Source organism: Rhodococcus sp. 105337 (genome assembly GCF_012844225.1).
In the GTDB taxonomy this organism is placed as follows: domain Bacteria; phylum Actinomycetota; class Actinomycetes; order Mycobacteriales; family Mycobacteriaceae; genus Rhodococcus.
In genome coordinates this window covers 56,635-114,305 of record NZ_JABAGQ010000008.1, presented here as the reverse complement: position 1 = coordinate 114,305, position 57,671 = coordinate 56,635, and the positions used below count along the sequence as shown (strand labels likewise).

The window sequence follows — 57,671 nt, the reverse complement described above, 5'->3', positions numbered from 1 at the left end:
CGTGCGTCGCTGTAGGACAGACACGGCCACACTCCGGGGGCGTGGCCGCTGCTGGTGGTTGTCGTGGTTGCTGTGGTCTCCGATGTGTTCGTCATGACCCCAGTCTTCGCGCCGGTGGCTCACTCGTCTTGGACGATTGGGAACACTTCCTCGGCCAGCCAGCGGGACGGCGGCACACCGGCGAGGTCGCGCCACTCCCGGGCCAGGTGGGCTTGGTCGTAGTAGCCGCACACAGCGGCGACGTCTGCGAGGCGGTGCGGTCCCGCGGTTCGCAACAGACTTCGTGAGCGGTGAAAACGCGCGACCCGCGCGACCTCCTTGGGTGGCAGGCCGAATTCTGCGACGAACCGGCCGGTGAGATGCCTACGGCTCCAGCCGAGTTCGTCGGCCACTGTCCGAACCGGACGTCCGGGGTCGGACACCAGCATCCGCCACGCCTGCGAGAGTGCGCTGTCGATTCCCACCTCGCCACTCGCCACGAGGCGTCTGGCGAGGATGCGATCGAGAATCGCGAATCTTTCCGGCCACGTCGGCGTGCCGGCCAGACCGTCGTTCAATTCCCGATAGTCCACACCCAGCACGTCCTCGAGATCGACAGCCCACGACCCCAGTGCGGCAGCAGGTACGCCGAGGAGGGCGCGGGCGCCGGCGGGCGTGAGCGACAACTGGATTCCGTGCTGGAATCCGGTGTGCGCGATGATCACCGGCGCGGACGACAAACCACTCGCGAGTGCGTCGAATGTGTCGGGCGGTCCGACGTCGGGAAGCAAGGCAACCGGCTCGCCAAACGTGATAATTACCGTAACTTCCGGTGACGGCATACCGCGATGGATTCCGGGCGGAAAGCCCGCCAGCCGATATCCTTCGTACCAACGCACGAACGGTCTCAGCAGCGGCGCAGGCCGCTGCCGAGCACCCTGGGAAACCCCGACTGCGCCAGAAGAGCCGGTCACTCGACAAGCGTAACCAGCTCCCGCAGAAAAGAGGACAGAAGCCGAATGAAGGACACCACGGGACCCGTCGAGAAAATGCTCGTGCGGTTGCTCGACAACGGCAGCAAGCTGCAGGGACCCGCAGTTGCGAAGTACGTCGACCTCCTGCGTCGTGCGCATCCGGACGAATCCCCCGCGCAGATCATCACGCGTCTCGAAAAGCAGTTCCTGCTCGGCGTCACGGGCAGCGGATCCGCGGTGGGCGCGACCGCAGCCTTCCCCGGAGTGGGTACCGTCGCGGCACTCGGCGCGGTGGGCGCGGAGACGATCTTCTTTCTCGAAGCGTCGGCTCTGCTCACCCTCGCGATCGCGGCCGTACACGGCATCGAACCCCACGACCACGAACAGCGACGGGCACTCGTGCTGGCGGTCGCGCTCGGCGACACCGGCAAGGAGATCGTCGCGGCGGCCACAGGTACGTCGATGAAGAACTTGCCGAAAGCGCTCACCGGCCAACTCGACAACAAGCAGTTGAAGGTCGTGAACAACTCGCTCGTGAAGGGATTCGTTCGCAAGTACCTCGCCAAACGGAGCGCACTGGTGCTGGGCAAACTGGTCCCCGCCGGAATCGGTGCCGCGATCGGTGGCGCGGGCAACCGTGCGATCGGGAAGCGCACCATCACCAACGCCCGCGACGCCTTCGGCCCGCCGCCCGCGACCTGGAGCGAACTCCGGACGGTGCCTCCCGTGGCCTGACGGTGGACGTGCCGTCCGCGTACGTCCGGCGGCTGTCCCACACCCGGGTACCGATACGGTCCCGGCTCACCTCCGTACGAGCGAGACCGAAACCTCGCTGTACCCGCCGGCCGGATAGGTGGCGTAGACAAGGTGGGCGCCCTCGGCCGCGGTCAGCGAGGTGGTCGCGCCGAGCAGTTCCTCGACGAGCACGGTCAGTTCGAGTCGCGCGAGCGGTGCTCCGGGACACGCGTGGACGCCACGTCCGTAGAGCAGGTTCGGTTCCGGGTCACGGTCGAATGAGAATTCGTCGGGATCGCCGAAGATCTCCTCGTCACGGTCGGCGGACGCCCACAGCACCAGGACGCGTTCGCCCGCCGGGATGGCGCGATCGGCGACGACGACATCGCGCGTCGTGCGACGCCGATTGGCGATGAGCGGCGGCCGGATTCGCAGGATCTCGTCGCACGCGGCGCGGATTCGGTCCGGCTCGGCTCTCAGCACACTCTGCACGTCGGGGCGGGATGCCAGGAATGACGCGACGATGCCGACACCCGCACTGATGGTGCTCAGTTCCCCGACCGTCCAGTTGCGGATCATGGAGACGAGTTCGTCGTCGGAGAGCGGCCTTCCGTCGACCCGCTCTGCGAGCAGTTCGGAGGTCACGTCGTGCGTAGGGTTCTCACGCCGCTCGTCGAGTTGTTCGCGGATGTAGCTGTCGAACTCGCCGGCGACGGCGGCCATCGCCTCACGGTCGAGTGCGAGCGTGGCCTCGCGATTCCTGCGAGCCCACTCGCGGAGCGGTTCGTGCAACCGTTCGGGCCAGCCCATGAATCGGCACTGCATGTGGTTCGCGAACGGCTCGGCCAGAGCCGACATGATTTCCACGTCCCCGTCGCCGAGCGCGTCCAGCAGTCCGCGCGTCACCTCACGGCAGTCGGGTTCGAAGGCGCGCATCCGTTCCGGAGTGAAGTACCGGTCGTTGATGTCGCGGAACAGGGTGTGCTCGGGCGGGTCCATGCCGTTGGGGACGGACCGTCGAGGGGAGACCCGATTGCTGAAGGCCGCGGGGTCGTCGAGGATGCGCACCACGTCGGCGTGGCGGAACACCGCCCAATTGCCATACGCGCTGTGGGCCACGGGGCACCGGTGCCGCATGTCGTCGTAGGCGGCGATCTGGTTGTCCTGAACGGCAGACGAGCGGGGGTCCCAGTCCACGGGCATTTCGTCGGACATGTGCCCTCCTCGTCGGAGCGGTACGGGCGTGTCCAGTGTGCCGCCCTGAACCGCTCCCCGGGTGCGTTTGCGTCCACCCTCGTGAACTCGTCGTGTGCCCATTCCCGCCATGCGGACATCGTGAGTCGTCGCGGTCCTGCACGTAAGCTCACGAAGGCTCGTGGCACGGTGCCGCGTGGCCGAGTGCAAGGGGGTTCTCACCGGTGACAACACCGTCAGCGCACACGCCGTACGGCGGTGCAGGATTCGGTGGGCAGCCGTCTGTGCCGCCCGCGGGGATCGTCGTCCAAGGACTGACCAAGGCGTTCGGCACTCACACCGCGGTGGCCGAGCTGAGTTTCACGGTTCCTCCCGGTTCCGTCACCGGTTTTCTCGGACCCAACGGTTCCGGTAAGACGACCACGCTGGGCATGGTGCTCGGCCTCATCCGCCCGACCTCCGGAGCCGCTTTCGTCGACGGTGTCCCGTTCGCAGACCTCGAGCACCCCGCACAGACCGTGGGCGCGGTACTCGACGCGCGCAGCGCACACCCGAAACACACGGCTCTGACACACCTGCGCGTGTACTGCGCGGCAATCGGGGTTCCCGACACCCGCGCGACCCAGATGCTCGACCTGGTCGGCCTGGCGCCCGCTGCGAAGCGCCGTATCGGTGAGTTCTCGCTCGGCATGCGGCAGCGCCTCGCGCTCGCGACCGCGCTGCTGGGGCAGCCGCGGTACCTGGTCCTCGACGAACCGGCCAACGGTCTCGATCCCGAGGGCATGGCCTGGCTACGCGATTTCCTCGTCTCCTACGCCCGCAACGGCGGGACCGTGCTGATCTCGAGCCACATCCTGCGCGAGGTCGAACAGATGGCGGACCACCTCGTCATCATCAGCAACGGAGCACTGGTGGCCGCGAGCAGCATGGAGGAACTCCGTGCGACGTACCGGCCACGTGTCCTGGTGGCCGCATCGGACCCTGCCCGGCTCGCCACCGCCCTCGCCGCGGCCGGGCACACCGACGCGCAGGTCCAGCCCGACGGGCGTCTGGCGGTCGTGGGCCTCTCGGTCGACCGGATCACCACGCTCGCCGCCGAATCACAGGTCACCCTCTTCGGCACGACCGTCGAAAGTGTCGACCTCGAGCAGGTGTACCTGTCGATGACCGCCGGTCGCTACACGGCTACGCACCCCGGGCCCGGCGGCCCGTGGAACGGCCCCGGCTGGGGACAGCCGCCGCACCCGGCCCAGCAGTACCCGGGCTACCAGCAGTATCCGGGACCCGCGCAGATCACTCACCCGCCGCAATACGCGAATCCCCAGCACCCCGGGCCCCACCAGCAGTACGCGCCGCAGCCGTACCCCCCGCAGCCGTACCCCCCGCAGCCGTATCCCGCCCAGCCGAACCCGCCACAGCAGTACTACGGCCCACCGCAGCAACAGCCGACCGGATCAGAAGGACCCTCCGCATGACCGCGCTCCTGACCGCCGAGTTCCGCAAAGTGCTGAGCTTGCGCTACTGGTGGATTCTCGGCATCGCTCCGCTCCTCGTCGGACTGTTCTGCGGGGCGCTGACGCTGCCGGTGATGCGTCAACTCGAAGACGTGGTCGGTGAGGACTTCGCGGAGGCCGCCGCAGCGGCAGTGGGCATCTCACTGGCCCTGGCACTGGTGTTCCTCTTCGCGGCATTGTTCGGGGTGGTCAACACCGGCAGCGAATTCCAGCACCGCACGGTGATCACGACGTTCCTCACCACGCGGGGCCGCGACCGGGTTCTCGCAACAAAGCTGGCGGTCGTCGCGATCTTCGGTCTGGCGTACTGCCTCGTCGCCGAAGCAATCTCCGCCTTGACCATCTTGTTGTTCGGCGGCGGGTTCAGCGGTGCCGATTTCGGAACGGTCGGCGCGGTCCTCGGCACCGGTCTGCTCTGCGCCGTGCTGTGGGCGCTGATCGGCGCGGGACTCGGACTGCTCACCGGCTCGATGACGGGTTCCGTTCTCGCGATCTGCGCGTGGATCCCGTTCGGTGAACTGATCGTCTCGCTGGTCCTGCACGGGATCGGGCTGGGCGCGATCGCGCAGTACCTGCCCGGACAGGTCACCTGGTACACGCTGTTCTCGGTGGTCGAAATGCCGGACGACGTCGAGATGGCGGTGCGGTGGCCGCTCGCACCCCTCGTCCTGATTCTCTGGACGGTGCTGTTCTGTGGCCTCGGCTGGTGGCGGACCCGCAACCGCGACTTCGTCTGACCCCGCGCGCTCACCGGTGTCGCCGGGCGGCGATAGTGTCGATCGGATGGCACACCTCACCGCACCGGAGTCGCCTCCGACCGGCTGGATACGCCGGCTCGGAGGCGAAGCCCTGCGCCACCGCACTCAGGCGCTGGGGGCTCTCGCGGTCACGATCGTCGCTGCACTGATCGATATCGCGTTCCCGCTGCTGACGAAGGTCGCCCTCGACAGTGCGACCGGACAGGGCGACGTCGCCCCGGACGACACGCGACTGATCGGGCTGGCCGCGGGTGCGATCGCTGCCGGTGCGGTCGTCCGGTTCGGATGCCAGTACGGCCGGCGCATGCTCGCCGGACGCTTGTCTCTGAACGTCCAGCACGACCTTCGGCTACGGCTGCTCGGATCGCTGCAACGGCTCGACGGTCACGGACAGGACCGGATCCGGACCGGCCAGGTGGTGTCCCGGTCGATCACGGACCTGCAACTCGTCCAGGGATTGCTCGCACTCGTACCGATGTCCGCGGGTGCGCTGTTGCAGTTCGTTCTCTCCGTCGTGATCATGCTCGCGCTGTCCCCGCTGCTCACACTCGTCGCGGTGGTGGCGGTGCCGATCATCGTGACGGTGGTCCGCGTCGTCCGTCCCACACTGTTCGCGGCCACGTGGTCGGCGCAGCAGCGCGCGGCGGATCTCGCACAGCACGTCGAGGAAACGGTCACCGGCGTGCGGGTGGTCAAAGGTTTCGGACAGGAAAGCCGGGCGGTCGATCAACTCGAGGATCACGGGCGCCGGCTCTACGCCGAACGATTGCGCGCGGCCCGGGTGAACTCCCGGTTCGCCGCACCGATGGGCGCCATCCCCCAGCTGGGACTGGTAGCCACCATTGCGATCGGCGGCTGGCTCGCCCTCGAAGGCACGATCACCGTCGGTACGTTCGTCGCGTTCACGGCCTATGTCGCAACGACCACCGCGACGACCCGGACCCTCGCCCAGGTCGTGATCATGGCGCAACTCTCCCGCGCGGCCGTCGAGCGCGTGTACGAAGTGATCGACACCGAGCCCGATGTCGCCGATCCCCCGCATCCTGCGACTCTCCCCGAGGGTCCGCTCGGACTGGCCTTCCGCAACGTCACCTTCGGTTTCGAACCCGGCCGCGATGTCCTGCGCGGTGTCGACCTCGAACTGTCCCCCGGCGAGACCGTCGCGGTCGTCGGCCCCGCCGGTTCCGGCAAAACTGCCATGTCGCTGCTCGTCCCGCGGTTCTACGCGCCTCACGCCGGATCGGTGTGCGTGACCTCGAACGGCGAGGACGTCGACGTCGCATCGCTGCGCGCCGCCGACGTGCGTTCGGCGGTGAGCCTGGTCTTCGACGAACCGTTCCTGTTCTCCGACACCGTCGCCTCCAACATCGCGCTCGGTCGTCCCGATGCGACCGACGAGGAGATCCGCGCCGCCGCCACGGCGGCACGGGCGGACGAGTTCATCGAGGCGCTGCCCGACGGGTACGACACCGTCGTCGGCGAACGGGGCCTGACGCTGTCGGGCGGACAGCGACAGCGCGTCGCACTCGCCCGGGCTCTGCTCGTCGACCCGCGTGTCCTGATTCTCGACGATGCGACGTCCGCGGTGGACGCGGAAACCGAAGCCGCGATCTACGCCGCGCTCCGGGCACAGCCCCAGCGCACCACCCTCGTGCTCGCCCACCGCCGCTCCACGCTGGCTCTCGCCGACCGCGTCGCGGTGGTCGACGGTGGCCGGATCGTCGACGTGGGCACCGCCGACGAACTCGACGCACGCAGTCCCGTGTTCCGGCGGCTTCTGTCGAGCAGTGAGGTTCTCGACGAGGACCTGCCCGGCGAGCCGGAACCCCTCGACGCCCATGTCCTCTGGCCCACGGAATTCGAGCCCGAGGCCACCACACCGGCGGCCACCGGGGCACCGCCCGCTCCACGCGGCCCCGGAGGCGGTGGACCGGGCAGCGGCGCACTCGGCGCCGTCGCTCCGACACCGGAGTTGCGCGCAGCGGTGGCCGCACTGCCACCGGCTACCGAGACCCCGGGTGACGCCCCGGCATTGCGTTCGGATGCGCTGCGCCGACCGGATCCCGAGTTCCGCTTGTGGACCACCCTGCGGCCGGTGCGGCTGTTGCTCGCCGCCGTGGCAGTGTGCCTGGCGGTCGAGTCGCTCATCGGAATCGCGTTTCCGACGATCGTGCGATTCGCCGTCGACCGCGGCGTGACGCCCGGCAACCCGCAGGCGCTGTGGGAAGCGGCGTTCGCGGGCACAGTCCTCGCGCTGCTCGGCTGGGCGGCGGTGGCGATCCTGACGATCCTGACCGCCCGGGCCGGCGAGCGGGTCCTGTTCGGACTGCGCGTGCGCAGTTATGCGCACCTGCAGAGACTGGGACTCGACTACTACGAACGGGAACTGTCGGGCCGGATCATGACGCGCATGACGACGGACGTGGATGCGCTGTCCCAGTTCATCCAGACAGGTCTGTCGACCGCGGTGGTCAGCGTGCTGACGCTGACCGGCATCTCCGTCGCACTGATCGTGACCGACGGGTCGCTGGCCCTCGTCGTTCTGGCGGCGATCCCCGTCCTCATCGCGGTGACGTTCTGGTTCAGGGCTGTCTCACGCGATGCATATGCGCAGTCCCGCGAACGTATATCGCAGGTCAACGCGATGTTCCAGGAGAACGTGACGGGTCTGCGGGCCGCGCAGGCCTATCGCCGTGAGGAGAACGCGGCCCGGCTGTTCGCCGAGCGTGCCGACTCGTACCGTCGCAGCCGCATGCGGTCGCAGCGAGCGATCTCGCTGTACTTCCCCTTCATCTCGCTGCTCTCGGACCTCGCGCTGGCGGCGGTCGTGTTCGTCGGCGCGCGCGAGGTCGCGTCGGGTGCTGCCACTCCCGGTGTGCTCATCGCCTTCGTGCTCTATCTGAACCTGCTCTTCGCTCCCATCCAGCAGTTGTCGCAGGTGTTCGACGGTTACCAGCAGGCCCGCGTCGGGCTCCGCCGCATCGGCGACCTTCTGCGCACCGAGAGTTCCCTCGAAACCGGGCCGACCGGGGACGTTCCCATTTCCGGTCACCTGCACGGCGACGTGAGCCTTCGCGGCGTCGGGTTCCGGTACAGCGGCGCCGACAGCGATGCGCTCACCGACGTGGATCTCGACATTCCCGCGGGCGCGACCGTGGCACTGGTCGGCCGCACCGGCGCCGGAAAGTCGACGGTCGTCAAACTGCTGGCGCGGTTCTACGACCCCACCTCCGGTGCGGTGCGCGTCGACGGGACCGATGTGAGGCGTTACCGCCTGCCGGACTACCGCGCAAGGCTCGGCGTGGTGCCGCAGGAGGCGCACCTGTTCACCGGGTCCATCGCGAGCAACATCGCCTACGGCCGGCCCGAGTCGAGTCGCGAGCGCATCGAGAGTGCGGCCGGGGCCGTCGGTGCTCTGGACATGATCGCCGGGCTGAGCGGCGGTATGCACCATCCCGTCGGTGAGCGCGGGCAAGGACTGTCCGCGGGGCAGCGCCAGCTCATCGCGCTCGCCCGCGCGGAACTGGTCGACCCCGACCTGTTGCTGCTCGACGAGGCGACCGCGACCCTCGATCCCGCCACGGAACGCGCGGTGCTCGAGGCAGGGGCGACCGTCACGCGTTCGCGCACCGCGGTCGTCGTCGCGCATCGCCTCGCAACGGCAGCGCGCGCCGATCTCGTCGTGGTGGTCGACGGCGGACGGATCGTCGAAGCCGGACCCCACGAGACGTTGCGTCGTGCGGGCGGTCTGTACACCACGTTGTGGCAACTCGCCAGCGGAGCGCTCGTGCCGGAGACGGTGGGCGACGGCGTCGTACACCCGTCTTCGTCACAGATCACACGTGAGTCCTCGCATTTGTAACGGGGTCCGTTCTGCGGCGATGCACGATTGAGGGAATAATCGGCGGTCGAGAACCGTCGTCGATGGTGACCCCGTCGACTCAGATTGTGAGGTGGCTCTCGGGCATGGATGATCAGTTCGGATCGTCACACACCCACCAGCTAGCCTCATATGCATAGGCGCTCCGATCGGGTACCGAAGAAAGAAACGAGGCGAACAACTGCCGTGAGCAGCAGCTCTACATCACAGTTCGGACAGAACCAGTGGTTGGTTGACGAGATGTACCAGCGGTTTCAGGACGATCCGTCGTCCGTGGACGAGAGCTGGCACGAGTTTCTCACCGACTATTCTCCCGAGGCACACGTGGCCGGAGGCTCCAACGGCGCCGAGGTGAAGACCCCCGAGAAGTCCACTCAGCCCTCCGCCACCAAGACTGCCCCGGCTGCTGCACCCGCAGCGCCGAAGGCGTCCGCCTCGTCTACCAAGGCTCCCGCGAAGTCCTCCGACAACGCCGGTAACTCTGCTGCGAAGCCGGCTGCCGCGCCGGCGAAGGCCGCACCGGCCAAGCCTGCGACCGCGTCCAAGCCTGCGACCGCGTCCAAGCCTGCTCCGAAGCCGGCGAGCACCTCTTCCGACAAGAAGTCCGAGGAGACCAAGGTTCTCCGGGGCGCGGCTGCTGCCGTCGCGAAGAACATGAACGCCTCGCTGTCGATCCCGACGGCCACCAGCGTTCGCGCGGTCCCCGCGAAGTTGATGTTCGACAACCGCATCGTCATCAACAACCACCTCGCCCGCACCCGGGGCGGCAAGGTCTCGTTCACTCATCTTCTCGGCTACGCGATCGTCCAGGCGGTCAAGGCGTACCCGAACATGAACAACCACTACGCCGAGATCGACGGGAAGCCCAACCTCGTCACCCCCGCGCACACCAACCTCGGTCTCGCGATCGACCTGCCGGGCAAGAACGGTTCGCGTTCGCTCGTCGTCGCCGCAATCCGCAACTGCGAGACGATGAACTTCGCGCAGTTCTACTCGGCGTACGAGGACATCGTCCGCCGCGCGCGCGACGGCAAGCTCACCGGCGAAGACTTCTCCGGCGTCACCATCTCGCTGACCAATCCGGGCGGCATCGGCACCGTGCATTCGGTGCCGCGCCTGATGGGCGGCCAGGGAGCGATCATCGGTGCCGGTGCGATGGAGTACCCCGCCGAGTTCCAGGGCGCATCCGATGCGCGTATCGCCGAGATGGGCATCGGCAAGCTGCTGACGCTGACCTCGACCTACGACCACCGGGTCATCCAGGGCGCCGAATCGGGTGAGTTCCTCAAGACCATCCACCAGCTGCTGATCTCCGACGAGTTCTACGACGAGATCTTCCACACGCTGCACATTCCTTACGAGCCGGTCCGCTGGCGCAAGGACGTGCCCGAGGGCCTGGTCGACAAGAGCACCCGCGTGCTCGAGCTCATCGCCGCCTACCGCAGCCGCGGCCACCTCATGGCCGACACCGATCCGCTGCAGTTCGTCCGCGACAAGTTCCGGTCGCATCCGGATCTCGACGTGATCACCCACGATCTGACGCTGTGGGATCTCGATCGCGAGTTCAACGTCGGCGGCTTCCACGGCAAGCAGAAGATGAAGCTGCGCGACGTCCTGTCGGTGCTGCGCGACGCGTACTGCCGCCACGTCGGTATCGAGTACACGCACATCCTCGAGCCCGAGCAGCAGCAGTGGATCCAGGAACGCGTCGAGGCGCACCACGTCAAGCCGACGGTCGCCCAGCAGAAGTACATCCTCAGCCGTCTCAACGCCGCCGAGGCGTTCGAGACGTTCCTGCAGACCAAGTACGTCGGCCAGAAGCGTTTCTCGCTCGAGGGGTCCGAGTCGGTCATCCCGATGATGGACGCCATCATCGATCAGGCCGCCGAGCACCAGCTCGACGAAGTCGCCATCGCGATGCCGCACCGTGGCCGCCTCAACGTGCTCGCCAACATCGTGGGCAAGCCGTACTCCCAGATCTTCACGGAGTTCGAGGGCAACCTGAACCCGGCCGCCGCACACGGCTCCGGCGACGTGAAGTACCACCTGGGCGCCGAGGGCACCTACATCCAGATGTTCGGCGAGAACGACATCAAGGTGTCGCTCACCGCCAACCCGTCGCACCTCGAAGCCGTCAACCCGGTGCTCGAGGGCCTGGTTCGCGCCAAGCAGGACATCCTCGACAAGGGCGAGAGCGGCTTCACCGTTCTGCCGCTGCTGCTGCACGGCGACGCCGCGTTCGCGGGTCAGGGTGTCGTGGCGGAGACGCTCAACCTCGCATTGCTGCGCGGCTACCGCACCGGCGGCACCGTGCACATCGTGGTCAACAACCAGGTCGGCTTCACCACCGCCCCGGAACACTCGCGTTCGTCGGAGTACTGCACCGATGTGGCGAAGATGATCGGTGCGCCGATCTTCCACGTCAACGGTGACGACCCCGAGGCGTGTGTGTGGGTCGCGCAGCTCGCCGTGGACTTCCGCGAGAAGTTCCACAAGGACGTCGTGATCGACATGATCTGCTACCGCCGCCGCGGCCACAACGAGGGCGACGATCCCTCGATGACGCAGCCGGCGATGTACGACGTCATCGACACCAAGCGCAGCGTCCGCAAGAGCTACACCGAGGCCCTGATCGGCCGCGGGGACATCTCGCTCAAGGAAGCCGAAGACGCCCTGCGCGACTACCAGGGTCAGCTCGAGCGGGTCTTCAACGAGGTGCGCGAGCTGGAGAAGTACCAGCCGGAACCGTCCGAATCGGTCGAGCTCGACCAGACTCCGCCCGCGCGTCTGAAGACTGCTGTCGACAAGGACGTGCTCGAGCGGATCGGCGACGCGTTCGCCGATGTGCCCGACGGCTTCAGCGTGCACCCGCGCGTCAAGCCCGTGATCGAGAAGCGCCGTACGATGTCGCGCGAGGGCCACATCGACTGGGCCTACGCCGAGCTCCTCGCATTCGGCTCGCTCGTCGAGCAGGGCGCACTCGTGCGCCTGGCCGGCCAGGACTCGCGTCGCGGCACCTTCACGCAGCGTCACTCGGTGCTGATCGACCGCAAGACGGGCGAGGATTACAGCCCGCTCGCGGCAGTCGCCGCCGAGGCCGGTAACGGCGGACGCTTCATGGTGTACGACTCGGCTCTGACCGAGTTCGCAGGCCTGGGCTTCGAGTACGGCTACTCGGTGGGCAACCCCGATGCACTCGTGCTGTGGGAGGCGCAGTTCGGCGACTTCGTCAACGGCGCGCAGTCGATCATCGACGAGTTCATCTCGTCGGGTGAGGCCAAGTGGGGCCAGCTTTCGGACGTCGTGCTGCTGCTGCCGCACGGCCACGAGGGTCAGGGCCCCGACCACACCTCGGGCCGTATCGAGCGCTGGCTCCAGCTGTGCGCCGAGGGCTCGATGACCGTGGCGATGCCGTCGACCCCGGCGAGCTACTTCCACTTGCTGCGCCGTCACCACCTGGACGGCATCCGCCGCCCGCTCGTGGTGTTCACGCCGAAGTCGATGCTGCGCAACAAGGCTGCGGTCAGCAACATCGAGGACTTCACCGAGGGCAAGTTCCGTTCCGTCCTCGAAGAGGTCCCGTTCGAGGACGGATCTGCCGACCGCTCGAAGGTCGAACGTGTCCTGCTGACCTCCGGCAAGATCTACTGGGAACTGCTCGCGAAGAAGCAGAAGGAAGGCCGCGACGACATCGCGATCGTCCGTGTCGAGCAGCTGTACCCGGTGCCGCGTCGCCGTATCGCGGAGACGCTCGAGCAGTACCCGAACGCGTCCGAGTTCTTCTGGGTCCAGGAAGAGCCGGCGAACCAGGGTGCATGGCCGTTCTTCGGTCTGGCGCTGCCCGAGATGCTCCCGGAGAAGCTGGCCGGGATCAAGCGGATCTCGCGTCGCGCGATGTCCGCGCCGTCCTCGGGATCGAGCAAGGTCCACGCTGTCGAACAGCAGGAGATCCTCGAGAAGGCCTTCACGCGGTAAGAAGCCCCGTTGCGGTCCCTCACGGGGGCCTGACGGTTCTCATGCGAGCCGGGTCGGTTCGTCCTACGGGACGACCGGCCCGGCTCGCGAGGTTTCGACGGCGATCGGCTCCGACGGCAGCCCGCCGATCGAGTCCGGCTGAGCCGACGCCACCACCGCGGGAAGCGCGGCGACCGCCAGATCGACGAACTGCTCGCGGGTGAGTGCGGAGTCGTGGTTCGGCGCGGTGTCCGGGTCGTGCGCCGGAGACGGCGAGATGCCCTGCTCCTGCAGCCACGCGATCGTGATGTCCTCGACGAACGCCACCCAGCCGCGGACCGCGAGGCGGACCATTGCGTCGACATCGATACCGATGCTCGGCAGGTGCGTGACCGTGCGCTCGACCATGGCGCGCCGAGTCTCCTCGAAGACCGCCCGCATGTCGGGGTCGCCGCTGACCGAACCCCGGAGCATCGAGACGTAGGTGGCGGGGCGTTCGGTGACGTAGTCGACGTACGCGACGACGGTGCCGCGCAGCATCTCCATCGGATCCAGGCTCTCGTCGGGAGCGGTCCGTTCGAGCATGTCGCGGCTGATGTGCTGCACGACCGCCACCTGGAAATCGTGCTTGGACCCGAAGTAGTGGAACAGCAGTCCGCGCGACACCCCGGCGCGGTCGGCGATGTCCTCGACCGAGATCTGGTCGAGGGAGCGACTGGCGAGTAGCTCCACGCCGAGCTCGATCAGTTGAGCACGGCGTTGCTGTGGACTCAGGCGGGTTCGCCGCCCTCGTTTCACGGAACTGTTGCCTTTCACCGTTCCATGCAAGCATTCTTATTGAATAATGGTCAACAACCTATTGACCACGTCACGCCGACCCCTTAATCTCAGATACATGAGTCTTCCGGTTACAGACACCTCCGCCGGTGAGAGCACCCGCCGGATCGATACGCTGATCATCGGCAGTGGGTTCGCCGGACTCGGCGCCGCCATCAAGCTCTCGCAGGCCGGCAAGGAATTCCTGGTCCTCGAACGCGCGGCCGAGGTGGGTGGCACCTGGCGCGACAACACCTATCCCGGTGCCGCGTGCGACGTGCCGTCGAACCTCTACTCCTACTCGTTCGCACTCAATCCCGGATGGACACGCTCGTTCTCGCCCCAGCCCGAGATCCAGGCGTACATCACCTCCGTGGCCGACAAGTACGAGGTCCGCCGGCGCACCGTGTTCGGCTGCGACGTCCAGGACGCACACTGGAACGGCGACACGCACCGCTGGGACGTGCGCACCACCCGTGGCGATTTCAGCGCCAAGAACCTCGTCTCCGCGGTCGGCGCCCTGTGCGAACCCTCGCTTCCCGACATCGCGGGAATCGACCGCTTCGGTGGCGAGATCTTCCACTCCGCCCGGTGGAACCACGACGCCGACCTCACCGGTAAGCGGGTTGCCGTCATCGGGACCGGCGCGTCTGCCATCCAGATCGTGCCCGCCATCGCCGGCACGGTCGCGCACCTCGACGTGTACCAGCGCACCGCGCCGTGGGTCCTCCCCCGCGCCGACCGCGAATACACGAAGGCCGAAAAGTTCGCCTTCCGGTACATTCCCGGCTTCCAGCGACTCTCACGCACCCTGCAGTACCTCATGCGGGAAACACAGGTGGTCGGGCTCGCCAAGGCACCCGTCTTCATGAAGCCGCTCGAACTCGCCGCGAGGGCGCAGATCCGCCGGGGCATCTCCGATCGCGCACTGCGGCGCAAGGTCACCCCGAATTTCGGAATCGGCTGCAAGCGCATGCTGATCTCCAACAACTACTACCCGGCACTCGACCGCCCGAACGTCGACCTGGTCACCGACGGCATCGCCGAGGTCACCACCGACGGCATCGTGACGAAGGACGGCACCACCCGCGAGGTCGACGCGATCGTCGTCGCCACCGGATTCCACGTCACCGACTCCCCGATGTTCGCGGGGATCTTCGGCAAGGACGGTCGCTCTCTCGCAGACGTATTCGACGAAACCGGCATGCAGGGATACAAGGGGTCCACGGTCGCGGGGTTCCCGAACCTGTTCTTCCTCGTCGGCCCCAACACCGGCCTCGGACACACGTCCATGGTGTACATGATCGAGTCGCAGCTCAACTATCTCGTCGACGCGATCGACACGATCGATCGGCATCGTCTCGGCACCGTCGAAGTGCGCCAGGACGCCCAGGACGAGTACAACCGGGGAATCCAGGACGCACTGAAGAACAGCGTGTGGAACAACGGCGGCTGCGCTAGCTGGTACCTCGACAAGCACGGCAACAACACGACGCTCTGGCCCGGTTTCACTTTCGAATTCCGCCGCATCACCAAGCATTTCGACCTCGACGCGTACCGTAGCGTGGCCGAGTCCGATCTCCCGGCACCTGCCGAAGCCGTCGAATCCGCCGGCACCACCACCGAGCGCACCGCGCCCGCATCCAGGAAGGCTGCACTCCAGTGAGCGAATTCGAGGGCCGGGTCGTCGTCATCACGGGAGCCGCATCCGGAATCGGGCGGGCGCTCGCCGTCGACCTCGCCGGTCGGGGCGCCGCACTCGCACTGTCCGACGTCGATACGGTGGGTCTCGCGGAAACCGCGCGCCTGGCAAGCAGTCTCGGTGCCGAGGTGAAGTCCGATCACCTCGACGTCACGCAGCGGGAAGCTGTGTACGCGTACGCCGACGCCGTCGTCGCCCGCTTCGGCAAGGTCAACCAGTTGTACAACAACGCGGGGATCGCCTATCACGGTGAGTTCGAACGGTCCGAGTTCAAGGACATCGAACGGATCGTCGATGTGGATTTCTGGGGCGTCGTCAACGGCACCAAAGCCTTTCTGCCGCACCTGATCGCATCCGGAGACGGGCACCTGATCAATGTCTCGAGCCTGTTCGGCCTCCTGGGCATCCCCGGCCAGACGGCATACAACGCCGCCAAGTTCGCGGTTCGCGGATTCACCGAATCCTTGCGCCAGGAAATGCTGATCGCCAAGCATCCTGTCCGCGTGACCTGTGTGCACCCGGGCGGTATCAAGACCGCCATCGCACGGAACGCGGCAGTGCCCGACGGCGACGACCAGCAGAGCTTCGCGCAGTTCTTCGACAGCAAACTCGCCCGTACCACCCCGGAGGCTGCCGCGAAGACGATCCTCCGGGGCGTCCGGAAGAACCGCCCCCGCGTGCTCATCGGCGCCGACGCCAAGTTGCTCGACGGCTGGGTCCGGATCGTCGGTCCGTCCTACCAGCGTGTCCTAGCGACGGTGGCGGGTCGCATCATGCCCAAGAACTAGGCTGCGCCGATGCCACAGCTTCCACTGCGCCTCGTGCGGACGACCCTGCGTCCCCTCTACCGGCTCACTCTCAACGCGCGGCTGCCGTACTCGGTGCAGCGGCGATTGCTCGAAGCCGCCGCACCGATCCAGCCGTTGCCGGAGGGCACCGTCGTCCGGAAGGTCACGCTCGGCGGACGACCCGCCGAACGGGTCACGGTGGGGGCGACGGAGCGACCCACAGCGGTGCTGTATCTGCACGGCGGCGCATACACCTGCGCCTCCCCCGCCACCCACCGATCGCTGGTCGCGCATCTCGCGGCCGCGACCGGATCGGTGGTGTACGCACTCGACTACCGCCTCGCTCCGGAACACCCGTACCCGGCCGCTCTCGACGACGCGGTGGCCGCGTACATCGATCTGATCACCGAGCACGGCGCAGATGCGGCGACCACCCCGCTCGCCGGTGATTCCGCGGGCGGCGGCCTGTCGGTCGCCACCGCGCGCCGGCTCATCGACCGGCACGGCGTCACACCGGCAGCGCTGGGCCTGCTGTCGCCGTGGGTCGATCCGGGCTCCCGCACCGTGCCGTTCGACCGGGACGTCGTCGTCAACACCGCTTGGGCGTTCTCGTCCGCCGAGGCCTACCTCGGCACAGGCGACCCGGCCGATCCCGGTTACGCGCCGCTGCACGGAGACCTCACGGGACTCCCCCCGACGCTGATCCAGGTGGGCGTGAGGGAAGTGCTGTACCCGCAGATCTCCGAGTTCGCGGAGAAGCTGCGTGCGGCGGGCGTCGATCTGGAGTACACCGAACAGCCCGAGTTGTGGCACGTCGCGCACCTGCAGGCCGGACTCGTACGCGAGGCGGCCGAGGCGGTGGACGATGTCGGAACGTTCCTGCGACGGCACATGTCCGGTGCGGCACCGGCAGGCACACACGACTGACAGTCGACCGGAAGAGCCGATTAATTCTATAGTTGAGATCCGACAATTCGACCGGACGGCGGATCTCATGACGGACGACCCGAACACCCCGGACATCCTGCTCAGCGATAGCGAGCGTCTGCACGCGCTCAACGTCCTGAGTGAGCACTACGCCGCAGGCCGGCTCGACTCGTCGGAGTTCTACGACCGATCCGGCTGGGTCGCGCAGGCACGCAGCCTGTCCGCCGCCCGGCCGGCCTTCGACGGCCTTCCGGGTGGTGTGCCGCTGGAAATCGCCGACGGGCATATCCGGGTGGTCGACGGGTCCGCATCCGTTCCGGCGGTGCGCCCGAACGATGCGCCCGCACCCACAGATCCGGAAACCGAACTCGTCTCGCTGCGCCAACGGGGAAGCGTCGTCGAGTCTCTCGACTGGATCATCATCGGCATCACCCTGATGACGTTTCTCGTGCTGCAGATGATCGTCGATTGGGAGTACGCCTGGGTGGTATGGCCGTCGCTGATCGTCACGCTGAGTGTGCCCCGCATGATCCTGGGTTTCAGCGACGAGGACGAAGAGCTCTACGAGGAGCTCAAGGAATCGAGCGCCGATGAGCGCAAAGCGCGCCTGCGGGAAGCGGCGGAACGGATCCGGCAGCTCGAGAGCGGCGACAGCAAACGAGAGAAGTGAGGCCCGCCCTCGGCCTGAGTCTCAGCGCGCGGCGAGCCAATCGTCCGCTGCGCGGCCGGGTTCGAGCTCCCCGCGTCGCACCGCGTCCCCCATCTCGGCGAGTTCGTCCGTGGTGAGCTCCCCTGCCACCACGTTCAGCGCCTTCACCTGCTCCGGTGTCAGTGCACCGCTGCGTATCAGCGGGACGACATTCGCGGCCGCCGCGGAGCTTCCGGCGGCCCCTGCATCTCCCGACCCGGGCTGCTCGGCGACCGCATAATCGGAGACCGAGAGCCCCTGCGGCAGCGATCTGTTCAATTCCTCGAACACGTCGTCCGGCTCGACCGCAGTGGCGCCGGGCTGCAACCGCAGCAGCAGCCCTCCCATGTATTCCGGCAGCACGTCGACCGCGCCGGAATCCAGCGCCGCCAGATCCTCGCCTTCGGAAAGCCCGAGCCGGGTATCCACGGGCGACCCGGTGCCGCGCAGCACTGCTGCGTAGATCTCGGCGAGAACCCGGCTGTCGGGCGACTGCCCCGAGCCGACGGTGAGCACACCGGGACCCGAATCCGCCGACAGGACCTGGCCGGTCGAGCATCCGACGAGTGTCGCGGCCGTCGCCATCATCGCCGCGACGCCGAGCATCCGTGTCTTCACCGATCGTCACACTCCTCGAACTCGCCCGTTGCTAGGCCGCCTCCTATCGTCCCATCCGGTTGCGGCAGCATCGGCGGGAGGCACCGCAGCACCGCTTCCTCTCACCGACGCCGAACGCCCGCCCGGAGTCCCGGACGGGCGTTCGGCGAACAGAACAGCTCGGATCAGGCGACGCCCTCGGCCTTGGCCGCTGCCGCAACAGCTTCCGCGACGGCCGGCTCGACCCGCGGATCCAGCGGGCTCGGCACGATCTTGTCGACGGACAGTTCGTCGGCGACGACCGAGAGGATCGCGTCGGCGGCCGCGAGCTTCATGCCCTCGGTGATGCGCCGGGCACCGGCGTCCAGCGCGCCCCGGAACACACCCGGGAACGCGAGCACGTTGTTGATCTGGTTCGGGAAGTCGCTGCGACCGGTGGCGACGATGGCGGCGTACTTGCGCGCGATGTCGGGGTGGATCTCCGGGTCGGGGTTGGACATCGCGAAGATGATGGCGTTGTCGGCCATCGTCGCGATGATCTCTTCGGGGACGGTGCCCGCGGACACGCCCAGGAACACATCGGCCCCGTCGAGAGCCTCGATGAGACCGCCGCGACGATCCGCCGGGTTGGTACGAGAAGCCAGGTCGGCCTTGATCGGGTGCAGGTCGGAGCGATCCGACGAGACGATGCCCTTCGAATCGAGCACCACGACGTCCTCGATGCCCGCGGCGAGAAGGATGTTCGCGCACGCGACACCCGCGGCACCGGCGCCGGAGATGACCACGCGCAGCGTCTTGATGTCACGGTCCTGCACCTTCACGGCGCCCTTGAGCGCAGCCAGCGCGACAATCGCGGTGCCGTGCTGGTCGTCGTGCATGACGGGGCAGTCGAGTGCCTCGATGACGCGCTTCTCGATCTCGAAGCAGCGCGGCGCCGAAATGTCCTCGAGGTTCACGGCACCGAAGCTGGGACGCAACCGGATCAGCGTCTCGACGATCGCGTCGGGATCCTTCGTGTCGAGCACCAAGGGAATCGAGTCGAGCCCGGCGAACTTCTTGAACAGCGCGGACTTACCCTCCATCACGGGCAGCGACGCGCGGGGGCCGATGTCGCCGAGTCCGAGCACGGCCGTGCCGTCGGACACGACGACGACGAGCCGGCTCGTCCAGGTGTAGCGCGCGGCGAGCGTCTCGTCGGCCGCGATCGCACGGCTGACCTGGGCGACGCCCGGGGTGTAGGCGATGGAGAGGTCGCGCTGGGTCTCGAGCGGCGCGGCGAGCTCGACCGAAAGCTTCCCGCCCACATGGCTTGCGAAGATCTCTTCGTCGGTCAGCTCGAGCTTCTCGGGGGTATGTGCAGCAGACACAATTGACACGATGACACTCCTGCGTGTTCCGAGACCAGTCCTGGCCTCGGTTACTGCGAAGAAACTGCACTCTCATGCGTTTCACATGGAGATACAGTGCTCCGCCAAGGACATATTCGATGAAGCATCCGGCGCGCGATCATGGTTACGGCTGTGGAACGCTGTACGTCTTCCGGAGCGCGATGGCGCCGGGGCGGGTGGCCTCGGCGACAAGCCCTCGAGCGGCTCTGCCATCTTTCTTCCGATACCGGAAGGGTGACTCCGGCCTCGGTCGTGGTGGCGAGTTTGCCACCTTTACAGACCAACAATCAAATCGGCATCGATTGCAAAGGTTTCACCTTTTTGTGGTCTCACCTGTGAGTTTGCGGTAACCCCGGGGACGGCGCAACCCGGTTCCTGGGGATTCTCCGGTGCTACCGGTCGGTAGCACCGGAGCGCCGCCGATTCAGCCCCACCACTGCGTGATCAACAGAATCGATGCAGTGACGATGACCACAACGGGTGCGGCGAACGCGGCGAAGCCCCGTGCGCGGTCGGCGACGATTTGGGCGCCGACGGCCACGAGTGCCGCGACGACGTGGGCCGCCACCGAAGCCGAGCCCGGTCCGGGAAAGCCCCGCTGGCCGCCGAGATACTGCGCGCCGACCACCACCGCGGCCAGCACGAGCACTGCCCCGGCGACCACGCCGGACACGACCCGCCCCGCACGAACCGGCAACGATGCCCTACGCGGCTGCCCGGAGTGCCCGGAGTGCCCGGCCCTGCCGTACTTCCGGTTGTCGTACTGCTGCCTGTCGTACTGCCTGCTGTCGTACTGCCTGCTGTCGTACTGCCGCCTGTCGTACTGCCGCCTGTCGTACTGCCGCCTGTCGTACGCCCGGCTGTCGTGATGCTCCGGCGCCGCGGCGAATTCGTCGTCCCGTCCGGCGCCCTGATGCCCCGTCCCCGACGTCCTCATCCCACGACCACCTCGACTCCCTTCGCCCTGTCGAGCAGAGCTTCGTACGCGCCGGGGTCGGTCGTGAACCGTCCGAGCGCGATGTCCTTGTTCCGTCCGTGATAGTCCGACGATCCGGTGACGAACAACCCCAGGCGTTCAGCCATGTCGCGCATCAACCGGGCATCCGCGTCGCTGTGGTCCGGGTGATCCGCTTCGAGTCCGCCCAGGCCGATCTCCGCGAGTTCCTCGATGTGGTCGAGGGCCAGCAGGCGCCCGCGTGCGCGCGCACGAGCGTGCGCGATCACGGTGACACCGCCCGCGGCCGTCACCATCCGCACCGCGTCCGCGAGCGGCGTGTCCGCTTTCGACACGTAATAGCGGCCTCGCGGCGACAACAGTTCGGTGAATGCGTCTCCCACCGTCGCCACCACCCCGGCGTCGACGAGCGCACGGGCGAGATGCGGCCGGCCCGCCGCCGGCCCCGCCTGTGCGAGGACCGCGTCGACATCGATCGGGAGCCCGTCGTCGGCCATGCGCTCGGCCATCGTCCTGATCCGCGACACGCGCTCCCCGCGCAACCGCCCGAGTTCGACCACGAAGTCCGGGTCGTCCGGGTCGAACAGATACGCCAGCAGGTGCACCGCGACAGGCGCGCCATCCTCACCGCGCCCCGTGCATGACATCTCCATCCCGCGCACGAGTCGCAGTCCGGACGGCGTCGCCGCGGCCGCCTCGTCCCATCCGGTGGTGGTGTCGTGGTCGGTCAGTGCCACCACGTCCAGTCCTGCCTCGGCAGCCGCGCGAACCAGCGCGGACGGACTGTCCGTGCCGTCGGACGCGGTGGAGTGGGAATGCAGATCTATGCGCACGTCACCAGTCTGTCAGGTGTGGCGACTAACATGACGGCGCGACATCTCGTGCCGCTCGACCACAACGGAGGGAGGGAGACCATGGCGAACCTGCCCTCCCGATCGGATCGGCACATCTCGGTGGCACCACCCGAGGCGGCCGGGCCGCCCCCACCGGTGCCCACCGAACAGGCCGTGGTGGACTGCGCGGTCTATATCGACGGCCGGCGCGAACCGGGCAAGTACACACACTCCGAGGCGCTCGCCGAAGTGCGTCGCCGCGGAAACGGGTTCGTGTGGCTCGGCCTGCACGAACCGGACGAACAGCAGATGACGAGCGTGGCCCGGACGTTCGGCCTGCACGAACTGATGGCGGAGGACGCGGTCCACGCGCACCAGCGCCCCAAACTCGAGCGTTACGACGATCTGTTGTTCCTGGTTCTGCGGACCGTGAGCTATATCGAGCACGAGAGCGTGACCACGACCAAGGACATCGTCGAAACCGGCGAGATCATGCTGTTCACCGGGCCGGACTTCATCATCAGCGTGCGACACGGCGACCATTCCGAACTCTCCCGGGTGCGCAGCCGGCTCGAGAAGAATCCGGCGCGGTTGATGCTCGGTCCCGCCGCGGTGCTGCACGCGATCGCCGACCACGTCGTCGATTCCTATCTCGCGGTCACCACCGCCGTGCAACCCGACGTCGACGATCTCGAAGAACTCGTCTTCACCCCCGACACACATATCGCGGTCGAACAGATCTACCTCCTCAAGCGCGAAATCGTGCAGTTGCGACGCGCGGTCGTCCCGCTCGCCGAACCGTTGCAGCTACTCATCCGGTCGCCGGGCAACCCTGTGCCGAAGGACGTGCGCCGCTACTTCCGTGACGTCGCCGACCACCACACCACCGTCTCCGACCGCATCGCCGCGTTCGACGAGACTCTCGGCACGCTGCTCGACGCGGCCATCGCGAAGGTCACCGTGCAACAGAACACAGATATGCGACGCATCTCGGCGTGGGTCGCGATCGCCGCGGTGCCTACGATGATCGCCGGTATCTACGGAATGAACTTCGACAAGATGCCCGAGTTGCACTGGGATTACGGCTATTTCCTCGTGTGGGGTGTCATCGTCGTCATCACCGTGGGACTGTTCGTCACGTTCCGACGCAACAAGTGGCTGTGACGACCGCACTTTTCGAACGCGGGCCGGGAAGTCCTGCGGCGCAGCACGACCGGGGCCGGATCGTCCTGGTCGTCGCCCTCGCGCTGATCGCTGCGCAGGTGGCGCTCCGGACCGCGATCGCGGTCACGAGCGAGTTCTACTGGGACGACCTGATCCTCATCGGGCGGGCCGGCACCGAGTCGCTGCTGTCGGAGTCCTTCCTGCGGTACGACCACGACGGCCATCTCATGCCCGGCGCGTTTCTCGTCGCAGGGCTCGCCACCATGATCGCCCCGCTGCAGTGGTGGCCTGCCGCGGTGACTCTCGTGCTGGCGCAGGCACTCGCCTCGCTCGCGGTGCTCCGCGTGCTGTGGCTGTTGCTCGGTGCACGGCGCGCACTCTGGGCGCCTCTCCTGTTCTACCTGTTCACCCCGCTGACCCTGCCTGCGTTCGCATGGTGGGCGGCGGCACTCAATTCGCTACCGATGCAGGCGGCTCTCGCCTGGGTCGCGGGCGACGCCCTTCGGTACGCCCGCTCCGGCCGGCGCCGGTATCTCGTGAGCGGCGTACTCGTCACGGCCCTCGCGTTGATGTTCTTCGAGAAGGCGATCCTCGTTCCGTTCGTCGCGTTCACCGTGCTCGCCCTCACCTACCGCGTCGACGGGCAGCGCCGGCCGGTGCGGACCGCGTTGCGGCAGGCGGCACCGCTGTGGCTCGCCTCGGCCGTCGTGCTCGCGGTGTGGAGCGGTCTCTACGTCTCCACGGTCGAATCACGGTTCGGCGTACCGACCGCCGACATGGCGCTCGGATTGAGCCACCACGGCCTGTCGTACGGATTGCTCCCCTCCCTGGTCGGTGGCCCGTGGCAGTGGGACCGGTGGAACCCCGGACCACCGTGGGCGGACCCACCGGTAGTGCTCGTCGTCGTGGCCTGGGCCGCGCTCGCCGGCGCGCTCGCATGGAGCCTGCGGACACGGCAGCGCACCGGATTCGTCTGGGCCGCGACCGGCGCATACGTCGCGGCATCGATGGTCGCGATGATCAGTACCCGGTTCGGCCCCGGCACCACATACGAACTCGCCCAGACGCTGCGGTACTTCGCCGACTCCGCTGTCGTCGTCGCTGTCGCGGCCGCACTGATCCTGCGGGCGCCACCCCGGCCGGATGCGCCGGCGATCCCCACGACTGTGGTGCGGGCGGTCGCGGCCGTGGCCGCAGCAACGTTCGCCGTCGGTTCCCTGTGGTCCACAGTGACCTTCGCCCGAAGCTGGACCGATAATCCGACCGGCGAGTACCTGGACAACGCTCGCTCCGGTCTGGTCTCCCGCCCGGACGTGGCCGTACTCGACCATCCGGTCTCGGTGTGGGTCCTCCTTCCCGTGACGTTTCCGCACAACCTGATGGGATCGGTGTTCGCCGCGCTCCCCGACCGGTCCGACATCGGCGACAGCACGACGGAACTACGCGTCCTCGACGAGGCGGGGGCACTCGTGCCCGCCGATCTGATGGCGGTGCGCTGGGTCGATCCGGGCCCCGAACCGGGATGCGGTCGTCACGTGGTGCCCGGCACCACCACGATGCTGCCGACCGGGCCGATGCTGGAAGCGACGTGGACCGTCCAGCTGAACTATCTGGCGTCGGCCGACGGCGAGATCGAGGTGGGTTTCCCGTCGCGGGAACCGGCTCGCGTCGAGGTCACCGAGGGTCCGGGCACGGTGTACGTGCGGGTGCCCGGCGGCGGCGACGGTCTACAGGTTCGCACCGCTACCCCCGGTATGAGCGTGTGCGTCGGTGCGGGGCCGGTGGGAGTGGTCGTACCGCGTTGACGCACCCGCATTCAGAAGCGGGCTTGCGCTCGCTTGGGGTCGCGGAGGTCGATGCCCGCCTCCGTCCACGCCTCGCGCAGTGCGTCCGCGCCGCGTAACCGCTTCCACGCCGCTTCGGTGCCGGTCAGCGGAATCGCGTCGAAGAACCGCACCGGATCGGCCGGCTCGGGCAACACCAGATCCGGCACGTCGCCGCTGCCGAGCAGCACCGCCGTGAACGGTGCACCCTCCCAGAGCGGCTCACCCAGATCGAGCAGGGCGTCGTCGGTCAGCACGACTCCCTCCACCGCCGGAAGCGCGGCGAGCAACGCGAGCGTGCGGTGCACCCCGGTCGTCAGGCCCTCCGCATTACGCAGACTCAGAACCAGTTCGGCACGCGGCCCACGATTGGGGTCCGCGACCATCTCCGTCGGGTCGCCCATGGGATGCCGGGAGCATCCCAACGTGGCGAACCGCAGAAGTCCGGTCTCGGGACTGCGGAACCGCAGCACATCGATGGGTTCGAGTCCCAGGAACGTCACCGACGCGGACTCCGGTTCCCCACCGCCGGGGCCGGAGAGGTGGGCGGTGAGATGGGCGCGGACTGCGTCGAGCACTGCGTCGGTCACCCCTGCAATCTAGTCTGCGCCCGCGACCGGGTCTCGGTCCGTGCCACTAGTGCGCCTCGGGCAGGATCCGGACCTCGCGGTCGTCTGCGCCCGGCGCCGAGAACTTCAGCAGGCGCATCCCTTCGGCCTCGATCGCCGACCGGTTCGCGTTGGTGAGACGGCGCCACGGCGTGACCTCGAGGACCGCCGAACGACGTGTCGTGGTGCGGCGGACCGACCCGGCGACCGTCCCGCCGACGAGGACGGCCGCGTGGACGATCCCGTTCTTCGTGACGAGCCGGCGGCGGTCGGCGTCGGACACCAGCCGGGTGCGGTCGGCGTGCGAGAGCAGCACGTTGTCGTACTGCGCGAGGATGCGAACCGGTGCCGGCGTCGCCGGATCGGGACGGGGAGCGTCCGGCAGGTCGAACAGTTCGACCCCGTTCTCGTCGCGGAAGACGGTGAGATCGGGCCGAAGCGCGTCGAAGATCTCGCCGAGACCCGTGAGCCCCGACCATGCCTGCGCGTCGCGTGCGCTCGCGGGGCCGAACGCCGCGAGGTACCGGCGTACGAGCGCGACAGGTTCCGGTGCGAGCGGAGGAAGGGATTCGCCGCCGCGCCCGACCCAATGGTCGAGAAGCGCGAGTCGCGGTAGACCCGATCGCCCCCACAGTCCGCGCGGAGGCACCTGCACCAGCGGTAGCAATCCGCGTACCGCGTAGGCGAGGGCACCGGGCTCGTAACCGGGGAAACGTTCTGCGAGCAGACGGCCCAGTTCCTGGCCGGTGCGCGGTTCGTGGCGGACCAGCTCTGCGGCGAAATCGGACAGTGCCCTGTGGTCGATGCCCGCGAGGCCCGCGGCGTGTTGCGTATCGGTGCGCAGCGCGCGCGTCAGCAGAGGCTGCATCCAGGACCGCAGCGCGAGGGCGTCGGGCGCTGTCACCGCGAAGACGGTTCCGCGCATCAGCGCGATGCGCACCACCTCGCGGGAGGCGATCAGATCCGACAATCGGTCGGGTGTGAATCCGCGTATCCGTGTCCACAACGCGAAATACGGTGGCTCGGGCGCCTGCGCCTGCAACCCGATCAGGTGCTCGAGCATCTCCGCGGTGGAAAGGTCGCTCCGCCTGAGCAGGTGCTGGCGGGCAAGGGTGGCGCGACCGAGTTCGCGAACGGTGAGGGTCCGGTTCGTCACGGGTCGACTGTCGCACAGGTCTCCGACACGCAGGACGCCCCCGCTGCGGCCCAGCACCCGGTACCGTCGAGGAATGGCGCGCGACACCGGTTTTCCGGTTTCCGATGCCGGTGACGATTTCGCGCGGCAACGTCGCCGCGCCGAGTACGCCCGGCTGATCGCATGGCTGCGGCGCGAACCCGACGATGTCAACACCGTGTTGCCGTTCGACGAAGTCGTTCGTGCGCTCGGCAGGGTCGACGAGCGCCGACTCGGCCTGCAGATCATCGAGGTGTCGTCGATCGTCGGCAGCGTGGACCGCACCGACGACTTCGACCGGCGTTTCCGTCCCACGTCGGCGCGTCTGCGCGAACGCTGGGAGAGGATCGCTGTCGCACGGCGGCGAGGCGAGGCGATGCCGCCCATTTCCGTGTACCGGGTCGGCTCGTTGCATTTCGTGCAGGACGGGCACCACCGCGTGTCGATCGCCTACGCCCAGCACGACCGCACCATCGACGCGTACGTCACCGAGATCATCACCCGGATCTCCGCCGACGGGATCACCGGGCAGTCGGACCTCGTGCGCAAGGACCATTACCGGATGTTCTGCACGCGTGTGCCCCTGCCCGCCGACGCCGTTGACGCCGTGCGGGTCACGGACCCGTGGGACTACGCCGAACTGTCCGAAGCGGTGGAGGCGTGGGGGTTCCGTCTCATGCAGGACCTCGGTGAGTTTCTGACCCGCGAAGATGTCGCGCGGCGCTGGTACGAGGACGAGTTCGTGCCCGTGGTCGCGCTGGTCCGCGCCGCCGGCATGTTGCCGAACCGGACGGACGCCGAGGCATACCTCTGGATCGCGCGCGAACGCTATCGCCTCGTCCGCCGCCACGTGTGGAACGACGACATCGTGGAGACGTTGCGGCGACGCAATCCGCGGTGACGGTCCGTCCGGCCGTCACCGCGGTTGCGTCACTTCTGCAGCGTGACGTTGGTTCCCGTTTCCTGGTCGAAAAGCGCGACTTTGGCCGGGTCGAACCACAAATCCACCGGCTTGTCCTTGGCCACCCCGGATTCGACGGGGAGTCGTGCCACCAGCGTGCCGCCGGCGAGATCGACCGAGGCCGTCGCGGCGGCGAGTTCGTCGAGTTCCTTCGACCGCACCTCGGGGCCTTCCACGGTGAAGTACGCGAACTTGTCCGACCCCATCGATTCGAGGACGTCCACATCGGCCGTGAAGGTCACGCCCTGTTCCCGTTGCGCGGGTTCGAGGAGCGCCGCGTCCTCGAAATGCTCGGGACGGATACCGAGCACCACGTCGCGGGAAGGATTGTGCTGCCGGACCATCTCCCACCGGTCGTCCGGGAGCGCGAAATCCCCGAAGGCGGAACGTATCTTGCCCGACTCCAGTTGCCCCGAGGTGAAGTTCATCGCGGGTGAGCCGATGAACCCGGCCACGAACAGGTTCCGGGGATGGTCGTACAGGTCCTGCGGTGCACCCACCTGTTGCACGAGTCCGCTGCGCATGACCACCACTCGGTCACCGAGTGTCATCGCCTCGGTCTGGTCGTGCGTGACGTACACGGTGGTCGTGCCCAGCCTCTTCTGCAACCGGGCGATCTCCGTCCGCATCTGCACCCGGAGTTTCGCATCCAGGTTGGACAGCGGTTCGTCCATGAGGAACGCCTTGGGGTTGCGAACGATGGCTCGTCCCATGGCGACTCGCTGCCGTTGACCACCGGAGAGATTGGCGGGCTTGCGGTCGAGATGCTGGGTGAGATCGAGGATGCGCGCGGCCTCGTCGACCTTCTCCGCGATCTCGCTCTTCGGAAGCTTCGCCAAAGTCAGTGGGAACTCGATGTTCTCGCGCACCGTCATGTGCGGATACAGGGCGTACGACTGGAACACCATCGCGATGTCGCGGTCCTTCGGAGCCTTCTCGTTGACGCGTTCACCCGCGATCCGCAGTTCACCGCTCGAAATGTCCTCGAGGCCGGCGATCATGTTCAGCGTCGTCGACTTTCCGCAACCGGACGGGCCCACGAGGATGATGAATTCGCCGTCCGCGATCGTCAGATCCACGTCGCGGACGGCTTTGGCGCCGTCAGGGTATTCCTTCGTCACCTTGTCGAGCACGATCTCGGCCATGACGCTCACCCCTTCACCGCGCCGGACGTCAGTCCGGCGACGATACGACGTTGGAAGATCAGTACGAACACGATGATCGGGATGGTGATGACCATCGCGGCAGCGGCGATGGAACCGGTCGGTTCCTCGAACTGCGAAGCCCCGGTGAAGTTCGCGATCGCCGCAGGTGCCGTGATCGACCGCTCCGTCGATGTCAGCGAAATCGCAAACAGCAGGTCGTTCCAGCAGAAGATGAACACCAGAATCGCGGCGGTGATGATTCCCGGTGCAGCCAGTGGCGCGATCACCTTCCGGAACGCCTGCGCCGGGGTGGCGCCGTCCATCTTCGCGGCCTTCTCGAGCTCCCAGGGGATCTCCCGGAAGAAGGCCGAGAGCGTATAGATCGCGAGTGGGAGCGAGAAGGTGATGTACGGGATGATCAGCGCGGCCCAGGTGTCGAACAACCCGATGCTGCGCATGATCTCGAACAGCGGGCTGACCAGGGAGATCTGCGGGAACATCGCGATGAGCAGGGCGACCCCGACCAGCACCTTCTTGCCCGGGAAGTCCAGGCGGGCGACGGCGTACGCCGCCATCGTCCCGAGGATCACGGCGATGAACGTCGCGATCAGCCCGATCCCGATGGAGTTGATCAACGCGCTCGTGAACGCGTTGGTCTTGAAGATGCCCCGATAGTTGTCGAGGGTCCACTGCTGCGGGATGAAGTTGCCGTCCTGGATGGTGCCGGGCGGCTTGAACGACAGGCTGGCGATCCACAGCACCGGCACGAGCGCGTAGAGGAGCACGAGCACGTTGACCGCGGACCACGACACGGTCTTGTTGCGGGTATCCGCCATCGTCACCGCTTCCCTTCGTCCGACCCGGGCGCCGACGCACCGAACAACTTGATGAACACGAACGCGATGATGGCCACACACACGAAGATGAGCACGCTGATCGCAGATCCGATACCCAGGTTGAACGCCCTGAACAGGTTGTCGTAGCCGAGGATCGACAAGGAGCCGGTGCCGTTGGAGCCGCGCGTGAGCACGTAGATGTTGTCGAAGATCCGGAACGCGTCGAGTGTGCGGAACAGCAACGCGACGAGAATCGCCGGTTTCATGAGCGGCACGATGATGCGGATCAGCCTGGTCCATGCTCCCGCGCCGTCCACCTGCGCGGCCTTGAGCAGGTCGTCGGGAACCAGGGCGAGCCCTGCAAGCAAGAGCAACGCCATGAACGGTGTGGTCTTCCAGACCTCCGCGAGCACGATGATCGCCAGCGACGGGAGTTGGTCGGTGAGCGGCGCACTGCCGTCCGGCAACAGGTTCGCAAGGTACCCGGTTCCCGGCGTCCACGCGTAGTACCAGCTGTAGGCGGCCGCGACGGTGACGATGCCGTACGGGATGAGCACGACGGTGCGTACCAGTCCCTTGCCGAGGATCGTGCGCTGCATGACGAGAGCGATTGCCAGGCCGAGGACGAACTCGATCGCCACCGAGACCACGGTGATCCCCAGCGTGACGAAGAACGCCTGCCACCAGAACCCGTCGGTGAGCACGTCGACATAGTTCGACAGGCCGACGAACGTCCGGTCGTCGGGGAAGCGAAGGTCGTAACGCTGCAAGCTCAGCCACACGGCGTAGGCGACCGGGTAGGCCGTCACCGCGACCATCACCAGAGCAGCGGGTGCGACGAGCCAGAGACCGAGGCGCCGCTCTGCCTTCTTCCCTTCGGACAGAGCAACTTTCGCCGGGCGAGCGCTGTCGTCCTGCTCGTCGCTCTGTTTCTGCGATTCGACTGCCGTCACGGAACCAGCCCTTCCGAGTTGACCGCCTTGCGGACCTGTTCGGCGAGTTCGCCGACGGTCTTCGGCGGGTCGATCCGGTCCACCGGGTTGAGGATGGAGGTCACCAGCGTCGAAATACTCTGGTATGCAGGCGAAGCGGGGCGTACGGCCGCGTTCTCGAGACTGGCCCGCACCTCCCGCCACGCCGGATACGCCTCCTGGAAAACCGGGTCGTCGTACAGCACTTCCAGAGTCGGCGGTACGCCACCGCCGATGGCGTTGTTGCGCTGATTCTCTTCGTTGCGCAGGCACGTCATCGCCTCGAAGGCGAGGTCGGGATGAGTGCTCGTCCGCGCCACGGCGATGTTGAATCCACCGATCGTGACCTTCGCCGGCTCACCCGGAATCACGGACGGGTACGGCGCCGGAAGGAAGTTCTGCTCCCCGTCGACGGTGAGGACCGTGTTGCCGGTGTTCTCGGTGGTGACATTGCCGTTCTCGTCGATGAACGGCAGGTCGGCGGCATTCTCGAGGATCCCGGGAAGCACGAACGGCCAGTTCACTTCGAACGCCGTGCGGCCGCTCTCCATCCCCAGTCGCACTGCCGCTTCGTCGGCCTGGTTCAGGGAGGGGTCGACTCCCGGCGCAGTCGCCACCCTTTTCATGATGTCGAGGGCCGTCTCCGCCGCATCGCCGTCCTCGAGTGTGACGGTGGTGCCGTCGTCGGCGACGACGGACCCACCGGCGCTGGCAAGAAGGGTGTTGAACCACACCATGAGACCTTCGTACTGGCGTCCCGTGACCCCGATCCAGCTCGGTAGCCCCTCCTCGGCGAGGCCGCTCGCGATCTCGATCATTTCGTCCCATGTCTGCGGCGGCTGCCCGTCCGGCATCAGATCCTGGCGGTACCAGAGCAGTTGGGTGTTGGTGTTGAGCGGTGCGGCGTAGAGGACGTCCTGCCAGGTGGCCGATTCCAGAGGCCCTCGGAGGGTGCCTTCGGTCACGTCGGCCGCAATGTCGGGAGGAAGTGGTAGAGCCCATCCCGCTTCGGCGAACTCGGCGGTCCAGACCACGTCGAGCGTCATCAGGTCCAGACTCGCATCGCCGCCGGTGAGCCGTCTCGCCAGCTGCAGGCGCTGGTCGTCTGCGTTCTTCGGCAGCGTCCGCTGCTCGACCGTGTAGCGCCCCTGAGCCTGCTCGGTACACACGGCCGCTGCCTGCGCGTACTGCTCGGCACCGTCCGCTGCCGTGTAGAAACTCAGGACGGTACCGCTGCTGCTGTTTCCGCAGGCCGTCAGACCGGCTCCGACAAGCACAGCAACGGCGCCGGCCGTGACGTGCCTTGCCCACTTCCGTCGCATACCGCCTCCGCCCGCACTGCCGAGACAGTGACTTGTGTCACCGAAATCGACAATATCGCTTGGGGTCGCACAAGCGGAGCAAAACGGGCTTTGGGCGCATGCCGCCGGGAGGGAGGTGCGGGAGGCTCAGAAAGAAGTACCGGCGAACGGTGCCGGGACCCATCCGAAGAGCCGGTCCGCGACCGGCACCGCGTCCGCGTGCCGAACCTCGATCCGGCCCGCCGCGGCCAACGTGCGACAGGCGACGCCGCCCAGCAGGAGCGACCCCAGCTCGGCCACACCGATCCGCAGATCGGCCTGCCCGTCGCTGCGCGCCGCGCCGTCGGCGGAGATCGTGTACGTACCCTCGTTCTCCGGGAACATCGGGTCGACGACGCCGAGCGTCACCGTCCCGTCTCCCGTATAGACGCGGGACGCCAGTGCCCGCTCCACGTCGAGCACCCGCAGCCACGTCTCGTCCTCGATCGACCGGGTGCGTACCGCACGGTGGTCGCGCAGAAGCCAGGGCATCGGATCGTCCGTGGGCAGTTCGGCGAATCTCACGCGGGCGACGAGGTCGAGGCCGAGCAAGAAGCGCACGAGGCCGGCGTGCGCTTCCACGGACGGTGCGAAGAAATCGTCGACGACGATCGTGGGGGTCTCGCTGGTGAACCAGTCGTGGGGGTCGGCGGTGCTGGGGCGGTAGCGCACGAACCCGTCCTCGTGTCCGGGTTGCCCGTGGACAGCAACGTAACGGGCCCCCGAGGTCGACTGCGCACGCATTCTCTGGGAGTTCCACCACTGCGACCACCGTTCGAGAGTGCCCGGACGAAGGGGAAGGTGGCGGGAGTGGATGTGCGGCAACAGATCCCATGCCTCCGATCCGGTCAGCAGCCGAACGGGGCCGCCTTCCGGCGCCCCGGGCCGGAAGGCCGCCCGGCGCAGGTCCACCTCGGACTCAACCGACCACGAGGCGATTCCGTACCCGAACCTGCCGTAGATCGTCGCCTCGGAGGCCCGAAGTGTCGCCACCACGTCGCCGCGGGTACGCGCGTCGCGCAGTTGCTGCCGGACGAGCGCAGTGACGACTCCCCGGCGTGTGTGGGTGGGCAGCACGCCGATGTGGGTGACGGCGGCGTGGGCGACCCGCGCGCCGCCGGGAAGGACGATCTCCCCCGAGAACGCATCGACCGTGCCGGCGAGGACACCGTCCACGAACGCCCCGAAGGTACGGCCGGGTTCGAGATAGTCGTGGATCGTCCCGTCGGGATAGGTCGGTGCCGGCAGTCCCACCATCGCTGTCCGGAACAATGCCATCGCCTGGACCAGTTCGGCCTCCGACTCGAGGACCCGCACCTGCGGCTCTGCGTTTTCACCCATCCCGGGACCCTAGCCCGCGCCGGCTCCTCCCCGCGACCGGGTATTCGGCCTGCGGCACGGACGCTTCGGCACCGCAGCGGTGTCTCATCACCGTGTCGCGTTCTGCAAGCGAACGAGTTTCGTCTCGGCGGCGGACGCCACCCGCTCCGCAGACGTCACTTCCTTCTTTGCGCGGGCCACGGCTCGTCGTGCGAACTGCCGTTGCTGCTCGGCATGGTCGAGTTTCCGGCGCAGGTCGGCGACCTCTCGTTCGGATCGTTCGAGCTCGGCATCGGCGTCCCCGGCCGCAGATCGCGCCTGCTCGGCCGACGCACGCGCCGACTCCACCTCTGCTGCGACCGCGTCGACTTCCGCCCGTCGTGCCTCACGTTCCGCCTTGTCGCGTGCGGCTTTCCCGGCCGTCTCGCGCGCGCCGGCGCTCCGGCCGCGTTTCGATGCGGCGGTCCGTTTCCCGGAGGTCCTGGGCCGCTCGGGCGCGGGCGCCTCCGTCGTGTCGTCGTCGGAGGTCTCGGGCACGAGCGTCAACGGCACGGCGGACAGGTCACCGAACCCGCTGTGCTCGACTATCGACGAGAGTCTTCCCGCGCGGACCTCGTCGGCCACCTCGGGATCGGCGAGCGCCGCGTTGAGCGTCTGGCTCACTTCCCTGAGGGCGCCCTCGGTGGCACGGCGCCCGTGGTCGTCCGCGAGGTCGGCCGCCGCCTTCTCGAGCGCTGCCACCACCTTGCGCCGCTGCGCCGACAGCGCACGCATGTCGCTGCCGGACAGCCGCCGTTGCGCGGTGCGCAGTGCGTCACCGAGATCGAAAAGTGCTGCGAGTTCGTCCCCGCGTTCGCGTGCGAGCAGATTGACCATCCATGCCGCCACCGTCGGCTTCCGGAGCCTGCCGATAGCGGCGGTGAGTTCACGGTCGCCCGCCCGGCGGGCTTCCGCCGCACATTCGTCGCGGGCGGAGACGAAGTCACCGGGATCGAGACCGTAGAGCCTGTCGGCCACCGAATCGAGATCGGGCATACGACCGACACTAGTGGCGCGGGCCGGGCCGGTGCAGCCCTCGTCGCCGCCCGGCCCGCACCGAGGGTTACAGCGCGAGCTTGGCGAGCAGGTCGCGGGCCTGCTCGGCCGTCCTCGGCTTGCACAGCACGTCGTACCGCCCCGCGACGAGTTGCATCGTCGACGAGAAATCGCGCTGCCCACGGGTCGCGGCGTACGGGATCGAGGCCGAGATCAGGCCGAAGATGATGCCGCCCACGAGACCGACCAGCAGCGGGCCGAGGAAGTCGGTGGAGAAGATACCCAGCAGCAAACCGAAGAACACACCGAGCCAGGCGCCGGAGACGATTCCGCCCCCGATGACCTTCGGCCACGTCAGCCGTCCGGTGACCCGTTCGACCTGCATGAGATCCACCCCGACGATCGTGACGTCCTCGACGGAGAAGTTCTGATCGGACAGGTGGTCGACGGCGCGCTGCGCCTCGGCGTAGGTCGTGTACGACCCGACCGGCCAGCCGGTCGGGGGTTCCGGAAGGCCCGGCACCTGACGTCCGCCAGGTCCGATGGGGTTGGTCATGAGTATTCGGCTCCTTCTCGATGGCCGCGTGCCGTCTTCACCGGCACGCCCGCTGTCCATTCTGCCCGGACCGGCGGCGAGAACACGATTACTCGCCGCGGGGAGGCTCGAACGTTTCGGTGCGAGACATCCCTGCCGCTCGCCCCTTGGCCGAGATGACGAGTGCCATCTTGCGGCTGGCTTCGTCGATCATCTCGTCGCCGAGCATCGCGGCACCGCGCGCGCCGCCTTCCGCCGAGGTGTGCCATTCGTACGCGTCGAGGATCATCTCGGCCTTGTCGTAGTCCTGCTGCCGCGGGCTGAAAACCTCGTTCGCGGCATCGATCTGACTCGGGTGCAGTACCCATTTTCCGTCGAAACCGAGCGCGGCGGTCCGTTGTGCGGAACGACGGAACGCGTCGACGTCACGGATCTGGAGGTACGGGCCGTCGATGGCCTGCAGCCCGTGAGCGCGCGCCGCCATCAGGATCGTCATGAGGATGTGGTGGTACGCGTCGCCACGGTCGTACCCGTCGGGCTGCTCCCCCACCACAAGCGTGCGCATGTTGATGCTCGCCATGAAATCCGCGGGCCCGAACACGAGTGTCTGTACGCGCGGACTCGCAGTGGCGATCGCGTCGATGTTGGTCAAGCCGAGAGCGTTCTCGATCTGGGGTTCGATGCCGATGCGCCCGACCTCGAGTCCGTGCGCCTTCTCCACCTGCGTGAGCAGGAGATCGAGCGCGTGGACATGGCTCGCGTCAGGCACTTTCGGCAGCAGAATCGCGTCCAGATGCGCACCGGCGCCCCCGACCACTTCGGCGACGTCGAGGTACGTCGAATCGGTGGTCCAGTCGTTGACCCGGACAACCTTGAGCTGGTCTCCCCACCCGTCCTCGTTGAGCGCTTCGACGATCGTCGTGCGGGCCTCGGCCTTGGCGAGCGGCGACACCGCGTCTTCCAGATCGAGGAAGATCTCGTCGGCGGGCAGACCCTTGGCTTTGTCGATCATCTTGCGGCTGCTGCCCGGAACCGCGAGTACCGACCGCCGGGGCCTGAAAGAAAACGACATGACCGCACAGACCTCCACGTTCGGAAACGACACGAGCCACGAGCCCACGGCCCGACGGCGGTGCTCATGCTACCGCTGCGGAGACCGGCGTTCGGGACCACAGAGACCGGCGTTCGGGGACCGCGAATGCGCCCTCACGTGTCGCTGCGGGAATCGTTCCCTACTGCGAATCGCTCGTGGTACCGGCGCGACGCCTCTTCCAGGACGGCACGACCCAGTCGTGCGAGTGGACGGATGTCGGTCAGCAGCGGCTCGTGATCGGGTCCCCGGCCCACGACCGTTCCTTCCAGCAACCACGCGAATCTGCCGTCCTCTTCACCGAGTTCGCCGTACTTGCAGATTCGGCGCGCCAGCCAATCCTCCAGCGGTCCCGGCCACCACGGTTCCGGGGCGAGGGTGGTCACGGACAAGCCGGGCAACGTGACACCGGCTTCGTAGTCCCGGCTCGGGCCCGCGGCCTCGTCGGCGGCGGGACCTTTGGAGTACCGGACATGGATATCCGGGTTTCCCGCGACGAAGTCGGCGACCTCCCTCAAGCTCGAGAGGAGCGGGATTCCGCCTGGGACAGAGTGTGTTTCACTCAGAGTGCTGCTCATGACGTTCTCCGGATCGATCCCGAACTCCGTGAAGCGTCCGTCAGCGGGCCGACACCGTACGTCGGCCCGCTGACACACCTTCCCGCGTCTAGACGGCGGCGCGGCGGCGCGGCGGCAGCAGCACCCCGAGTGCGATCATCGCGACCGCCAGCACGAAGTGCAGCCAATCGTCCGCAGTGTTGAGCGGCACGAAGTTCGCTGCGCTGTCCTTGTCGATCAGGAGGCCGTAGATCCACAGGACTGCGTAGATGACACCGCCACCGATGAGATACGCCTTGGCGCCGGAGATCGTCCGGCCCATGGCCAGTCCCGCGACACCGAAGAGCAGATGCACGATGTTGTGGAGAATCGACACTTCGAAGATTCCGAGCAGCATTGCTCCGGAATGGTGGCCAGCGAAGGTCATGGTGTCGTAGTCGGTGGTGACTCCCGGGATGAACCCCAGGATCCCCACCAGCAGAAACACCACCCCGAAAACCATTGCGGCAAGCTGGATCGGCGTTCGATTCGCTCGCATTACCCGTTCGGCCATGGCCGTCCTTTCTCCATCACGAAGGAATGAGACGTCCACGGGCTACCCCTCGTCCGCTGCATGAAACCGGCGACGCGCATCGGTTTTGCCGATCGATGCCGACGCACGGGAAGCCGGGGCGACGATGCGTACGATGACTACGGTTCATGCGGCCCACCGCGAACGTCCGTCCGCAGTGGCCGAGAGGCCCTGGACGGTGTGTCCGCACCGCCCGGGGCCGCTTTTATGCTGAGCTCCGCGCGGCACCGATACGGTTGGGAGTGACCTCTTGGCAGCAGTGAGCAAGGTCTTCGTCGCAAGGCTCACGGGTCTGGTAGTTCTCGGGCCCGACGGGGAATCCGTGGGCCGCGTGCGCGACGTGGTCCTCACGATCCGCGTCGGTCGTCAAGCACCACGCGTCCTGGGACTCGTCGTGGAGTTGCCCACGCGAAAACGCATCTTCGTCCCGATGCTGCGGGTCACGGCCATCGAACCGGGATCGGTCACGCTCGTGACCGGCAACGTCAGTCTGCGCCGGTTCACGCAGCGCCCCTCGGAGGTGCTGGCACTGGCACAGGTGCTCGACTCGAAAGTGCGCGTCGATGACCCGGAACTGCCCGACCTGATCGGTGTGGACACCGTGGTCGTGGACCTCGGCATCGAGCTCACGCGCACCCGGGACTGGGTGGTCGCGCGGGTTGCGGTGCGCCGGCATCGCGGCCGGCTCGCGCGGCGTGCCCCCATCCACATCGTGGAATGGCCGCACGTCCACGGTCTGACACAGCAGGCACTGTCCCTGCCCGGCCAGGGTGTCGCGCAACTGCTCATGCAGTTCGAGGACATGCGGCCCGCCGACGTCGCCAATTCGTTGCGCGATCTGCCCGCCAAACGGCGCACCGAGGTCGCGGTGGCCCTCGACGACGAGCGGCTCGCCGATATCGTGCAGGAACTCCCGTCCGACGACCAGACGGAGTTGCTCACCGAACTGGGTGTCGACCGTGCGGTGTCGGTGCTCGAAGCGATGGATCCCGACGACGCCGCCGACCTTCTCGGCGAGTTGCCCGAAACGGATGCGGAGTCGTTCCTGCAGCGGATGGACCCGGAGGACTCCGAGCCGGTGCGGCGCCTGCTCGAACACTCCCCCGACACCGCCGGTGGTCTGATGACCCCCGAGCCGGTCACACTCAGTCCCGCGACGACCGTCGCGGAAGCACTGGCGCGGGCACGGCACCCGGACCTCACTCCGGCGCTCGCCTCGATGATCTTCGTGGTGCGGCCACCGACCGCGACACCCACCGGCAAGTATCTGGGCTGCGTCCATCTGCAACGATTACTGCGCGAGCCCCCGGCGACTCTGATCGGCGGCATCATCGACAACGATCTGCCGCGCCTGGATCCCGGGGACGCGCTGACGACCGTCACCCGCTACTTCGCGACCTACAACCTCGTGTGCGGTCCGGTGGTCGACGACGAGCAGCACCTGCTCGGGGCGGTGAGCGTGGACGACGTGCTCGACCATCTGCTGCCCGAGGACTGGCGTGACGAGGAGACCGAAGGATGAGTGACCGACTCTCGCAGGGCCGATCGCGTCTCGAGACACCGCAGTCGTCCCGGTTCCGCTGGAACTTCGATGTGGAGGCAGTAGGACGGGTCAGCGAACGCGTCGCGCGTTTCCTCGGCACCGGGCGGTATCTGGCGATCCAGACCATTTTCGTGGTGGTGTGGATCGCCCTCAACATGACCGCGGTCGTCGGGCGATGGGACCCCTACCCGTTCATCCTGCTCAATCTCGCGTTCTCGACCCAGGCTGCGTATGCCGCACCGCTGATCCTTCTGGCTCAGAACCGGCAGGAGAACCGCGACCGGGTGTCGCTCGAGGAGGACCGGGCCCGGGCCGAGCAGACGAAGGCCGACACGGAGTTCCTCGCACGGGAACTCGCTGCTCTGCGCCTCGCGGTGGGCGAGGTGGCGACCCGCGACTACCTGCGGCGAGAACTCGACGATCTCCGGTCGCTGCTCGTCGACGAGGACGAGGACGACGCGGCATCCGGTTCCGGAAAGGGACGCACGCCCAGGCGCTGACACCCGGAATTACACATAAGCCGACCCGGTTATGTAACGTTCGTCACAACACCAACCGATGTGGCAGACGGATACAGAAGGGGGCGGTCGGGTGCGTTGGACGGCGACATTGGCGATTCCGGTGATCGTGGCGGCCGGACTGGCTGCGACGGCGTCGTCGGCAGCACCGAGCGTCGCCGAGAACGTACCGGAGCCTGCTGCGGCCGCGCTGACGGCTCCTGCTACCGCCGTCGGCCTCGTACCTGCCGAACCCGCGTCGCCGATCACGTTCCGCACCCCGGGCGAACCGTCCGATCCGGTGCTCCAGCGCCCACCAGCGGCACCCGCCGGGGCCGTCCCCTCCGTATTCGGTGAGGGTCCGGCCGCAATTCCCGAACTCGTCTACTACGCGTACCGGGCCGCGGAAATGCAGATGGCCGTGGACAGTCCCGAATGCGGAATGCCGTGGCACCTGCTCGCCGCGCTCGGGCGCCTCGCGTCCCAGCACGCCGACGGTGGACGCACGGACATCCTCGGCACGCTGACCACGCCCGTCGTCGCACCCACCGGAGCCCTCGGCCCGATGCTTCTCCCCGCCGCTGCCTGGGAGCAGCATCGCGCGGACGGGAACGCAGACGGAAACGCCGACGCCCAGAACGTGTTCGACGCCACGCTGGCCGCGAGCGCCTGGATGTGCGCGGACGGCGCCCGGCTTCGCGAGCCGGACGGGGAGGCGCGCGCGGTCGCACTGTTCAACGGGTCGCCCGAGTTTCTCGCGAACGTGCGCGAGTGGTCGGCTACGTATGCCAAGGGCGCCGAAGTCGCCGAGTCCGCCTTGGCGCCGGCTCCGGCGCGGCCCCTTCCGGCCGCCTCCGACATCGCCGCTCCGGCACCCGTTCCGGCCCCGCAGAGCGCTCCCGGCGACCCGGCCGCAGCAGACGAGACCGGCGAGCCCGGAGGCGACGCTCCGGCGCCGGCCCTTCCGCCCTTGCCGCAGTTGCCCGAACTTCCGCCGGTTCCCTGCCTCGTACCCGCCTTCTGCGAATGACCCCGTAACGGGGCACTGCCTGTACCGAGACACTGCCCGTAGCAAGACACTGCCCGGGGGACCTGCTGCCGGGGGCGTGCAGGTACCCAGCGCGGCCCGAGGCGACACGCCGCCCATATTATGACGCGGGTCACACTTGGATAACCGCGGAGCCGCCTCAACGGCACAAACCCCTCTGGCACACCCCTAAACCAGGCGTTACATCACGTTTAAATAACGGAACGGCTACGAACCGTGTACTGTCAGCCCCGTAAATAACGGAGGCATCTCGGGTTCGAGATTCGCCCGAGGGAGGTACGAGTGGGCCGGCACGCCAGACCGACGGATTCCAAGATCCGCCGCAATTCAGTGATCGCGATGACAGGTTTGGTACCGGTAGGCCTCGTTGCCGCCGCCGCGACAACTGCGGGTGCATCACCGCGTGCGCTGCTCGGAGTCCACCAGGACGCCCAGGCGACCACGATGGGGAACGCAGTCCCCGAGACGCTCCCCCAGGTCCCCGAAGCCGTATCCGTGGCGCAGTCCATCATGCTCGAGCCCGCCCCGGCACCGGCGCTGGCACCGAAGTCCGCATCCCAGCCGGCGCCCGCACCCGAGACGAAGGTGCTTACCGAGGGGCCTCTCGGTATCCCCGGCATCAACTTCGACGCATACCGCAATGCCGAGCGCATCCTGTCCGAGGAGAACCCGGGCTGCGGGATGTACTGGACACTGCTCGCCGGTATCGGCAAGGTCGAATCCGGTCATGCCAACGGCGGCAAGGCAGACGAGAAGGGCAACCTCTTCGAACCGGTGATCGGCCTGCCCCTCGACGGCAGCCTCCCGGGCCAGGCCACCATCGCGGACACCGACGGCGGCGTTCTGGACGGCGACGCCGTGTACGACCGCGCCGTGGGGCCCATGCAGTTCATCCCCACGACCTGGAATCAGTACGCGGGCGACGGCGACGGCGACGGCGTTGCCGACCCGCAGAACCTCTACGACTCGACGCTCACGACCGCGCGGTACCTGTGCGACGGTGGCCTCGACATGCACAACCTCGGCCATGCGACGAAGGCAATCCACCGGTACAACAACTCGATGGCCTACGTCGCCAACGTGCTTGCGTGGTCGGCGGCCTACTCGACCGGTGTGACGCCGAGTCCGGCCGACCTGCCGCGCATCCACTGACAGGCACCCACCTACCATGGGCGTCATGGCAGTCAGTGAGTCCGACGTCCGCAGTGCACTCGCCCGGGTACAGGATCCCGAGATCCGGAAACCCATCACCGATCTCGGCATGGTCAAGAGCATCGAGATCCGCGACGACAGCAGCGTCGATATCGAGGTGTACCTGACCACCTCGGGATGCCCGATGCGCACCGAGATCACCGATCGCGTCACCAAGGCGGTCGCCGACGTGGCGGGAGTCGGCCCGGTCCGCGTCACTCTCGACGTGATGAACGACGAGCAGCGCACCGAACTACGCAAGTCCCTCCGCGGTGACTCCGCCGAGCCCGTCATCCCGTTCGCCCAGCCCGGATCGCTGACCCGCGTGTATGCGGTCGCGTCCGGTAAGGGAGGCGTCGGCAAGTCGTCGGTCACCGTGAACCTCGCGGCGGCGCTGGCCGCACGCGGCCTGTCGGTCGGTGTCCTCGACGCCGACATCTACGGCCACTCGATCCCCCGCATGCTGGGCACCTCCGCGAAGCCGACACAGGTTGAGCGGATGATCATGCCGCCGGTCGCGCACGACGTGAAGATGATCTCGATCGCGCAGTTCACCGAGGGCAACACCCCGGTCGTGTGGCGCGGCCCGATGCTGCACCGCGCGCTCCAGCAGTTCCTCGCGGACGTGTTCTGGGGCGACCTCGACGTGCTCCTTCTCGACCTGCCCCCGGGCACCGGTGACGTGGCGATCTCGGTGGCCCAGCTGATCCCGGGTGCCGAGATCCTGGTCGTGACGACCCCGCAGCAGGCCGCGGCCGAGGTGGCCGAGCGTGCAGGCTCGATCGCCTTGCAGACGCGCCAGCGCATCGCGGGCGTCGTGGAGAACATGTCGTGGCTCGAACTGCCGGACGGGACGCGCATGGACGTGTTCGGCACCGGTGGCGGCCAGGCCGTCGCGGAGCGCCTCACCCGCGCCGTCGGGGCCACAGTGCCCCTGCTGGGCCAGATCCCGCTCGACCCCGCCGTCCGTGAGTCCGGTGACGCCGGAACGCCGATCGTGCTGTCGGCTCCGGAGTCGGCGCCTGCGATCGCGATGTCGGAGATCGCCGACAAGCTCGCGGTGCGCAAGCGTGGACTGGCCGGCATGTCGCTGGGGATCGACACCACCCGGCACCTGTAAACGCACACGGTCGCCGCAACGATGTTGCGGCGACCGTGGAAAGTCCGGGCCGGGGAACTCCGGCGGAGCGACGACCTACGTCGCGTCCGGATCGATCGGGGGCCTCTCGTCGCGTGCGAGGGGCTTCGTCAGGTTGGGCGTCGAGGGCGACGATCCGTTTACCGGCGCACCCGGTGTCTTGCCCATGTCGTTGAACAGAGAACCGTCACCGTCGAGCAGGTGCTTGGTGATGACGGCCTTGGGGGTCATGCCGCGGAGTTGGTTGAGTTCGGCGAGCGGCTGACGGAAATCGTCGAACTCCGGACCCAGCTCTTCCTTCAGCTGATCCCGTGCGCCCGAGGCGTAATCGCGCACCTGTCGCAGTGACTTGGTCACCCAGGAGACAGCACCTGGCAGCCTCTCGGGACCGAGCACCACGAGGGCCGCCACGAGGAGGACTACGAATTCACCCCAACCGATGTTGCCGAACACGGGTCAAGACTACGTGTTTCCCGCCGGAATTCAGCGCGAGCGGGCTCAACTCACACCGGAAGCACCTCCGGAACCGGGACGTCAGTCCGATTCCGGGGTGACCTCGATGTCCACGAGACGTCCGCTCCGGACGATCTGGACGGTCACGGGCTGGTCGATCTCCTGAGCGTGCACCGCAACCACGAGCTCGTCGGCGGTGGTGACCTCGCGGTCGCCGACCCGCACGATCACGTCGCCCTCGACGATTCCCGCACGCTGTGCCGGGCTGTTGCTCTGGACGTTCGCGACCTCTGCCCCGCTGGCGACCTCGTTGACCACCGAGCGGGCATTGACACCGATCTCCGGATGGCGCATCTCACCGTTGCGGATGAGTTCCCCCGCCACTTCGGTCACGTCATCGATGGGGATCGCGAAGCCGAGACCGACGGACCCGCCGGTTTCGGACTTGATCGCGGAGTTGATGCCGATGACGCGACCTTCGATGTCGACGAGCGGCCCACCGGAGTTACCCGGATTGATGGAGGCATCGGTCTGGACCGCGTCGATCACGGCGTCGGTGTCGGTGCCCTGGCCGCTCAGCCGCATGGGCCGGTGCAGCGCGCTGACGATGCCGCGGGTGACGGTCTTGCTCAGGCCGAGCGGGGAACCCACGGCGACGACGTCCTCACCGACCTGCACGTCCTCGGATCGCCCGAGTTCGGCCACGACCAGGTTGTCGACGTCCTTGACCGCAAGTACCGCCAGATCCGTCTTGATGTCCCGTCCCACGACCGTCGCGGGGACCTTGGTGCCGTCGTCGAAAGTGACCTGAACCTTCGCGTCGGGATTGGTCGCCGCCATGGAGATGACGTGGTTGTTGGTGACGATGTATCCGGCTCCATCGATCACGACGCCGGAGCCTGTTCCTGCCTCTTCACCCATGGTGACCTGAATGGACACGACCGACGGCAGAACGGCGTCGGCAACCTGCGCGACGGTCCCGGCGGGCACTTCCCCGTCCGACGCGACCTGCGACAGCGACACGCCTCGGCTGGTGAGTGAGCCGTTGTCGGACGTCACCACCGCCACGGCCAGCCCGCCGACGACCGCGATCGCGAGTGCGAGCGCTGCGAGGGAGACCAGGGCGCGGGGCTCGACGCGACGGTCGAACAGGACCTCACGCAGAGTCAGCTTGGGGGCCGGCGGCAGATCCTCTTCGTCCTCCGCTTCGAGCGGCGCACCGAGCCGGACGGCGGAGTCGGGGTCGCGCCACGGGTCGGACGGGACCGGCTCGTCCCCGGAGCCGTCGTCGGGTGTGGAGGGCGGCCGCTGCAGCGTCTCGTCCGCCGCGTCCGGCTTTCCGTATGCCTCGGCGAGGATGGCGTCGGTCGGCGGGGCGTGCCGGATTCCGGGTTCGGACGCCCGCGCGCCGGGTGTCGTCCCGAAGGGGCCCTCGGTACCGGCCGGTCGCCCGAAGACGCGCTCGGCGGCGGGGTCCACCCTGGGCCGGTACACCGGTCGCGGGTCGAGGCGCGGCGCGTCGGCGGGGCGCTCGATGGCGCCGTTCGCCTGTTCCTGCCTGCCGGACGAGGCGTCCGGCAGGTCGGTGTCGTCGCTCGCGCGTCGGCCGTTGTGCTCCACAGAATCCGCGGTCACGCGTACCCGTCTCCCCCGTGTAGGTCCGTCACAGAGCCCAGTATCACCGATGGCCTCGGGTGCCCTGTGATCGACCGGTCTCCGACCGGCCGGGCTGTGGTGACCTTCCTGCCGATCACCGCCTGCGACGGATCGCCCATCGCCGCGCTGCGAACCACGCCTCGGACTGCGCTGCGTCGACCTCGGGGGCCTTTGCGCCGTTCCGGGTCCGATCCGCTCCGGGGACGTCGAAGAGGTGGCTGGGGATGCTGCAGAGTGCGCCCCGGAGGGAACTCGACATCTCGGGTGCGTCCTCGGCGGCGGCACGCAGTGCGCGACGGGCCTGCTGCTGCGCCTCGACTTCGGCCGCGCACTCGGGGCATTCCGCCAGATGCTGTGCAGCCCGAAGGTACGGCGCCATCCGGAGTTCGCCGTCGACGTACGCGGCAACCGCCTCGCTAGCCAAGTGCTCCGTGGAACCGAACCTGCGAGGTGGCTGCACCATCGTCATCAAAACCTCCCGGCGGCTACCCCGCATCGACGCGAACGACTTCGGCCTTCCCATTCTCGCGCAGGTACTCGCGGAGTGCCTGGCGACCTCGGTGGATGCGACTGCGCACCGTCCCGAGTTTCACCCCCAGTGTGGCACCGATTTCTTCGTAGGACAGACCTTCGATGTCACACAGCACCACCGCGGCGCGGTACTCCGGACCGAGCGAATCCAGGGCGGATTGCAGGTCGGCGCCGAGTCGCGCGTCGTGGTAGATCTCCTCGGGGTTCGGCCCTTGGGCCGGGACCCGATCGTAGTCCTCCGGCAGCGCTTCCATCCGGATGCGGTTCCGGCGACGCACCATGTCGAGGAAAAGGTTGGTCGTGATGCGGTGGAGCCAGCCCTCGAACGTGCCGGGCTGGTAGTCCTGCAGTGAACGGAAGACACGGATGAACGTGTCCTGGGTGAGGTCTTCGGCGTCCTGTGCGTTACCCGAGAGCCGGTAAGCCAGCCGATAGACGCGGTCGCCGTGCTCGCGGACGAGTTCGTCCCACGAGGGCATGGACGCACGATCTCCCGTCGCGTCGAACACCGCGGTTCCGCTCAGGTCTTCCAGGGAGGCTTCGTCGAACGGGACGGCATCGGGCGGGAGAACGGTGCGGGATTCGGGCATGTGGATCGCTGGATCCTCCTCTTCGGGACCGCTACGCGGAACAGTGGTGGAAGGTTCAACATCCGGGCCCTGAGGTTTGTTCCTCACCACCAGGGTCCCATGAGGCCTACTCCACCGAAGCTCCGTGTCCTGCCGGCCTTCGACTTCGTGACCCGAGTCTTTCCTATGGGGATGTGCTGGTCGTGTGAGTTACCTGAAACGAAGCTGAGAAAACATCGCCACATCCTTGCCCACATCTGCGAGCCTGCCCGCACAAACATCCCGGCGCGGATAGCCTCGGTCTCGTGCAGACCAATGCAGACCGCATTTTGACCCACGCGGAGAACATCGTCGTCGAGGACGAACAGCTCGCCGTCGCGCGGGAACGCGCCGAGGACCTCGGCGCGGATCCGGTGTCCCCGTCGGTGGGGGCTGCTCTCGCGATGTTCGCCCGCATGCTGGACGCGAAGACCGTGGTGGAAATCGGTACAGGTGCGGGAGTGAGCGGGCTGTGGTTGCTGCACGGCCTGCGCGAGGACGGCGTCCTCACCACGATCGACAGTGAACCCGAACATCAGCGGGCTGCCAAGCTCGCATTCCGCGATGCCGGTGTCGTCGCTTCCCGCACGCGGCTCATCAACGGCCGTGCGCTCGACGTACTGCCGCGACTGGCCGACTCCGGCTACGACCTGGTGTTCGTCGACGCCACCCCGTCGGACCACCCGCACTACGTTCGCGAGGGCGTGCGTCTGCTGCGGCCGGGCGGCGTCATCGTGCTGCACAACGCGCTGCTCGGCGGCCGGGTCGCCGATCCGTCCGCACGCGATTCGACCGTGCTGGCCGTCCGAGAGGCAGCACGGGCCGTCTCGGACGACGAACGGCTCGCTCCGGTGGTCCTGCCGCTCGGAGACGGGCTCCTGTGCGCGGTGCGGCTCAGCTGAGCCCGACGGGCCGCACGACTCCCGGCCCGTCGGGTCGCACCGGCCCGCGGAGTCGCACCGGCCCGCGGAGTCGCACAGCTCCGGTCAGATCCACACGCCCTTGCCGACGGCGACCACGCCGCCGCCGCTGACAGCGAATCGTTTACGGTCGCGCTCGAGGTCGACGCCGATGATCTCGCCGTCGCCCACCACCACGTTCTTGTCGAGGATCGCGCGTCGCACCACCGCGCCCTTGCCGATCCGGACACCCGGCATCAGCACGCTGCCCTCGACGGTGGCGCCGTCCTCGACCATGACGTTGGAGCTGAGCACCGAATTGCGGACGGTGGCGGCGGACAGGATGCTCCCCGCACCCACGATGGATTCCTGGGCGAGACCGCCCTGGACGAACTTCGCGGGCGGCAGGTTCTCCGCGGCGCCTCGGATTGGCCAGCGCCGGTTGTAGAGGTTGAAGATCGGGTGGACCGACACCAGGTCCATGTGCGCGTCGTAGAAGGCGTCGAGCGTCCCGACATCGCGCCAGTAGGCCCGGTCGCGTTCGGTCGCGCCGGGAACGACGTTGTCGTTGAAGTCGTAGACGTGTGCGACGCCGTCGGCGACGAGTGCCGGAATGATGTCGCCGCCCATGTCGTGATCGGAATCGGGGTTCTCGGAGTCGGCACGCAGCGCTTCGACCAGAACCTTCGTCGAGAACACGTAGTTGCCCATGGAGGCGAAGGTGACATTGGGGTCGTCGGGCGTCCCCGGTGGGTGCGCAGGCTTCTCGAGGAACTGGGTGATTCGGCCCTGCTCGTCGCTGTCGATGCATCCGAACGCGAAGGCTTCGTTGCGCGGCACCCGGATACCCGCCACCGTGACACCGGCTCCGGACTCGATGTGCTGACGCACCATCTGTTCGGGGTCCATCCGGTACACGTGGTCGGCGCCGAACACCACGATGTACTCGGGGTCCTCGTCGTAGACCAGATTGAGCGACTGCAGGATCGCGTCGGCGCTACCGGTGTACCAGCGCGGTCCGAGTCGCTGCTGGGCCGGCACCGGGGTGATGTACTCCCCGGTGAAGCCCGACAGACGCCACGTCTGAGAGATGTGGCGGTCGAGGGAATGCGACTTGTACTGCGTGAGTACGCAGATGCGCAGGTAACCGGCGTTCACCAAGTTGCTGAGCACGAAGTCGATCAGGCGATATGCGCCCCCGAAGGGCACTGCCGGCTTCGCACGGTCTGCGGTCAGAGGGTAAAGACGCTTACCCTCGCCGCCGGCAAGCACGATTCCAAGCACATGTGGCTGGCTCCTCACACGCCCAACCTATCGGTCGCCCAACACTGCCGCCAGCGAAGCGTGATCTCCGTCCCGCCCGGCGAGAGGTTCCGGACACGAGCGCACAACGTCCAGCCAGGGTATATACCCCTCTGGGGTATAGAATGGGTGTTATGAACGACTCACTTAGCCCGGTGACCGAGACCACCGAGGACGGCGGCTCCTGCCACACCCACGGCTACATCGGCGACAAGAAGAAATATCTCGCGCGCGTCAAGCGGATCGAAGGGCAGGCCCGGGGCATCCACCGCATGGTGGACGAGGAGCAGTACTGCATCGACATCCTCACTCAGATCGCTGCGTTGACCAGCGCCCTGGAAGGCCTCGCACTCAACCTGATCGACGATCACCTGCGGCATTGCGTCGTGGACGCCGCGAAACTCGGAGGCGAGGAAGGCGAGGCGAAACTGGCGGAAGCATCGGCCGCGATTGCACGCCTCGTGAAGTCCTGAACCGCATTCGCGCCTGCGGCGGGGATCGATTGGCTGTAACTCGAACGGCCCGATAGTTTGAGGCGATGCAGGTGGCGATGATGACGCGGGAATATCCGCCGGAAGTGTACGGCGGTGCGGGTGTTCACGTCACCGAGCTCGTCGCGCAGCTCCGGAGACTGTGCACTGTGGACGTGCATTGCATGGGTGCACCCCGCGACACCGCGACCGTGCACGCGCCCGACCCCGCGTTGGCAGGGGCGAATCCCGCTCTGACGACGCTGTCGGCAGAGCTGCGCATGGTTCACGCGGCCGCGGGCGTCGACGTCGTTCACTCGCACACCTGGTACACCGGTCTCGCCGGGCATCTGGCAGCCGAACTCTACGACGTGCCGCACGTACTGACCGCGCACTCGCTCGAACCGCGCCGGCCGTGGAAGGCCGAGCAACTCGGCGGCGGTTACCGGATCTCCTCGTGGTCGGAACGCAACGCCGTGCAGTACGCCGACGCGATCATCGCGGTGAGCGAAGGCATGAGGCTCGACGTCCTCGACGCCTATCCGTTCGTCGACCCCGCTCGCGTGCACGTCGTGCGCAACGGGATCGACACGACGACGTGGCATCCCGGCCCGGCCGAACCGGGCACCGAGTCGGCGCTGGAGCGCATCGGGGTCGATCCCGATCGTCCGATCGTCGCCTTCGTCGGGCGTATCACGCGGCAGAAGGGCGTCGGGCACCTGATCGCCGCGGCGCATCACCTCGACCCCGACATCCAGTTGGTGCTGTGTGCGGGCGCCCCCGACACTCCCGAGATCGCCGCCGAGACCGCACGTGCCGTCGCCGAACTCCAGGCGGCACGCGGGAACGTCTTCTGGGTACAGGAAATGCTTCCCGTCGAGTCGGTGCGGGAAATCCTCTCCGCCGCGCGCGTGTTCGTGTGTCCGTCCGTCTACGAACCGCTCGGCATCGTCAACCTCGAGGCGATGGCATGTGAGACCGCCGTGGTGGCGTCGGACGTGGGCGGTATCCCGGAGGTCGTGCAGGACGGCGTCACGGGCGTCCTGGTGCACTACGACTCGTACGAGCCGCAGGCGTACGAGCGGGCTCTCGCCGCAGCCCTCAACGAGGTTGCCGGCGACGCGGCCCGTGCCGCCGAGTACGGCCGGGCAGGTCGCGACCGCGCCATCTCCGAGTTCTCGTGGGCGCAGATCGCCCGGCAGACCCTCACGGTCTACCAGGGTGTGATCAACCGCCCCTGACAGCGGTGTCGCCGTGCCCGCCGGGCACCGTCACGTCTCCCCGCCGGGTCCATGTCGACACCGTGACGGACACGGTGACCTCGAACGGGTCCGGGAGCGCTGCCAGCAGGTCCGTGCGCTCCGGGGCGGACAGGTGATGGGCCGACGGGCCCATTCCCGCCAGGTCCGCGAGTGCTCGACGCGGCAACGCCGCGGAGAACTGCACGGGAATCCGCTCCGTGCGCTCGAACAACCCCGACAGCGCCGCCGACAACCGTTCGGTCTTGTGCTCGTCGACGCTGACCATCCCCGGCAGCGACACGAGTTCGCGCAGGTGTTCCGTGGTGGGCGTCGCCACGACGAGAACGCCGCCGGGCGCGAGTACCCGATGACTCTCGGCAGCGTTCCGGGGCGCGAAAATCGACAGCACGTGGGTGAGCGACCCCGACCGCACGGGTAGCTGCCGCCACACGTCCGCGAGCACCGAACCCGCGCGCGGGTGAGCGCGCGCGATACGCCGGACGGCGGGTTTGGATACGTCCAGTCCGATGCCCCGCGCGGCGGGCAGGGCGTCGAGGACGGTTGCGAGGTACTGGCCCGTTCCGGCGCCGACCTCGAGAATGCGGGAGTCGTCGCCGGCGGCACTCGTGCACGCGGACGCCACGGCAGTGCGGACGGGGTCGTAATACCCCGTGTCGAGAAAGTCGCCGCGCGCCGCGATCATGTCGGCGGTGTCGCCGGTGAACGGCGTGGCGGATCCGGTGAGCAGAGAGACGTAACCCTGGCGCGCCACGTCGAAGCTGTGGCCGCGTTCGCACAGCACCGCGGCATCGTCGAGATCCATCGAACCGTCGCAGTGCGGGCACGCGAGAAGGTCTATGACGGCATCGAGCACGCGGACTCCTCACCCGTTCCCGGTACGGACAGCTCCGGGCCCCGCGCGCCGAGGAGCGCGGGGCCCGGGTTGCCCGAAGAGGGGCCGATCAGCTGGTGACACTCTTGAGTTCGTCGCCGAGGGCCGCAGCCTCTTCCGGCGTGAGCTCGACGACCAGACGTCCGCCGCCCTCGAGTGGAACCCTCATGACGATTCCTCGTCCCTCTTTGGTTGCTTCGAGGGGACCGTCCCCGGTCCGGGGCTTCATGGCCGCCATCCTCTGCTCCCTCCAAATCTGCACCCGACCGCCGGGCGCGTGGGTTACCGTGTGGTTGCACCACCGACCTCGATGATGCGCGCTATCCCATTCTTCCCTATTGCGGTGTGCGTCGGGTAGCTGACTCCGCCGTAAGGGCCGGTCGTGCCCCTTCTCGGGCCTGCGACACCCAGCACCCGGCGAGGTGATCATCGACCATTCCGGTGGCCTGCATCAACGCATATGCAGTGGTGGGGCCCACAAAACGTAGTCCGAGTCGCTTCAGTTCACGGGCCATTGCGGTGGACTCCTCCGTGACCGCCGGAATCGATTCGACACTTTTCGGACGTCGCGCGCGCCGCGCGGGTGCGGGCGCGAACGACCACAGCAGAGTGTCGAGATCGGTGGGCAGTTCGAGGATCGCTCGTGCGTTCGCGATCGTCGCTTCGATCTTGCGGCGATTGCGGATGATGTCCGCGTTCGCGAGCAACCGGTCGACATCCGTTTCGGTGAAGCGGGCGACGACATCGACGTCGAAGCCGGCAAAAGCTTCACGGAACGCCGCTCGCTTCCGCAGGATCGTCAGCCACGACAGGCCCGACTGGAATGCCTCGAGGGCGAGTCGCTCGAACAGCGCGTCGCGGCCGTGGAGTTCGCGCCCCCACTCCTCGTCGTGATAGTCGCGGTAGATCGTGCTCCCCGGGCGGTCGACAGCCCACGGGCACCGCACGAGTCCGTCGTCGTTCACGGCTTCTCCGGGTGGTCGACGACGCGGACTTCCTCCGTGACCGCATCGTCGCCGGACGCGTCCCCGGCGCGATCGTCGGCCTCGGTGTCGGCGGTGTCCTCGAACTCGGCGCTGTCCTCGAACTCGGCGCTGTCCTCGAGCTCGGCGGCGTTCTCGGGCGCCGCGGGCAGCTCGGGCGCGGAGTCTTCCCCGGGCAGCGGCTCTCCGGCGGTCCGTGCGAGTTCGGCACGCAGATCGTCGATTTCGCGGGCGAGACGGTCGAGGGCCCAGTCGACCTCGCTCATCTTGTAGCCCCGCCACGTCTGCTGGAAACGCAGGTCGCGCACGTCCGTGCCGGTGACGTCGGCTGCCGGGAGCACCGTCGTCGTCGTGCCGGGCGGGATCGGCGCGAGAACCTCGCTTCGGCCGAACACAGCGGAAGCGATGAAGAACAGCACGGCGCCGACAACCACCATGACGACCACGTACACCAGAACCGTCACCATGTACCGATCTTGGCACGGCCCGCCGGCGGCTTCGAGGTCGGCGGGCCGTGCGAAGAAGATCAGCCGGTGATGGTCTTCATCGGCGGACGGTCCTCGAGGTTCACATCGGTGTCGAACGACACGAACGACTCACCCTCGACGAGGAACTGGGTCAGCGGTGCCCCCGAGTCGGGGATTCCGCACCGGCCGAGCATCGTGCCGACGATCTGCCGGCTCATTGCGCCCAGCTCGGACAGCGGCCGGTTGCGGTGCTTACGCACACCGAGGTTGACCTGCGCGATCGCGTTCAGTCCGAGGCGGTCGTAGGTGTCGAGCAGCAGCCCGATCTCCACGCCGTACCCGGGCGCGAACGGCACCGCCTCGAGCAGTTCCCGAGTGCCGGCGTATTCGCCCCCGAGTGGCTGAAGCACGCAGGTCAGCTCGGGTCGCAGGGCCGCGAGGAGCGGCCGGGCGACGAGTTCGGTGACGCGTCCTCCCCCGTTCGAGTCCTCTCCCCCGGCGACCCGGAGGGGACGGCGGTAGTAGCCCTTCACCAGATGGATGCCGTCGCCGAGCAGGAGCGGTCCGAGCAGTTTCGGTACGAACGCCGGATCGGGGTTGATCAGGTCGGAGTCGACGAACGCGATGAGGTCGCCGGATGTGCCGGCGAGCGACCGCCACAGCACTTCTCCCTTGCCCGGTGCCGGGGCGAGTCCGGGTACTGCTTCCTCGCGGGAGACGACGCGCGCTCCCGCGGCACGCGCGCGGGCCGCGGTCTCGTCGGTCGATCCGGAATCGAGCACCACGAGCTCGTCGACGAGTCCGCCGAGCAGCGGGTGGATGGTGTCGATCACCCCCGCGACGGTTTCCTGCTCGTCGAGCGCGGGCAGCACCACGGTCACGGTGCGTCCCGCCTTGGCCCGTTCGAGTTCGGCGACGGTCCATGTCGGCTGGTCCCAGCTGTTCGCCTCTGTCCAGATGCGAGTCGGTGCGCTCATGCCAGCCCCCTCACTGTGCGGGCCGGCGGACGTGTGCCCGCGATGGCCGCCACCATATCGACCACCCGGCGGGTGGCCGCGACCTCGTGTACCCGGAACATTCTCGCTCCTGCTGCTGCGGCCAATGCTGTCGCTGCCAAGGTGCCCTCCAACCGGTCTTCGAGTTCGACACCCAGAGTCTCGCCTACGAAGTCCTTATTGCTCAGCGCCATAAGCACAGGCCACCCGCTGTTTACAAGAACTTCCACGCCCCGCAACAGAGCGAGCCCGTGATAGGTGTTTTTCCCGAAATCGTGGGTGGGATCGATGAGGATCGAATCGGTCGCGACACCCGCTCGCGCCGCGCTCTCGGCCGCCGCGACGACCTCGCCGGTCACCTGCGCGACGATGTCTTCGTACCGGACCCGGTGCGGCCGGGTACGCGGGATCGCGCCCCCGGTGTGCGAGCACACGATGCCGGCGCCGAGTTCGGCCGCGACCTCGACGAGCTGCGGGTCGGCCCCGGCCCATGTGTCGTTGATGAGGTCGGCGCCCTCGGCGACCGCGTGACGCGCCACCTCGCTGCGCCACGTATCGACGCTGATGAGCACGTCCGGGTACCGCTCGCGGATCGCAGCCACGAACGGGACGACGCGGCGGATTTCCTCCGCCGTGTCGACCACGTCACCGGGGCCGGCCTTGACCCCGCCGATGTCGACCAGGTCGGCACCCTCGGAGACGGCGCGGTCGACGGCCGCGAGCGCCGCGTCGTCGCTGAAGGTGGCGCCGCGGTCGTAGAACGAGTCCGGTGTGCGGTTGACGATCGCCATGACGAGTGCGCGATCGGTCGCGACAGGACGCCCGCACAGCGTCGGCGGTAGAGGTCCCGGAGGGGTCGGGACGTCGCCGCCGGGTGTGACGGGCGGATGCTCGGGAACATCGACAGCGGAGCCGCTCATGCCTTCATCCTGACACGAGCGCCGATTCGGGCCCTCCCGGTGTCCGGCCCGTTCAGGGCTTCGGCAGATCCCCTCGTGCCACCCCGTCGACGTACCCCTCGAAGATCGGCGCGAAGCCTTCGCTGCGGCTCGCGAGGACGTACAGCTCGTCCGACCCGATGTCGGTGTACCCCTGCTCGCGCAGATCCACCTTGCGGCTCTTGAACGTCGACGTGTACTCGAGTTCCTCGACGACCCGGACGAACAGGGGGACCGCGTATCCCGGCAGGGAACGATGCAGGGACTCCGCGAGTGCGGCACCGTCCAGTTCCGCGCCTTCCTTCAGTGTCACTGCTGCCATGCCCGCGCGTCCGTCCGTGCCCGGCACCTCGACGCCGTAGACGACGACACCCGAAACCGAGTCGTGCGACGAGATCGCACCCTCGACCTGCGTGGTCGCGACGTTCTCACCCTTCCAGCGGAACGTGTCACCGAGCCGGTCGACGAACGCGACGTGCATGTAGCCCTGGCTCCGGACGAGGTCGCCGGTGTCGAACCACACGTCACCGTCGTCGAACCCGTCACGGACGAGCTTGGATTCGGTGGCGTCGGGGTCGGTGTACCCGTCGAACGGTGCACGGTCGGTGATCTTCGCGAGCAGTAACCCGACCTCGCCGCGCCCCACGCGAACCAGTCGTCCGTTCGCGTCTCGCCGGGCCGAACCGGTCTCCGGGTCGTACTCGACGACCGCGTACGGCAAGGGGCATACGCCCGCGGTGCGCGGCTGGTTGAGCGCGTTGATGAAGGCGATGTTGCATTCGCTCGCGCCGTAGAACTCCGCGACCCGGTCGATGCCGAAGCGCTCGGTGAATTCGTCCCAGATCTCGGCGCGGAGGCCGTTGCCCACCATCAGCCGGATGCCGTGGTCGCGATCGGTGGGCCGCTCGGGCTGCCCGAGCAGGTAACGGCAGAACTCACCGATGTAGATGAACGCCGTCGCCCCGTTGCGCTCGGCGTCCTCCCAGAACTTCGACGCCGAGAACTTCTTGCCCAGCGCGAAGGTCGCACCCGCACCGAGCACCGACGACAGCGCGACCGTCAGCGCGTTGTTGTGATAGAGCGGCAGGCAGCAGTAGAGAGTGTCGTTGCGGCGCAACCGGACACCGAGACTGCCCAGTCCCGACATGGACTTGAGCCAGCGGAAATGGGACATCCGGCTCGCCTTGGGCAAGCCGGTGGTTCCGGAGGTGAAGATGCAGTACGCGATCTCGGACGCCGAGAGCGTCTCCGTCACTGCCGGGTTCGCCGAGTCGGCGTCCGCGGCGAGTGCGTCGAGTTCGGCGAGACGCATCACCGACCCGGCCTGCGGTTCGGAGTCGAGCGTCTCGAGGGCCTCTGCGCATTCTTCGTCGACGACGAGAACGCGGGAGTCGAGCAGCGACAGGCTGTGCTCGAGCACCTCGCCGCGCTGGTTGTTGTTGAGCATGCCTGCCGCGGCACCGAGTTTGACGGTGGCAAGCGCGAGCAGCAGCGCCTCGGGCTTGTTCTCCATGAGAATGCCCACGACGTCTCCGGTGCGCACACCCTGCGCCGTCAGGACGTTGGCGTAGCGGTTCACCTGCGCGTTGGCTTCGCCGTAGCTCAGGGTGTCGCCCTCGAACCGCAGGAACGGGCTGTCGGGCCGGCGGGCGGCCTGCTTCTGGAACACCGATCCGATGGTCTCCCGCGCACTCGGCTTCCGGGTCATCCCAACGGCGCCGCGCAACAGACTCGGCAGGTCGGGGAGCATCCCGGGCAGCGCGGCCACAAGACCGGGAAGGGAGATGGTCGATGTGCTCTCGGCGGGGGCGGTTTTCACTGGCGGATCCTCACTGCGACGTCGGGTCTGTCGGGACTACGGCGGCAATGCCTCCCGAACTTACCGGAGAGTAGGGAACGAATGGTCGATTCGGTCCCTCAGTGCTCCCCGCTCGACTCCGCACACCGGTCCAGAGCGTCCTCCAGATCGGACGTGACATGAAGCCCGTCGAGCGCGCGTCGCGCCACGAAGCCCGTGTCGACCATCGACTCGAGCCACGTGAGCAGTCCGTCGAAATGCCCGAGCGGGTCGAGCATCACGACCGGTTTGTCGTGCATACCGAGGTACCCGGCGGTCCATGTCTCGAAGAGTTCCTCGAGCGTGCCGATGCCGCCGGGCAGCGTCACGAACGCGTCGGCGCGATCCTCCATGATGCGTTTGCGTTCCCGCATCGTCTCCGTGACGATCAGTTCGTCGGCGTCTACGTCCGCCACTTCCCGGTGCACCAGCGCCTTGGGGATCACGCCGACCGTGTGAGCACCCGCTTCACGGGCCGCCTCGGCGACAGCGCCCATCATCGACACGTTGCCGCCGCCGGATACCAGCTGCCACCCGCGCCGGCCGATCTCCGTTCCCAGTGCCGAGGCGAGCTCGAGGTACTTGCGGTCGACCGGTCCCGACGCGCAGTACACGCACACCGATACCCGCCGCGGTTCGCTCACCACGACGTCTCCTCTCCGAACAGCAGGGTCTCCTCGTTGCCGCGATGTGCCTCGCGGATGATCCGGACCGCCTCGTCGACGCTGTCGGTCACCGACAGCAGATCGAGATCCGACTCGAAGATCTTCCCCTCCCGCACCATCGTCGCCCGCAGCCAGTCGACCAGCCCCGACCAGTACTCGGTGCCGAACAGCACGATCGGGAAACGGGTGATCTTGCCGGTCTGGACGAGTGTGAGCGCCTCGAACAACTCGTCCATGGTGCCGAAGCCGCCCGGCAGGCACACGAAAGCCTGTGCGTACTTGACGAACATCGTCTTCCGCGCGAAGAAGTACCGGAAGTTCAGGCCGAGGTCGACCCAGTCGTTGAGACGCTGCTCGAAGGGAAGCTCGATGCCGAGCCCGATCGAAAAACCCCCGGCTTCGCACGCGCCGCGGTTCGCGGCCTCCATGACCCCGGGGCCACCGCCGGTGACCACGGCGTACCCCGCCTCGACGAGCGCTTCACCGAGCCGCCGGCCGGCCTCGTAGTCGGGATGGTCGACGGGAGTGCGGGCCGAACCGAACACCGCCACCGCGCGCGGCACCTCGGCCAGTGCTCCGAAACCTTCGATGAACTCGCTCTGGATGCGCAGCACCCGCCACGGGTCGGTATGCACCCAATCGGACGGGCCCCGCCGGTCCAGCAACCGCTGATCGCGGGTCGTGGTGTCGCGGGCACGCTCACCGCGCAACTGAACGGGGCCACGCTGCACGACATCGTCGCGCGAGCCGGACCGATCGGAGGAGGAATTCGTATCTCCGGGCATGACGGCAACGCTATCGCGTCAGGTAGTCGCGCAGAACGGTGGTGACGTCGGTGATGCGCTGAACCTCGACGTGCTCGTCGCGCTTGTGAGCGAGATTCGGGTCGCCCGGACCGTAGTTCACCGCCGGTATCCCCAGCGCCGCGAAGCGCGCCACATCCGTCCAGCCGTACTTCGCCCGGAACTTGCCACCGGCAGCGTCGACGAGGGCCGCCGCAGCCGGGTGGGACAGGCCCGGAAGCGCGCCGGGCGACATGTCGGTCGTTTCCATCGTGATCGGGAGGCCGGCGAAGACCTCCTCGACGTGGGCGAGCGCATCGTCGGGACTGCGGTCGGGCGCGAATCGGAAGTTCACATCGAGTTCGGCCGCGTCGGGAACCACGTTGCCCGCAACGCCACCGCCGATACGCACGGCCGACAGTCCCTCGCGGTACACGCACCCGTCGATATCGACCGAGCGCGCCTCGTAGCGTGCAAGCCGCTCGAGCACCGGAGCGAGCTTGTGGATCGCGTTCTCCCCCAGCCACGACCTCGCGGAATGCGCGCGGACACCGTCGGCCGTGATCCGCACCCGCAACGTGCCCTGGCACCCGGCTTCGATCTCGCCGCCCGTCGGTTCGCCGAGAATCGCGACGTCCGCGTCCAGCCAGTCGCGCAGGTCACGCTCGATCCGTCCGAGGCCGTTGTAGGTCGCCGCGATCTCCTCGCAGTCGTACATGACCA

55 protein-coding genes (2 of these 55 only partly in view) are annotated in these 57,671 nt (G+C 67.7%); 20 read left to right on the top strand and 35 right to left on the bottom strand.

The window, feature by feature from the left end; translation table 11 throughout:
- Both HF886_RS14235 and HF886_RS14230 read right to left on the bottom strand, forming a co-directional pair.
- On the bottom strand, positions 1–95 hold the 5' end (the start) of the coding sequence (locus HF886_RS14235) for a VOC family protein (RefSeq protein WP_169652628.1). It extends 355 nt beyond the left edge of the window; 95 of the gene's 450 nt are visible here — the first part of the coding sequence; its start codon is at positions 93–95; the stop codon falls past the left edge of the window.
- 24 nt (positions 96–119) lie between these two features.
- A complete protein-coding gene (locus tag HF886_RS14230; protein ID WP_296548900.1) occupies positions 120–953 on the bottom strand; it encodes an AraC family transcriptional regulator in 834 nt (277 codons plus the stop codon).
- A gap of 45 nt (positions 954–998) precedes the next feature.
- Here HF886_RS14230 and HF886_RS14225 point away from each other — a divergent pair, with 45 nt between their 5' ends.
- On the top strand, positions 999–1,688 hold the full coding sequence (locus HF886_RS14225; protein ID WP_169621680.1) for a hypothetical protein: 690 nt from the start codon (positions 999–1,001) through the stop codon (positions 1,686–1,688).
- Between the two features lie 66 nt (positions 1,689–1,754).
- On the opposite strand, the gene HF886_RS14220 is transcribed toward HF886_RS14225, so the two are convergent.
- A complete protein-coding gene (locus HF886_RS14220) occupies positions 1,755–2,903 on the bottom strand; it encodes a cytochrome P450 (protein ID WP_169652626.1) in 1,149 nt (382 codons plus the stop codon).
- 293 nt (positions 2,904–3,196) lie between these two features.
- On the opposite strand from HF886_RS14220, the gene HF886_RS14215 reads away from it, so the two are divergent.
- The 4 genes from HF886_RS14215 (at position 3,197) to HF886_RS14200 (ending at position 13,009) form a co-directional block, all read left to right on the top strand.
- On the top strand, positions 3,197–4,357 hold the full coding sequence (locus tag HF886_RS14215; RefSeq protein ID WP_206038803.1) for an ATP-binding cassette domain-containing protein: 1,161 nt from the start codon (positions 3,197–3,199) through the stop codon (positions 4,355–4,357).
- Positions 4,354–5,133: an ABC transporter permease gene (locus tag HF886_RS14210; RefSeq protein ID WP_169652624.1), complete on the top strand. Its 780-nt coding sequence runs from the start codon at positions 4,354–4,356 to the stop codon at positions 5,131–5,133. Before HF886_RS14215 ends, HF886_RS14210 begins: the two co-directional genes overlap by 4 nt.
- Before the next feature lie 46 nt (positions 5,134–5,179).
- The gene (locus HF886_RS14205; RefSeq protein WP_169652623.1) at positions 5,180–9,016 is read left to right on the top strand and encodes an ABC transporter ATP-binding protein; all 3,837 of its coding nucleotides are present in this window, start codon (positions 5,180–5,182) and stop codon (positions 9,014–9,016) included.
- 204 nt (positions 9,017–9,220) lie between these two features.
- Positions 9,221–13,009: a multifunctional oxoglutarate decarboxylase/oxoglutarate dehydrogenase thiamine pyrophosphate-binding subunit/dihydrolipoyllysine-residue succinyltransferase subunit gene (locus HF886_RS14200; RefSeq protein WP_169652622.1), complete on the top strand. Its 3,789-nt coding sequence runs from the start codon at positions 9,221–9,223 to the stop codon at positions 13,007–13,009.
- Between the two features lie 63 nt (positions 13,010–13,072).
- Here the strand turns inward: HF886_RS14200 and HF886_RS14195 are convergent, their stop codons facing one another.
- Positions 13,073–13,786 carry a TetR/AcrR family transcriptional regulator gene (locus HF886_RS14195; protein ID WP_169621674.1) on the bottom strand — a complete coding sequence of 238 codons (714 nt, stop codon included), beginning with the start codon at positions 13,784–13,786 and terminating at the stop codon, positions 13,073–13,075.
- A gap of 97 nt (positions 13,787–13,883) precedes the next feature.
- Here HF886_RS14195 and HF886_RS14190 point away from each other — a divergent pair, with 97 nt between their 5' ends.
- The 4 genes from HF886_RS14190 to HF886_RS14175 all read left to right on the top strand — a co-directional run bounded on the left by HF886_RS14190 (position 13,884) and on the right by HF886_RS14175 (position 17,891).
- Complete coding sequence (locus HF886_RS14190) at positions 13,884–15,470, top strand: NAD(P)/FAD-dependent oxidoreductase (RefSeq protein WP_169652621.1); 1,587 nt, start codon at positions 13,884–13,886, stop codon at positions 15,468–15,470.
- Complete coding sequence (locus HF886_RS14185) at positions 15,467–16,294, top strand: SDR family NAD(P)-dependent oxidoreductase (RefSeq protein ID WP_169652620.1); 828 nt, start codon at positions 15,467–15,469, stop codon at positions 16,292–16,294. Before HF886_RS14190 ends, HF886_RS14185 begins: the two co-directional genes overlap by 4 nt.
- A gap of 9 nt (positions 16,295–16,303) precedes the next feature.
- Positions 16,304–17,221, top strand: coding sequence for an alpha/beta hydrolase (locus tag HF886_RS14180; RefSeq protein ID WP_169652619.1), 918 nt, complete (start codon positions 16,304–16,306; stop codon positions 17,219–17,221).
- A gap of 67 nt (positions 17,222–17,288) precedes the next feature.
- Positions 17,289–17,891, top strand: coding sequence for a DUF1707 domain-containing protein (locus HF886_RS14175; RefSeq protein WP_169652618.1), 603 nt, complete (start codon positions 17,289–17,291; stop codon positions 17,889–17,891).
- 21 nt (positions 17,892–17,912) lie between these two features.
- Here HF886_RS14175 and HF886_RS14170 read toward each other — a convergent pair whose 3' ends face one another.
- From HF886_RS14170 to HF886_RS14150, 4 genes are all read right to left on the bottom strand, one after another.
- Positions 17,913–18,527, bottom strand: coding sequence for a glycine betaine ABC transporter substrate-binding protein (locus tag HF886_RS14170; protein ID WP_169652617.1), 615 nt, complete (start codon positions 18,525–18,527; stop codon positions 17,913–17,915).
- A 164-nt stretch (positions 18,528–18,691) separates the two neighbouring features.
- A complete protein-coding gene (locus HF886_RS14165; protein WP_169621668.1) occupies positions 18,692–19,882 on the bottom strand; it encodes an NADP-dependent malic enzyme in 1,191 nt (396 codons plus the stop codon).
- A gap of 436 nt (positions 19,883–20,318) precedes the next feature.
- A complete protein-coding gene (locus HF886_RS21110; RefSeq protein WP_240955134.1) occupies positions 20,319–20,831 on the bottom strand; it encodes a hypothetical protein in 513 nt (170 codons plus the stop codon).
- Positions 20,828–21,682, bottom strand: a complete 855-nt coding sequence (locus tag HF886_RS14150) for a PHP domain-containing protein (protein WP_169652615.1) — start codon at positions 21,680–21,682, stop codon at positions 20,828–20,830. The genes HF886_RS21110 and HF886_RS14150 overlap by 4 nt, the downstream gene beginning before the upstream one ends.
- Before the next feature lie 81 nt (positions 21,683–21,763).
- On the opposite strand from HF886_RS14150, the gene HF886_RS14145 reads away from it, so the two are divergent.
- Positions 21,764–22,846, top strand: coding sequence for a magnesium and cobalt transport protein CorA (locus tag HF886_RS14145; protein WP_169621728.1), 1,083 nt, complete (start codon positions 21,764–21,766; stop codon positions 22,844–22,846).
- Positions 22,843–24,651 carry a hypothetical protein gene (locus HF886_RS14140; RefSeq protein ID WP_169652614.1) on the top strand — a complete coding sequence of 603 codons (1,809 nt, stop codon included), beginning with the start codon at positions 22,843–22,845 and terminating at the stop codon, positions 24,649–24,651. Before HF886_RS14145 ends, HF886_RS14140 begins: the two co-directional genes overlap by 4 nt.
- Positions 24,652–24,662: 11 nt before the next feature.
- Here the strand turns inward: HF886_RS14140 and HF886_RS14135 are convergent, their stop codons facing one another.
- Together HF886_RS14135 and HF886_RS14130 are read right to left on the bottom strand one after the other, a co-directional pair.
- Complete coding sequence (locus tag HF886_RS14135) at positions 24,663–25,259, bottom strand: suppressor of fused domain protein (RefSeq protein ID WP_169621663.1); 597 nt, start codon at positions 25,257–25,259, stop codon at positions 24,663–24,665.
- Between the two features lie 46 nt (positions 25,260–25,305).
- Positions 25,306–26,433: a winged helix DNA-binding domain-containing protein gene (locus tag HF886_RS14130; RefSeq protein ID WP_169652613.1), complete on the bottom strand. Its 1,128-nt coding sequence runs from the start codon at positions 26,431–26,433 to the stop codon at positions 25,306–25,308.
- Between the two features lie 73 nt (positions 26,434–26,506).
- Here HF886_RS14130 and HF886_RS14125 point away from each other — a divergent pair, with 73 nt between their 5' ends.
- Entirely contained in the window at positions 26,507–27,352 is an 846-nt protein-coding gene (locus HF886_RS14125; protein ID WP_169621661.1) for a chromosome partitioning protein ParB, read from the top strand.
- A 29-nt stretch (positions 27,353–27,381) separates the two neighbouring features.
- On the opposite strand, the gene ugpC is transcribed toward HF886_RS14125, so the two are convergent.
- From ugpC to HF886_RS14075, 10 genes are all read right to left on the bottom strand, one after another.
- Positions 27,382–28,557: a sn-glycerol-3-phosphate ABC transporter ATP-binding protein UgpC gene (gene ugpC / locus HF886_RS14120; protein WP_169621660.1), complete on the bottom strand. Its 1,176-nt coding sequence runs from the start codon at positions 28,555–28,557 to the stop codon at positions 27,382–27,384.
- Positions 28,558–28,562: 5 nt separating this feature from the next.
- Complete coding sequence (locus HF886_RS14115; protein WP_169621659.1) at positions 28,563–29,393, bottom strand: carbohydrate ABC transporter permease; 831 nt, start codon at positions 29,391–29,393, stop codon at positions 28,563–28,565.
- 2 nt (positions 29,394–29,395) lie between these two features.
- On the bottom strand, positions 29,396–30,277 hold the full coding sequence (locus tag HF886_RS14110) for a sugar ABC transporter permease (RefSeq protein ID WP_169621727.1): 882 nt from the start codon (positions 30,275–30,277) through the stop codon (positions 29,396–29,398).
- A gap of 65 nt (positions 30,278–30,342) precedes the next feature.
- Positions 30,343–31,686 carry an ABC transporter substrate-binding protein gene (locus tag HF886_RS14105; RefSeq protein ID WP_169652612.1) on the bottom strand — a complete coding sequence of 448 codons (1,344 nt, stop codon included), beginning with the start codon at positions 31,684–31,686 and terminating at the stop codon, positions 30,343–30,345.
- Between the two features lie 126 nt (positions 31,687–31,812).
- Positions 31,813–33,045, bottom strand: coding sequence for a GNAT family N-acetyltransferase (locus tag HF886_RS14100; RefSeq protein ID WP_169621657.1), 1,233 nt, complete (start codon positions 33,043–33,045; stop codon positions 31,813–31,815).
- An 87-nt stretch (positions 33,046–33,132) separates the two neighbouring features.
- Complete coding sequence (locus HF886_RS14095; protein WP_169652611.1) at positions 33,133–34,059, bottom strand: hypothetical protein; 927 nt, start codon at positions 34,057–34,059, stop codon at positions 33,133–33,135.
- A 67-nt stretch (positions 34,060–34,126) separates the two neighbouring features.
- Positions 34,127–34,615, bottom strand: a complete 489-nt coding sequence (locus HF886_RS14090) for a general stress protein (protein WP_169621655.1) — start codon at positions 34,613–34,615, stop codon at positions 34,127–34,129.
- Between the two features lie 88 nt (positions 34,616–34,703).
- Positions 34,704–35,666: a CoA ester lyase gene (locus HF886_RS14085; RefSeq protein WP_169621654.1), complete on the bottom strand. Its 963-nt coding sequence runs from the start codon at positions 35,664–35,666 to the stop codon at positions 34,704–34,706.
- Between the two features lie 134 nt (positions 35,667–35,800).
- Entirely contained in the window at positions 35,801–36,262 is a 462-nt protein-coding gene (locus HF886_RS14080) for a DUF6098 family protein (protein WP_169621653.1), read from the bottom strand.
- A gap of 88 nt (positions 36,263–36,350) precedes the next feature.
- A complete protein-coding gene (locus HF886_RS14075) occupies positions 36,351–36,794 on the bottom strand; it encodes a DUF4383 domain-containing protein (protein ID WP_169652610.1) in 444 nt (147 codons plus the stop codon).
- A 268-nt stretch (positions 36,795–37,062) separates the two neighbouring features.
- On the opposite strand from HF886_RS14075, the gene HF886_RS14070 reads away from it, so the two are divergent.
- From HF886_RS14070 to HF886_RS14050, 5 genes are all read left to right on the top strand, one after another.
- Positions 37,063–38,334: a CBS domain-containing protein gene (locus HF886_RS14070; protein ID WP_169621651.1), complete on the top strand. Its 1,272-nt coding sequence runs from the start codon at positions 37,063–37,065 to the stop codon at positions 38,332–38,334.
- Positions 38,331–38,855: a DUF1003 domain-containing protein gene (locus HF886_RS14065; protein ID WP_169621650.1), complete on the top strand. Its 525-nt coding sequence runs from the start codon at positions 38,331–38,333 to the stop codon at positions 38,853–38,855. The genes HF886_RS14070 and HF886_RS14065 overlap by 4 nt, the downstream gene beginning before the upstream one ends.
- Positions 38,856–38,946: 91 nt before the next feature.
- Complete coding sequence (locus HF886_RS14060) at positions 38,947–39,882, top strand: hypothetical protein (RefSeq protein WP_169652609.1); 936 nt, start codon at positions 38,947–38,949, stop codon at positions 39,880–39,882.
- A gap of 300 nt (positions 39,883–40,182) precedes the next feature.
- A complete protein-coding gene (locus tag HF886_RS14055; protein ID WP_296551712.1) occupies positions 40,183–41,052 on the top strand; it encodes a lytic murein transglycosylase in 870 nt (289 codons plus the stop codon).
- Positions 41,053–41,077: 25 nt separating this feature from the next.
- Positions 41,078–42,211 carry an Mrp/NBP35 family ATP-binding protein gene (locus tag HF886_RS14050; protein WP_206037053.1) on the top strand — a complete coding sequence of 378 codons (1,134 nt, stop codon included), beginning with the start codon at positions 41,078–41,080 and terminating at the stop codon, positions 42,209–42,211.
- Positions 42,212–42,286: 75 nt separating this feature from the next.
- On the opposite strand, the gene tatB is transcribed toward HF886_RS14050, so the two are convergent.
- The 4 genes from tatB to sigE form a co-directional block, all read right to left on the bottom strand.
- Positions 42,287–42,682 (bottom strand): Sec-independent protein translocase protein TatB, encoded by a 396-nt coding sequence (gene tatB / locus HF886_RS14045; RefSeq protein ID WP_169652608.1) that lies wholly within the window; start codon positions 42,680–42,682, stop codon positions 42,287–42,289.
- Between the two features lie 81 nt (positions 42,683–42,763).
- Positions 42,764–44,263, bottom strand: a complete 1,500-nt coding sequence (locus HF886_RS14040; protein ID WP_206038799.1) for a trypsin-like peptidase domain-containing protein — start codon at positions 44,261–44,263, stop codon at positions 42,764–42,766.
- Between the two features lie 169 nt (positions 44,264–44,432).
- Positions 44,433–44,807 carry a zf-HC2 domain-containing protein gene (locus HF886_RS14035; RefSeq protein WP_169621644.1) on the bottom strand — a complete coding sequence of 125 codons (375 nt, stop codon included), beginning with the start codon at positions 44,805–44,807 and terminating at the stop codon, positions 44,433–44,435.
- Between the two features lie 16 nt (positions 44,808–44,823).
- A complete protein-coding gene (sigE, locus tag HF886_RS14030) occupies positions 44,824–45,459 on the bottom strand; it encodes an RNA polymerase sigma factor SigE (protein ID WP_240952358.1) in 636 nt (211 codons plus the stop codon).
- A gap of 284 nt (positions 45,460–45,743) precedes the next feature.
- On the opposite strand from sigE, the gene HF886_RS14025 reads away from it, so the two are divergent.
- Positions 45,744–46,379, top strand: a complete 636-nt coding sequence (locus tag HF886_RS14025; RefSeq protein WP_169652606.1) for an O-methyltransferase — start codon at positions 45,744–45,746, stop codon at positions 46,377–46,379.
- A gap of 84 nt (positions 46,380–46,463) precedes the next feature.
- On the opposite strand, the gene glgC is transcribed toward HF886_RS14025, so the two are convergent.
- The gene (glgC, locus tag HF886_RS14020; RefSeq protein WP_169621642.1) at positions 46,464–47,678 is read right to left on the bottom strand and encodes a glucose-1-phosphate adenylyltransferase; all 1,215 of its coding nucleotides are present in this window, start codon (positions 47,676–47,678) and stop codon (positions 46,464–46,466) included.
- 134 nt (positions 47,679–47,812) lie between these two features.
- Between glgC and HF886_RS14015 the strand changes: the two genes are divergently transcribed.
- Both HF886_RS14015 and glgA read left to right on the top strand, forming a co-directional pair.
- Positions 47,813–48,151, top strand: coding sequence for a metal-sensitive transcriptional regulator (locus HF886_RS14015; RefSeq protein ID WP_169621641.1), 339 nt, complete (start codon positions 47,813–47,815; stop codon positions 48,149–48,151).
- A 65-nt stretch (positions 48,152–48,216) separates the two neighbouring features.
- Positions 48,217–49,389, top strand: a complete 1,173-nt coding sequence (glgA, locus tag HF886_RS14010; RefSeq protein WP_169652605.1) for a glycogen synthase — start codon at positions 48,217–48,219, stop codon at positions 49,387–49,389.
- Here the strand turns inward: glgA and HF886_RS14005 are convergent.
- From HF886_RS14005 to dapE, 10 genes are all read right to left on the bottom strand, one after another.
- On the bottom strand, positions 49,376–50,263 hold the full coding sequence (locus tag HF886_RS14005; RefSeq protein ID WP_169652604.1) for a putative RNA methyltransferase: 888 nt from the start codon (positions 50,261–50,263) through the stop codon (positions 49,376–49,378). The genes glgA and HF886_RS14005 overlap by 14 nt on opposite strands.
- Before the next feature lie 88 nt (positions 50,264–50,351).
- On the bottom strand, positions 50,352–50,519 hold the full coding sequence (locus tag HF886_RS14000) for a DUF3117 domain-containing protein (RefSeq protein ID WP_006554284.1): 168 nt from the start codon (positions 50,517–50,519) through the stop codon (positions 50,352–50,354).
- A gap of 97 nt (positions 50,520–50,616) precedes the next feature.
- Positions 50,617–51,246, bottom strand: a complete 630-nt coding sequence (locus tag HF886_RS13995; protein ID WP_169621638.1) for a DNA-3-methyladenine glycosylase I — start codon at positions 51,244–51,246, stop codon at positions 50,617–50,619.
- Positions 51,243–51,731: a DivIVA domain-containing protein gene (locus HF886_RS13990; protein WP_169652603.1), complete on the bottom strand. Its 489-nt coding sequence runs from the start codon at positions 51,729–51,731 to the stop codon at positions 51,243–51,245. The genes HF886_RS13995 and HF886_RS13990 overlap by 4 nt, the downstream gene beginning before the upstream one ends.
- Before the next feature lie 59 nt (positions 51,732–51,790).
- Positions 51,791–52,708, bottom strand: a complete 918-nt coding sequence (locus tag HF886_RS13985) for a glucosyl-3-phosphoglycerate synthase (RefSeq protein WP_169621636.1) — start codon at positions 52,706–52,708, stop codon at positions 51,791–51,793.
- Positions 52,705–53,646: a dihydropteroate synthase gene (gene folP, locus HF886_RS13980; RefSeq protein WP_169621635.1), complete on the bottom strand. Its 942-nt coding sequence runs from the start codon at positions 53,644–53,646 to the stop codon at positions 52,705–52,707. Before folP ends, HF886_RS13985 begins: the two co-directional genes overlap by 4 nt.
- 52 nt (positions 53,647–53,698) lie before the next feature.
- Entirely contained in the window at positions 53,699–55,483 is a 1,785-nt protein-coding gene (locus HF886_RS13975; RefSeq protein WP_346765369.1) for a long-chain-acyl-CoA synthetase, read from the bottom strand.
- Between the two features lie 98 nt (positions 55,484–55,581).
- Positions 55,582–56,148 (bottom strand): TIGR00730 family Rossman fold protein, encoded by a 567-nt coding sequence (locus HF886_RS13970; RefSeq protein WP_169621634.1) that lies wholly within the window; start codon positions 56,146–56,148, stop codon positions 55,582–55,584.
- Positions 56,142–56,951: a TIGR00730 family Rossman fold protein gene (locus tag HF886_RS13965; protein WP_169621633.1), complete on the bottom strand. Its 810-nt coding sequence runs from the start codon at positions 56,949–56,951 to the stop codon at positions 56,142–56,144. The genes HF886_RS13970 and HF886_RS13965 overlap by 7 nt, the downstream gene beginning before the upstream one ends.
- Before the next feature lie 10 nt (positions 56,952–56,961).
- A protein-coding gene (dapE, locus tag HF886_RS13960; protein WP_169652602.1) for a succinyl-diaminopimelate desuccinylase crosses the window boundary here: on the bottom strand, positions 56,962–57,671 show its 3' portion. It continues 367 nt past the right edge of the window; only the last 710 of its 1,077 coding nucleotides appear in the window; its start codon lies off the right edge, out of view; its stop codon occupies positions 56,962–56,964.

What these genes read in the sequence shown, in the direction of transcription:
- HF886_RS14225 (WP_169621680.1), top strand. Translation starts at nt 999, where the DNA reads ATGAAGGACACCACGGGACCCGTCGAGAAAATGCTCGTGCGGTTGCTC.
- HF886_RS14220 (WP_169652626.1), bottom strand. Translation starts at nt 2,903, where the DNA reads ATGTCCGACGAAATGCCCGTGGACTGGGACCCCCGCTCGTCTGCCGTT.
- HF886_RS14210 (WP_169652624.1), top strand. Translation starts at nt 4,354, where the DNA reads ATGACCGCGCTCCTGACCGCCGAGTTCCGCAAAGTGCTGAGCTTGCGC.
- HF886_RS14205 (WP_169652623.1), top strand. Translation starts at nt 5,180, where the DNA reads ATGGCACACCTCACCGCACCGGAGTCGCCTCCGACCGGCTGGATACGC.
- HF886_RS14190 (WP_169652621.1), top strand. Translation starts at nt 13,884, where the DNA reads ATGAGTCTTCCGGTTACAGACACCTCCGCCGGTGAGAGCACCCGCCGG.
- HF886_RS14180 (WP_169652619.1), top strand. Translation starts at nt 16,304, where the DNA reads ATGCCACAGCTTCCACTGCGCCTCGTGCGGACGACCCTGCGTCCCCTC.
- HF886_RS14175 (WP_169652618.1), top strand. Translation starts at nt 17,289, where the DNA reads ATGACGGACGACCCGAACACCCCGGACATCCTGCTCAGCGATAGCGAG.
- HF886_RS21110 (WP_240955134.1), bottom strand. Translation starts at nt 20,831, where the DNA reads ATGAGGACGTCGGGGACGGGGCATCAGGGCGCCGGACGGGACGACGAA.
- HF886_RS14145 (WP_169621728.1), top strand. Translation starts at nt 21,764, where the DNA reads ATGGCGAACCTGCCCTCCCGATCGGATCGGCACATCTCGGTGGCACCA.
- HF886_RS14125 (WP_169621661.1), top strand. Translation starts at nt 26,507, where the DNA reads ATGGCGCGCGACACCGGTTTTCCGGTTTCCGATGCCGGTGACGATTTC.
- ugpC (WP_169621660.1), bottom strand. Translation starts at nt 28,557, where the DNA reads ATGGCCGAGATCGTGCTCGACAAGGTGACGAAGGAATACCCTGACGGC.
- HF886_RS14115 (WP_169621659.1), bottom strand. Translation starts at nt 29,393, where the DNA reads ATGGCGGATACCCGCAACAAGACCGTGTCGTGGTCCGCGGTCAACGTG.
- HF886_RS14105 (WP_169652612.1), bottom strand. Translation starts at nt 31,686, where the DNA reads ATGCGACGGAAGTGGGCAAGGCACGTCACGGCCGGCGCCGTTGCTGTG.
- HF886_RS14100 (WP_169621657.1), bottom strand. Translation starts at nt 33,045, where the DNA reads ATGGGTGAAAACGCAGAGCCGCAGGTGCGGGTCCTCGAGTCGGAGGCC.
- HF886_RS14095 (WP_169652611.1), bottom strand. Translation starts at nt 34,059, where the DNA reads ATGCCCGATCTCGATTCGGTGGCCGACAGGCTCTACGGTCTCGATCCC.
- HF886_RS14090 (WP_169621655.1), bottom strand. Translation starts at nt 34,615, where the DNA reads ATGACCAACCCCATCGGACCTGGCGGACGTCAGGTGCCGGGCCTTCCG.
- HF886_RS14085 (WP_169621654.1), bottom strand. Translation starts at nt 35,666, where the DNA reads ATGTCGTTTTCTTTCAGGCCCCGGCGGTCGGTACTCGCGGTTCCGGGC.
- HF886_RS14080 (WP_169621653.1), bottom strand. Translation starts at nt 36,262, where the DNA reads ATGAGCAGCACTCTGAGTGAAACACACTCTGTCCCAGGCGGAATCCCG.
- HF886_RS14075 (WP_169652610.1), bottom strand. Translation starts at nt 36,794, where the DNA reads ATGGCCGAACGGGTAATGCGAGCGAATCGAACGCCGATCCAGCTTGCC.
- HF886_RS14065 (WP_169621650.1), top strand. Translation starts at nt 38,331, where the DNA reads ATGAGTGACCGACTCTCGCAGGGCCGATCGCGTCTCGAGACACCGCAG.
- HF886_RS14050 (WP_206037053.1), top strand. Translation starts at nt 41,078, where the DNA reads ATGGCAGTCAGTGAGTCCGACGTCCGCAGTGCACTCGCCCGGGTACAG.
- HF886_RS14035 (WP_169621644.1), bottom strand. Translation starts at nt 44,807, where the DNA reads ATGACGATGGTGCAGCCACCTCGCAGGTTCGGTTCCACGGAGCACTTG.
- sigE (WP_240952358.1), bottom strand. Translation starts at nt 45,459, where the DNA reads ATGCCCGAATCCCGCACCGTTCTCCCGCCCGATGCCGTCCCGTTCGAC.
- HF886_RS14015 (WP_169621641.1), top strand. Translation starts at nt 47,813, where the DNA reads ATGAACGACTCACTTAGCCCGGTGACCGAGACCACCGAGGACGGCGGC.
- glgA (WP_169652605.1), top strand. Translation starts at nt 48,217, where the DNA reads ATGCAGGTGGCGATGATGACGCGGGAATATCCGCCGGAAGTGTACGGC.
- HF886_RS14000 (WP_006554284.1), bottom strand. Translation starts at nt 50,519, where the DNA reads ATGGCGGCCATGAAGCCCCGGACCGGGGACGGTCCCCTCGAAGCAACC.
- HF886_RS13990 (WP_169652603.1), bottom strand. Translation starts at nt 51,731, where the DNA reads ATGGTGACGGTTCTGGTGTACGTGGTCGTCATGGTGGTTGTCGGCGCC.
- HF886_RS13985 (WP_169621636.1), bottom strand. Translation starts at nt 52,708, where the DNA reads ATGAGCGCACCGACTCGCATCTGGACAGAGGCGAACAGCTGGGACCAG.
- folP (WP_169621635.1), bottom strand. Translation starts at nt 53,646, where the DNA reads ATGAGCGGCTCCGCTGTCGATGTTCCCGAGCATCCGCCCGTCACACCC.
- HF886_RS13965 (WP_169621633.1), bottom strand. Translation starts at nt 56,951, where the DNA reads ATGCCCGGAGATACGAATTCCTCCTCCGATCGGTCCGGCTCGCGCGAC.